The organism is Metabacillus mesotrionivorans, from assembly GCF_052171315.1.
GTDB lineage: Bacteria > Bacillota > Bacilli > Bacillales > Bacillaceae > Bacillus_P.
In genome coordinates, this window is sequence record NZ_JBQMFF010000002.1 from 171,845 (window position 1) to 229,515 (window position 57,671).

The following is a 57,671-nucleotide window of genomic DNA, read 5'->3' on the forward strand; positions in this document are numbered from 1 at the left end:
CGAGCATAAGGACAGGTGCTTCAGCTTTTTTTCCCTCGAGCCTGCCAATCAGATTTCCAAAGTGATCTATCCGTGCGGTAAGGCCTGCTTCCTCCATCCAGCCTTTGACTGTTTCAACTGCAAGTTTATCTTCCTTTGACAAGGCAAGCCTCGAAACCCCGGTTTCGCCAATCTTTCCGATTTCGGCGAGTGTATGAATTCTTTCTTCTAATCGGGTTTTATTGATGGTCAGTGTCTGTTCAGGCATGTATGATCCTCCTGTAAAAGTAATAGAATATTCTGTCTTTATACTATAGGAAAATGGAGCTCATTTCATTTTTCTAAATGTAAAAGGATTCAATTGAAGTTCTTACACTTTGTCCATTTCTACCGTTCTATTGTGCTTTTCAGATGAAACCGATAAACTAAAAGAGATAACCAATATCGGCCACTGGAGGTCTTTTTTTCATGAAAGCAAGGTATGAGCTTGATAAAATGCAAATAACGTTAAGCAATGTGACGCTGAGGCATTTTGCGGACAGTTATGTTCTGCTTAAAGCAGCAGATGATAATAAAAATGAAGTGACAATCAAACTCTCACACGAACAGGCTGATTTCCTCGAAGCTGAATTCAGAGAGCTGAACCGCAGGAGAAGAACATACTCTGAAGCTGATCGGGAAATGGATGAGGAAGAAGATGCATATAATTTGTTTTCACCGGAATTTTTAACAGAAGATTAACAAAAAGGATGTCTGCTGCGAGACATCCTTTTTTGCGCTTAAAAAACAGCAGACAAGTTTCCCCCGGACGGGCATATAGTATGGTAAGTACTGCTCTGGGAGGGAAACTATGAAATTTATCGTCATAAAAAAGAAATGGATTGTGATTGCTGCTGTTTTGTTTGCTCTCATTGGCTCCGGAAGCTGGTTTTATCTGAATCAGGATGCAGCTGAGGTCCTTTCCGCACAGCATACAGATGAGAAGGCAGAAATCCATATGGTGACCGGAGAATTCACATCCAAAACTGAAGACGGGCGAAAGATTGAGGCATACCGTTTTGATCCAGGCTCCATTACGATTCAGAAAGGTGAAAACGTTACGTTGACCATCCACGGAGTAAACGGCGCGGAGCATCCCTTCAGGATTGAAGGAACAGACATAAAAGGCGTGGTTAAAAAAGGTGAAAAAGCGGTCATTCCTTTAAAATTTGATGAAGAAGGAACGTACCGTCTAATTTGTGATACGCATTCCCGCCATGGCCAGGGTGCGCCGATGATTGCTTATATTGTTGTGGATTAATACAGCGCAAAAGAGAGCTGAGAAAACTTCAGCTCTCTTTTTTTACCATGCGAACGTCCGGTTCCGATTGTAATGTGAATTTATAAACTGCTGTCATGAAAGGGTGGTTTAGGAGCACAAACTCGGTTGCAGACCGTCATGTAAGTGCTGTAAAACTGGTAACAACAGAAACTCGGGTGTAGAACTTCACGTAAGTGTAGCAAAGCTGGTTTAACAGCACAAACTCAAGTGCAGAAAGTCACGTAAGTGCTGCAAACATGGTTTAACAACATAAACTTAGGTGCAGAGAGCCTCGTAAGTGCTGCAAAGCTGGTTTAACAACACAAACTCGGGTACAGGAAGCCACGTAAGTGCTGCAACCTTTATCTTTCTCCCGAAGCTAAACAGCAGATTCCCCATTTCTTATGTTTCTTCCCCAAACACAGCAATGCTCTGCCGGTCTGTTTTAAAAGATGTGCCATCCCATTTCAGAACATTCATCATGTAGCCCAGACCATCAGCGCTGTATCTGCCTGCAATGTTCTGATAGGTGTCCAGTTCGAAAATGCCATCACGTTCAAAATCGACAGGGTACAGTCCTGAAAGCGGGGCGACCCACCCTTCAACCGGCTCTTTCAGTGTCCCGTCCCTGTTATAGATTTCGCTCAAATACTCTTTTCCTTTATACTGGAGATCGAGCAGATACTTTTTCGGGGGATTTGCGCTTGTCACCCTTGCTTTAAACTGATCAAGGTAAGTAACGGTATAGGTGTTTGATTTGTTGAACGATTCATCATCAAATATCAGTTTATATTGTCCTTTTTCATAAGTGTATATATAAGCATAAATGAGGCCTCCGCTTCCTCCGGTATTAATGATGACGAGGATATCGTCTTTTTTATCTCCCGTAAAATCTCCTAAAAATACGGTCGGGTCATATCCTGCATTTTCTTTGAGCGGGATCTTCTCAACCTGCCCAGTTGCTCCGTTTCTAATTTGAAGAGTGATGTTCTGCAGAAATGGGCTGTCAGGAGTCTGTGATGCCGTCAAAAAAACGGTATCCTGTATGCCGTCGCCTGTGACATCCCCGACTGCCTCTGCAGCAACAAATCTTGCATCTTCTATATAAAAATCCTTGAAATAGCTGCTTCTTCCCCTAAAGTGTCCTGCTGGAAACCAGCCTTGGGCTCCATGTTTCATTATAAGCACATAATCTTCTTGTTGGAGTCTGTAGGCGGCTGCCACCTCCAGAGCATAGTCGCCATCAAAATCAGCAGCGAGCACCGCCTTGCGCATCGCAGGTTCTGTTATTTCAAGCACATAAGCACCTGCAGGCAAAAATGGTAAAATAATCGCAGTATAGTCAGCTTGATACATACTGCACCCCGCTTTCATCAGATTTGATACTTTATCCTATGCTCTTTTATAATGAGATAGGTACATAAGTGGAAATGACGCAAAGGATGAGATTCATATGAAAAAGATAGTTGTGATCGGTGCCGGCATTTTGGGTGCTTCGGCAGCTTATCATTTAACAAAGCTTGGAGCGCAAGTGACTGTAATCGACCGGAAAGACGCAGGTCAGGCGACAGGTGCAGCTGCCGGGATTGTCTGCCCCTGGGTTTCGCAAAGACGCAATAAAGCCTGGTATCAGCTTGTCAAAAAGGGCGCCAGCTATTACCCCGAGCTGATTAGTACGCTCAGGCAGGACGGTGAAACCAGCACTGGCTATAAGCGGGTCGGCGCTCTCATTCTTCAGCAGGACCCGGAAAAAATTGAAAAAATCATGGTGCGTACGGAAAAAAGAAAACAGGATGCTCCAGAAATTGGAGACATTACACCGATGACGAAAGAAGAAACAAAAGAAATGTTCCCTCTCCTGTCAGATGAGTATCTATCTGTTCTTGTAGAAGGAGCCGCACGGGTAGATGGCAGAGCTTTGAGGGATGCGTTAATCCGTGCTGCCCGGAAAAATGGTGCAGAGCTGATAGAAGGCGAAGCGGCCCTTATTTTTCAGCGTGGCCGGGTTTCAGGTGCCAGTGTGAATGGAAAAGAAATTGAAGCGGATGAAGTCATTGTCTGTGCGGGTGCCTGGGCAAATGAGTTGCTTCAGCCTCTTGGCATCCATTTTCAGGTTACCTATCAGAAAGCACAGATTGCTCATTTTAAAATGGAAACCGAGCAGACTTCAGACTGGCCGGTTCTTATGCCCCCTGCCAATCATTATCTTCTGGCATTTGATGATGGAAGGATTGTGGCAGGCGCCACACATGAGGACGATGTGAACGGCTATGATACGCGAGTGACAGCGGGAGGAATGCTTGATGTCTTTTCTAAAGCCGTGAATGTCGCTCCAGGACTTGAAGAAGGCACATTTCTTGAAGCAAGAACCGGGTTCAGACCGTTCACACCAGGGTTTTTGCCTGTTATCGGGCGGATTCCTAACTGGACTGGTCTCATTGCTGCAAATGGTTTAGGCGCATCCGGACTGACGATGGGTCCTTACCTTGGACTTGAGCTTGCAAGACTTGCACTTGGTTTAGAACCCGACATCGATTTAGCTGATTATCCGGTTACGGGTGCATTGGGAGAGTAAAGCTAAAACATATTACTCTTCCATTAAAAAATCCCCCAAAAAGTCAAACTCGACTTCTTGGGGGATTTCTATTTTTATAATGTTTTTTTTAGATCAGTCCAACCAGCTTCAACCCGATGAAAACAAAGATCCAGCTGTCAAGACGATCCAGAATACCGCCATGACCCGGCAATAGCTTTCCGGAATCCTTCACTTTAAAGTGGCGTTTCAAAGCAGATTCGACGAGATCTCCTACCTGACCGGCAATGGACACGACGAAAATCAGCATAAGCGTTTCTCCGTAAGAAGCAAAAGGATGGAAACTTGCCTGCATTACCAAACCTATAATCAGAGCAATGATAATTCCTCCGACAGACCCTTCAATGGTTTTATTCGGGCTCACATTTGGCGCAAGTTTTCGTTTGCCGAATTTTCTCCCGACGAAATACGCTCCTGAATCCGTTGCCCAGATAGAAATCAGTACGGCGAGGGTCCATATTAAGCCTTCATCAATTCTTGCCTCAGCTAAAAACACAAATCCAAATCCGATATACAGGACACCAATCAGGAGCGTGCCTGCTTTTTCAATGGAATATTCAATGTTAAAGATTGTTGAGGTTAAGAAAAACAATACCAGTGCCAGCAGCACTTTAATCTGAATGATTTCAAATGTCACATTCAGAAACGGCAGCAGCGGCAGGAACAAAAGGATAATCCCGATAATTCCCACAAAATACTTCGTGCCGTACTTTCTGATTTTTATTATGGTCGTTAATTCATGAAAGGCGATAATGGCCAAAATCAGTGCCAAATAAGTAAACCAGAATGCCCCTACATAAAAGGGAATCATGAACAGAATTAAGATAATGATGCCTGTAATCACACGTTCTTTCATTCTTTGCTACACTTCCTTATCTTTTTTTCCATTAATTGATTGTACTATAAAGAAAGGAAAAACGAAAAACAATTCTTTGAAAAGGTGATTTTAATTCAATTTTCATAAATAATCATGCTGCCAGACCAATGAAAAAAACATGCAAGTGGCTCTTTGCATGTTTAAGTCGCTTCATTTGAGCTAATAGGTAGTGTACCCGTTTTGCTTCCTTTATATTTACTTATTGCACCAATGCCCCAAATCACAGCATTTACAGATAAGACAGCCAGTGTAATGATGCCGTCCCAGAATAGCCAGCTGTTTAAAGAATAGACGGAAAGCTGCACCATTGTCTGCTTCAGCAGCATGTAAAGCCCTGGCAGACTATATAAGAACAGTAGTCCTGCTGCAATGATGCCGCCAATAAGGTAACATGATGCAAAGCTTTTAACATAGGACATTTCTTTTTCGGATAATTCTTCTTTCAGGCTTTCGGCACAATCTTTTTTCCGCATATACCCCGTGATTATTTCTTTTGCATATCCATGGAGGCTTGGCATGTTATGCTTGTTCATGATCAGAAAATAAATATCTGTCCGCAGAAAAATTAAAAGCTGCCAGGCAAATCTCATCACAAGAAGCAGCGTAATCATTTTCAAAAGCTTCAAGGCAAATCCTGCAGCCGCCATCTGACCGGCTAATGATAAAAAAAGAAGAAAAGAATCAATAGCCATTCCTGCAGCATAGGGCAAATACCTTTTCTGCTTGGAAACTGACCAGAGCCCTGTCATATCTGCTTCGACCACAAGCCAGTAAAATCTCAGACTCAAATTAAATTTAACCGGTATACCAAGTCTTAAAGCAGCTAAATAATGGCCCAGTTCATGAAGAATGGTCAGCGGCCAGGAAATGAAAAATAATAACAAAAGACTTAGCCCTGTTGCTTCTGCAGCCCAAAAATCTTTGTAGTCAGGACGCAATTCAGGAATACCTGCAATCATACCAATACTGAGAAGAAAAAACAGGACATAACATACTTGACTGATCGGATGAAAAATGAAGGAAGCTGCAGCAGAAAGAGATCTGCTGACAGGTTTTTCATCAGGTGGAATTAAAAACTCTTTCCCGTCAATCGAATAGATCAACTCAAGCTCATGAAGAGTTTCGACAAAATCTAAAACATCCGCATCCATTTGTTCTTTTCTCAGCTGTTCAGAAATTTCGTTCAGCGTTCTGACACCGTCCAGCATATGAATGATGTGAACAGCTTCATACGGGACCCGGATAAATGTACCGCTGACTGGGTCTCCGACTGTAAATTCTTCTCCGTCTGCCTGAACAGAAAGTTTTGCCGTTACTTTAGAATCTAATGTTATATTCATTCAGACCCTGCTTTCTTTAGATAATTCCAGAATTATATTCAGGTCTGCAGGCTCATCTGAGTTCATATGGCCATTGCACGTCGGACAGCCAGATGCTTTTTTCCATAGAGTTTCGGATAATCGTTCAAATGATAGACTGCTGATTTCAAGAGACGAAGATTGATGCTCGGCCCTTTCATATCCCGCAATTTGTTTAGCCAGTTCATTTGTTACCAGACCAGTAATCATAGCGATATTAGGAGCAAAAGCTGTGTTTCTCTTTTGAAAAGAAGCTCCGTAAACGGCTTTCAGCTGGTGGATAAATTCTGGTGCATCCCGTAAACTGTTCAGCAAATAGCAATCAAAGCACCCGTTTTCTAAACCAGGAACATATTTTTGGAGAATAATACTCGTGTGTCCAATGCCTCCAAGAATGTAAGGCTTGCCTAATTTGACACAGGCAAAATTCACCCATCTTGTAGATAAAATGCTTGGCTGATCGATCCCGTTAATGACAATATCCGCTTCCTTTATTACCGGCAGCAGACTTTTTGCATCTTCAATTTTCACATTATGTACATCAACATCAATTTCACTGTTAATCTTTTTTAAGCGATTGCTTGAAGCCTCTGTTTTAAGTTTCCCAATGTCGTCCTCACAGTATAGAAACTGGCGGTTAAGGTTGCTGAGTTCAACCGAATCATAATCAAGCCCTATAATTCTGCCGGTTCCCATCCCTGCAAGTGCAGCTGCTGTTAAACTAAAGCCTCCGAGTCCAAGCAAGGCAACCGTTGTATGTTTTAAGGTCTCCTGGTAAGTGAATCTGCTTCTCTTCAAGGTTGAAAAATTGGAAAAGTAGTTGAGATTTGATCTGTACCTTTCCAGTTCATTTTCACTTAGACATGTGTGTTCGATTGCTGAAGCATCTTCAACAAGTCCATATTCATCCAGGTCATTCAGTATTTCAAGTAAATCTGCATGATCTATGTTCATTTCATTTGCCAGCTCAATTGTATTTCTTGTACCGTCCATCAGGTTCAGCAGGTGCTGGACACTTCCATCAAGATCCTCAAGTTCAAGATTGCCATCCTCTTTGCCGATCTGAACTTTGCCTTCAAATACGATGATTGGCGTATAAATGGTTTTTAAGACAGGTTTCATCTGTTTTTCAGCTCCCTTATACTAAAAAAGGCTTTAGGGACTCTGATGCTTGTCCTAAAGCCTTTTATTCATTACGCGTGATGGTTTACAAGAGCAACCAGCTTTTCAACTTTTTTGATTTTAATTTTCTTCATCCTGACAGCCTCCCCTGTTTTTATTTAATCCATATTTATGTAAATATTGAATTATAATGTAATAGTAAGAAATGGTGGAAATTATGTCAATATTTGAATTATTTTGTTTATTGTGACTTTTTACCTGTTTTGAAAGCTTAAGTCAAAACAAGAATAGAAAAAATGTTGGTAAATACCAATATCTTCTTGTTGGATAACTAGAATACCCCGAGAATTATTTATGTCAGTATAGTTATTTTTACAGGAAAAATGATTCTTTCTGCCTGCGCCATTCCGACCTTTTTTGCACAAAAAAACCGCCTACGCTCAAGCAGACGGCTTTGGGTATGTATTAGTTTGACTCTTCTTCTTCCATCATCTGGTCAAATGCTGACGAAACTTTGTCGAATTCTTCATCTGTTTCAATCGCAGAAAAATCGCCTTCTTCATCTACCTTTAAGAAGTAAATATCGATATCTTCATCTGTGTCTTCCTGAATTTCTTCCACAAACCCTACTGCAACGTATTCTGAACCTTCTACAGTCAGCACGCCAAGCACCTCTACCTCGTGCTCCTGGTTGTTCTCGTCGCTGATTGTAAAGATTTCTCCGATTTCAATTGGTTCCATGTTTTTGAACCCCTTTCAAGCATTCTTCTTGCATGCATTTTATTATACCATTTCTTTCTTGCAGAAATACAGCTCAGACAGCAGCTCTTTTTTGAACCACAGTTGTTTTTTCTTCCTTAAACACGATGTAAAAGTAAATGGCGCCAGCCAGGTATATGATGCCGGTCAGGCTGAAAACATTGGCATATCCCCAATAGGAGCCATATTCAGCGACAACATAAGCAGACACAGGACCCATCGCCGCCCAGCCGAATGAAAAAGCCATCTGGCTTAAAGAATTTGCGATTCCTTTCTGATGATCCGGCACTTTTCTCATCATGAGGGAGGTTTGAATCGGATTGCCTGCGTTCATCAGCGCCTGGCGGAAAAGGAATCCGATGACAGCAAGATAAATGTTTGTTGTAAAGCCTGTGATCAGCAAAAATGGCAGGGACAGCAGCTGCAGCAGGACAACCGCCTTTACTTCTCCCATTTTGCTGACAATGGCAGGTCCAATCAGCATCGCGACCGCTGTTGCGCCTTGACCGAGCGAAAGGATGATTCCGATGGCAGAAAAGGAAATGTCAAACCGGTCTGCAAAATACAGATTTAAGTACGGTATGACTAAACCTGACCCAATCCCGATGATGGCCTGTGCGCCAACAAAGAGGATGACCAGCTTCCACTTTTGATTGCCGTCCCCTGTTTCTTTTTGCTTTTTAGGACTCTGGCGATTTCTTTCTTCTTTCATAAGAATGACAGGAAAGAGTCCGGCCAGGTAAACAGCATTTCCAATCAGCAGGGTCAGTCTCAAGCTGTCTGTGGAATTTATACCCGCAAATGTAAAGAGGTCGGTCAGGACTCCGCCCGCAAGATTGCCGATGACGCTTGCTGCCATCATGACGGCAAAATGAAAACTGAAAAGCTTGCTTCTTTCTTTTTCAGTTGAATTTTCAGCGAGCCAAGGAATCATGGACACCTGAATGAAAGACATAAAAATACCGCTGCCAAAAGCGAATATAAGTAAGAGCAGCTCCCATTCCATAACAGACCTGCCTATCATCAGAACAGCAGAAAGAGCGGCCCCGACAGCCATCGTGTTTTTCCTTCCCTTTCGATCACTAAGAAAACCTGCAGGAACAAGAAAGAGTGTCTGAGCAAGTGCAGTCAGAGCAATGACGTTTCCATTGGTCTGTTCACTGTACCCAAGGTCTTTCAAATACAGGTTATAAAGGGTCATAAAAATACCCATTCCAATCTGAATGAGAATGTTAGCCATAATGGCCAATTTAACGTTTCTGCTGTAAGAGCCGTAGTCTGTTTTAAAACCCCGGAAATAAGTGACCATCAAGATATTTCGCCTCACTAAATAGTTGATCTTCTATTATCATAAGACAATCTCCTGAAATCGCCTATCTTTATTTTCTTAAAAATAAAAAAACATCCAGCTCCGCCGGATGTCTGTTTTCCTTATTTATAAAAAACCTTCTCAACATTATATTTCGCCTGAAGCTCATTGATCAGATACGTTTCGTAAATTTCGCGTTCCATTGGGCTTTCAACGATGCAAACAGCAATTTCGTGCACTTCATCGCGGTGATCTTTGATCGGAGAAACCTGATCCTCAAAATGCTTTTTAATGCGCTGTCTAAGCTTGCGTGCTTTTCCTACAAACAAAAGCTCATCATTAATATTAAAGAACATAAAAATTCCGCCTTTATCGCGGGGAATTCTGTTGTAATCTGTAAAGCCGTATTCGCTGCTAAGAGGAGCTTCTACAGGCTGTCCTTTTACGGGGTTTCTTGTCAGTACAACGTCTGATCTTGGTATATCGATTTTTATCATAAATTACACTTCCTATATTCTTGTTTTTAAAACAACTTATGTATTATCTCATATTGGCGCATAGGATTGCTACCGTTTTTAATAAATGATTTTACGGCCGTCAATCAGGTAAAAATGGCTGTCTTTTTCAGCAAACTGCACGTTTTCTCCTTTTTCAACCCGTTCAAAAACAGATGACGAAACGGCAAACACCTTCCCGGTTGATAACCTTATCATATACACAGCCTTTTTTTGAACGTTTATTCCAGTTTCTGTAATTGAATCTTCCCGGATTTTTTCCATGATTTCTCCACTGAGCGTGTTAACCGTTAATTCTTTTTCTATAAAGCCTGTCCAAGCAGCATACAGGAAGAATCCGGTTAGAAAAAGAACAGCTGTATGGAAGAAAACTCTCATGTTTAATCACCTCTTTATAGTTATACCCAAAATGAAACGCTGCAGACTCAGTCTGCAGCGCTCTTAAGCTTTATTTCTTTCACTTGTTGCCTGAGGTCATCCGGCCACCATGCTCCGCAGTCATCCGAAACCACACAGGCTGCGCACTTCTCTAAATCGTACACTTTCATGCCCGTGATAGGCGGTGCGTACAGATGAAGGGTAATCAATCCGGTATTGCCGGCCTCAGCCATTTTGTGTATGCCGAATTTTGGTGCAAAAAAAGTCTTTCCTTCTCTTTTTAGTTCTGTGAAGAGTTCATAAGGAAGTGCTTCGCCTTTTACCTTATACACTGTATTTTTGGACACACCGCTTATGACCTGTATCCACCCGAATGAATGCCCGTGGTCATGAGGAGCACACTCAAGGTCAGACCAGTTCATAACAAGCAGTTCAAGCTGTTCATTTTTATAAAGAAGTTTTCTGTAATAGGGTTTGCTCCTGTCGTCTTTTATGAGAGGCATCAGCTCCTCTTTGTGAATGTTTAATTGAATCAGAGCATTATAAAGCTCTTCCTCTGTAGCTGTTTTTACGCCATCCAGGATAAAGGTGATTCTTTCTGACAGATTCAGGCGGCATTCCTCCCTCTTTTGAGCCTTATTACATTCCTATGCTATGAAAACTTATCCTTATGAGGCTTCTGCATGTGATATGATGAGGGATGGAGAATATTTAACAGTTAGGAGCATGAATGTGAATTCGAAAGAAACGCAAGAACAAATCATCCGCAACTATCAGCGGGATGAGCAAATGATGGTCCTTGTCTTTGCCCAGTGGTGCGTAAACAATGATCTGGATCCTGCAGAGCTGTATGCGCGTGCATACCCTGACCAACTTGAAAATGCCGAATTAAAACAGGCAATCGAGCTCACTGTCCCGAAAGAGGAAGCAGGAGAAATACCTGATCATACCCTGCTTGGCGTCCTGTCACTGTTCGGAAATGATGACTTGGCATTTATCGTGACAGAAGAAATCTCAAAAAGAAAAAAAGGATAAAAAAAGATCCCGATTATTTCATCAGGGATCTGAACGTTTCATCAGTTTGTTTTTTTAGTTCAGACTGCAGTTTTTTCCATTGAAGAAAGACTCTGAATTCATCCTTTGTTTTATCTGAACGTGAGGCAGTCATGACGAGCTCTCTTACTTCCTGTTCTGTATGTTGTTTGCCCATATTATGACCCTCCTGAAGCATGTTTTTAAATAATTCGTTTTAAAGAACGGTTTTATGGGCGACTGCTTTCCATTTCAATAGCCAAAAAACCTGGAGCTGTTAAAGGGCTCCAGGTTTTTTCTTATCCAGTCATTTCAGAAACGATGATGCTGCAGACCCTATCGAATTGTCCTTCAGCCGCACAGCCCTTTCCTCTCTCAAGCTCCTCAAGCAGACTTTTAGCTTTAGAAAGATAGGATATTCCATCTTTCATTTTCTCTTTATAGGCTTGAGTCGTTCGGTCAATTTCAGCAGAAAAGGCCTCATCCGTTCCTGGTGCAATGCACAAATCATACATATCGACTATGTCATCCGACTCTTTTTCCGGTTCATATTCATGCGGGGCCGTACTGTCAAAAATCGCAAGTCCAAGCTCGCGCAAAATGACCATATCAAGACTGTTCGGGTCAAAACCGCAGTGATAAATTTCCACGTCAAATCCTTTGTTTGCACCTTCAGCGGCAATCTTTTTCAGCATCGTTGATTTTCCGGATCCTGCTCTGCCTTTTATAAAATAGCGCTTATCTATGTCTGCTGTCAGATTTGGGATAAAATCTGCAGCTCCATCCGGGGTGGCTGCTCCCAAAAAACGGTGTTTGACCACTGCGGTTTTACCTGCAGTCTGTTCTCCGTAAAAGGTTTGAATCAAACGCTGTGCCAATTGATCTGCTTCTGAAAAGTCCATTTGTGAAATATATATATCCTCGATATCATCATGAGCTTTCAGGGAGGCAGCAAAAGCTGCATATGCCTTTTCATATTCAGCTGCCACTCTTGCTGTAAGTCCGCCTTTGCGATCTGCAGACAGCAATTGGCTGTTTTCAGTCTCCATAACAATCACCTGGATGGCATCGGCAGAAACAAATTTCCTGATTTCTGACACGTCGCAATCTAAAAGAGCAATTCCCTTATTTGTTATAAGCAGCCCTTCCAGCCAATCCGGATGAAATGGACAGTGGAGGATATCGAGTGATTCCCCGTTCGCTGTCAGAGTTTCACTGACAGACTGCATACATAAAGACCTTGCCCTTCTTGACCCGCCTTCTAATAAGAACACCTGGTTTATGCCCTCCAGTACGGATTCGTACAGACTGTAGTAGCCCTTCGCTGTATTGCCGCAGGGGAAGTAATGAAGCGGTTTTCTGCTCATCCAATCATCCTCTCACCTTTTCTGTTAACATATGTAACAGATACGGATGGGTGAACGCCTAAAAACAAAAGTTGAAGCGCCTTGCTCAGATCCGATGGGCAGAAAAAATCTGGCAGAAAAGTTCACGTCCCGCTTTTTGGCCGTGTTCTGCCAGAAGATCCAGGCTTAAAGGATTATGGATAGTAATCAACAAATATCCATAAATTCTTTTTTATATGTTTAATAAATTCAATCTTCTTTTGTAGACAAACGGATTTATTTAAATGGTTTATGCAGGATATAAATGAAGATCATACTAACTTAAAGGTAATTCAACAGCAAAGATCGTTCCTTCATTTTCCATACTCTTCACATGAATCAGTCCACCATGCAGTTTAACAATAGCCGCAACAATGGATAGTCCCAATCCTGTTCCCTCAACTGAATGCGTCCGTGCGGTATCTGCTCGGTAAAAACGATCAAAAATTTTTTCTTTCTCTTCATCATTCAACCCGATCCCCGTATCTTCAAAGGTGACCAATACAGATTTTTCTTTCTCTTCAATCAATATTTCAATACTGCCATTTGATTTATTGTATTTGATGGCATTGGTTAACAGATTATCCCAAACCGTATTAAGTAAAGAAGGGTCCCCGACGATTTCCACATTTGGTAATGTAAAACCGAGCGTAATACCTTTTTCACCCATTTGCCACTGATAGCTTCTCACCAGTTCCTTCATTTGCTCCCCAACATTAAATGGCTTTCTTTTCATGATATCTTCATCACGGTCTAACGAAGCAAGAAGTAATAATTGTTTCGTTAATGTAGAGAGCCTTTTAATTTCTCCATTGATGATAGAAATGTAATGGCTTTTTTCTTCTGGACTTATTGATTCACTTTCCAATAGGTTTGTATACCCTTTTATATTGGATAGCGGTGACTGTATATCATGAGAAATATTCGAAATGAACTCTTTTCTCATATCATCCATTTGTTCCAGTTTACGTGCCATTCGTAAAAAACTGCGTGAAAGCTCTCCTAACTCATCATGGCGAGTAATATCAAGTTCAACATTAAAATACCCATTAGACAGTGACTTTGTAGCTGTTGTAAGTTTTGAGATTGGATTCACTAAATATTTTGCAGTAAAAAGAACCATAACGATACTGATAATAATCATTAATGCCAACAGCCACGCAAATAAAAAATGCATCTCGTTAAAAAGGAGTTTAATATCCGGTCTAAGGAAAAGAGCATACTTTTCCTTATTATGTGCTAACGGAACACCAATCGTATTCTTCAATTCGTTTGCAAAAAAACCAGTGACGAATGTTTCCTGAGGAAAATTTAGAATGCCATGAAAAATATCACCGTTTAATACTTGTTCTTTAGCGGAATTAGACAGAGTATTTTCCCGAAATGGTGCACCAAAATAAGATTCATTTCCAGAATTGTCAACCAAGAAAATTTGATACCCAGTCGAAGAGATATTATTCAAATAATCTTTAAGATTTATTTCGGGATGGTTCTCGGCGAATTCAGCAATATCTAATGCGATTTTTGTATTTTTTTGATCATTGTAAGGTTTTAATTTTTGCTGATAATACGTATTGGAGATTAAAAAAGCAAAGATCCCGCTAAAAATCATAATTCCAATAGTAATGACAACAAACTTCACATATAGAGATTTCATCTGCGATTTGCCTCCAGCGCATATCCAACTCCACGCACTGTCTTAATTTGAAAATCATCCGTCAATTTTGAAAAACGTTCCCTTAACCTTTTCACATGAACATCAACAGTTCGTTCATCCCCTTCATAATCCAAACCCCAAATATGTTCTATTAGATGATCACGTGAAAATACTTGCATAGGATTCAAAGCCAGAAAATACAGTAGTTCGAATTCCTTTAAGGGTAAAAGAATCGTTCGATCCCCAATCTGAACTTCATAGTTTTTTTTATTTATCGTTGTATTTCCTAAGCGAATGATAAATTCATCTGAGTGTTTATCATATCGTCGCAATAAAGCTTCAATTCTAAAGTGTAATTCTTTTGGTTCAAATGGCTTGACCAGATAATCATCCGTCCCTGATTTAAATCCTTCTTCTTTATCCTCAATTTGATTCTTGGCTGTTAAAAGAATCACTGGCAGATCATAATCCCTTCGAATCTCCCTTGTTAATGCATAACCATCCATAAAAGGCATCATCACGTCCACTACTGCTAAATCACATGTTTCTCTATTAAGAACTCCTAACGCTTCAGTACCGTCTTTTGCTTGAAATACTTTATATCCAGCTTCGGATAAGTGGATATTTACCAGCTGTAAAATATTGATATCGTCATCTACAATTAGAATGGTTGTCATTTTGTATTCCCCTATTTTTAATTTAATTAAAATATTTGCTTTTACCATTAAATGTACATTTAGTAAATTATAACAAAGAAACAGCCCCGTAGAATTATGCAGGCTGTTCATTTACATTTTACTTAAATTAATGTGTTCTCCAGCTTTCAATTTCCGTTTTGCAAAACCATTCCATCACTCATTTTGATGACATGGTCAACGCAGGAAAGCATTTCTTCATCATGGGTAACCATTAATGTAGTAATATTTAATGTTTTAGTTAAATCTCGAATTAACGACATAACATCTTTAGACCTTTTCGAATCTAGACTTGCAGTTGGTTCATCTGCGAAGAGAATTTTAGGTTTATGGATGATTGCACGAGCGATTGCAACTCGCTGTTTCTCCCCACCCGATAATGAAGATGGATAAGCAGTTTTCCGATGATCCATTTCAACTAGTTTCAGGATCCTATTAACTTCTCTTTTTTGTTCATGTTTCCTTAATTTTGATTCAGAAACCTCCAGCATTAGCATGAGTTGTTCTTCAACTGTGAGAAAAGGAACAAGATGAGCAAACTGAAAGACAAAACCAAATTTGCTTGCCCGTATTTTTCGAACCTGTTCAGAACTCATGGCAGTCATATTCTTACCATCAAATATAACGTGCCCATTTGATGCAGGCTGCAGTCCTGCAGCTATTGTAAGGAGTGTACTTTTACCAGAGCCCGAGGCACCCACTAATGCTGTTACCTCTCCTTCTTTAAGAGACAGGTTAATTCCTTTTAGTATTTCTTCCTCTACTTCACCGTTAGTAAATGTTTTTCTTACTTCATCAAGTGTTAATATTGTCATATTAAGCCTCTCCTTGCTGTATTGCTTGTAAAGGTTCGATTTTTTGGATTTGTATACCTGAGAGTGTAGCTCCAATAAAACCGATCATTAGGAAAATGACAGATAATTGTGCTGTTGCTTCAAAGGTTAAATGGAAAGGCATTCCTTCAGGTGCAGCCATATTAAAAACTTGGCTGAGTGTAATAGACAAAGTAAGTGCAATGATTGTAATAAAAAGCATTTGTGTCCACATCATTTTAAAAAGCTTGATGGTTTTTATACCAATTGCTTTTAAAATACCGTATAAACCAATTTTTTGAACGTTCATCATATAGAAAAAGATAGCAAACAACATTCCGCTAATGACAACCAAAAACCAAACAATCATATTTAAAGACATCTGTTCTGCATTATAACTTGGAATTGTATGGAGGAAATCTTTGGTTGAAAATGATTGTAAGCCAGTAACTTCTTGTGAAGAATCTCCTCCTGGCATAAAAATCAATTGCATTTCCATCACTCGATACATTTCCTGATAATTCTTCATACTTATATAAGCAACAGGGGTATGGCTATATTTCTTTTGATCAACAAAACCCTTTACGATAAACTCACCACTAAATTGATTACTAGTTAAGGCATCTCCAACTTTTATACCTTTATTCTTCAATGAGCTATCTAAAATTATTTCTCCATCTTTAACATTACTAAATAACTTTGAATCAGTGGATGTAACAAAGGCGACGCTTTGCTGTTTATCATCCATGTCATTTAGAAAACCCATTTGAATAGAAAATGCCACAGCATCTTTTTGTTTGTTCAGTATTTCTTTTTGTATATCACTGTCTATTTTTGATAGGTTATAAGTTTCTTCTGCGTCTTTATTCATATAAAAATGCCCTTTTGGCAAATCTTTAATGAGGGAAGCATTGTCTTGCGATAATCCATTTGCTAAACCAGATATGATAAATGTTAATAAACTAACGAGAAAAACAATTGAACCTAAAATCAAAAATCTTATTTTATTTTTCTTGATTTCTTTCCAAGCAATATTCATCTTTTATTTCCTCCCATCTCTTCTTGACATTCATAGTTTATAAATCGAATATGAACGGAAGATGAACAGTAAATGACATTTGAACTGAAATTTATTGAACAATGAAAAGAAAAAACCTGCATGGCTGCAGGTTTTAACAAAGTGTATCTATTCAGTTTTTTCTAATGCTTCTGCAAGCTGAAAAAGAAAGCTGTAAAGCTTTTCAAAAATTTCCTCAAGCGCATCTTCTTCGCTGAAGTCCGCGAGCAAGCTGCAGTCAAAATTTACATCCCACATTCCGTCCTTATCATTGAAAAGAACCTCGAATTCTTCAGGATTACCCCCGGCCTTTTGCAAGAAGTATTCTTTTAGCGCTGTTCCTTTTGCCTTTTTATATTTTAAACCAAGCAGGAACTTATAGGTTGAAAACACGTCATCATGCTCAAAAGAAATGTTTTCTGCCCCGACATAGTCAAACCAGTCAGATTCAATATAGATGAATTCCGATTTGTTCACTCTTACATATGAACCTTTTTCCTTAAGGAAGGATTCAGGGTTCTCAGCAGAGATCAGCTCCTCTGTTTCCTTGTTAACGCGCTCAAGGTACGCTTCTGCAAAACGGGGAAGATCAGGTTCCTCAAGTTTCACGTACTCTGGCAGAAAACCGTTCTTTTTTGCATACATTTTTTCGGTGGTATAGATTCCAATCGCATCCGGTTTTTCATCAATCAGATGCTGGATATACGTTTTCATTTTACTTTGCAGCATAGTTCATATCCTCCATTACTTCCAATTCACTTCTTATCATAACCCAACAGCAGACAAGATGAAACAAAGAGAGAATCCTCTCGCGGATTCTCTCTTATGTGTAATTATCCTGAAGCGCTTTTCCGAGCAGTTTTTGGCATCTGTCAAGCTCTGTTTTCAGCTGCTTTTTATATAGCTTTGCTTTTTCGTAATCCTCGAATTGATAATACACAACCTCCTGAAGCTTCATCCCCTCTTTTTTCCGCTTGACCTGTTTAAGAATGCCGTCCTCGATCAGTTCGTGCAGGGACTTGTAAACCTCTGAATGATTTGGCCTGTATCCGTAAATTCTGAACTCATCGCGCAGAACATCAAGAAGCTTCAGGCCGTAGAGTCTGTCCTGCTCTGTCATTCGAATCATATAAAGCTTTAAAAAGGCTCTTTGCTTCAGCAAAAACCCGCTGGCACTTCTCTTCTCGCCCATTGAAGACATCTCCTTTTACAGTTTTACATGTTCTAACTATTCAATGTTTTATAAGAAATTCCTGCAACTTAAGGGAAAATAAGACTTTTTACCCTTTTAACCATATGGGCGAGATTATAATGATGGGCTAGACTGAAATTTGGAGACGTGTTTATATTTATCATTGATTATTTGGAACATAGTTTTAGAAGAACGCATCTCCCGGTATTCTTTTGCTGATAGCTTTTTTGTCTTTTTGGTTCCTTTATTTAAACCCTTATTGATTATTTAGAACATGGTTCAATTAGTAAGGGTTTTTAAAAGAAAAGGACTTGATTGAATGATCAAGTCCTTGCTGTCTATTCATTTTTTTCAATAAAGTATGGATTAAATCCAAGATTTTTTCTCATTTCATCGGTAATTTGCAGATCTTCTGCAGCACCTGCAGCTCCATTTTCATTTTCTGCCTGGATGCTTCCATCGTAATGCATTGGTTTTTGATCCATATGGATGACCACTCCTGCCTTTTTTTGTATAAATTATACCATTTTCATCCAAAAATATCCTTATTAATAAGAAAAATTTCCTGTGAAGAATGTGGCATTATATCTTTGTTAGAATGCCCAGAGCCGGCTTTCTCAATCAAAAAAGACAGGAAAAACCCTCCTGTCTCAAATACCTTTATTCCAATGTCTGATCTTTATACCGTGCCTGATCCTCTTTGCTCCTGGTCCCTTTCTCTACATGCTGCGTTTCTTCCCCCATTCCCTTTAAAAAGGTAAGGAGCAGGGTAACTGCCCGGTTCACTTCAGGGTCTTTGAGAGATTTCGCGAGATCGAAATAGCCCGTTTTTTCGTTCGTTTCTTTGTTTACAGCCACTCTTGCAATTCCGGAGTTCACTTTCATTAAGAACGGCTCAAGCTGTTTGACGTTAATCATGCCCAAAACACCAGTCATCAGAAGCAGATTTTTTATGGTATTGGCTGTTTCTTTGTTGTCAGCGGTTTTTACAAGTATGTCCAGGATTTTGTCCCCCTGGCCAAAAAGTCCTTTCATGAGCGAGAGAATGCCCTTATCCTGCATATGATCAAGGATTTCAAGTGTGTCCTTGATCACTTCTTTATGAGTGATCAAGGCATCTTCGATTTCTCTTAAATCCCGGCTTCTTTTTACTTCGTCCGATATTTCCTGCCGGACAATGGTCTTAGTCGCTTTTGCCACTGCTTTTCCCCTCCTTTTGAACAAGATCTCCCGGAAACACGTAATCTTTTCGTTTCCACTTTCGTTCAACTTCAACGCCTCTTTGCGGATTTGGATGGCCAAAACGGAAGTTTGTCCGCGGCAGAGGATTCACTCCTTCTGTCTCAAGAACTTCAAGCTTGGCCTTCACTTCTTTATAGGCAGGGGTATCTGTATCTTTATCGGCATAGCTGCTCGTAATCAGATTGATCGCCGCCTCCCCGGAGTCATTCATCGGCAAGTAAACTTCTTTCCCCTTCACCCTTTCTGTTACGATGCACTGCACTTTCACCTTTCCATACGGTGAAATGAGTCTTACAAGAGAGCCGTCTTTTATTCCCCGCTCCAAAGCGAGCTCTGGTGAAACTTCAAGGAAGGTCCGCGGTGTTTTGGATGTAATCCCTTCGGATTTGTATGTCATATTGCCTTCATGGAAATGTTCCAGCAGACGGCCGTTGTTTACATGGATGTCAAATTCTTCGTCAAATTCAACCGGTCTTGTCCATTCCACCGGATGAAGGCGCGCCTTGCCGTCCGGAAAAGGAAACTCATCCAAAAAGAGGACGGGTGTATCTGTACCGTCCGGCTTTACCGGCCAGACAAGACTGCTGTAGCCTTCAAGACGTTCGTAAGTGACTCCTGCAAAAAGAGGAGCAAGCTGTGCTGCTTCTGCCATAATGTCTGAAGGGTGATCATAGGTCCAGCCTGCGCCAAGCTGATTGGCAATATCCATAATGATCTTCCAGTCAGGTTTGGAATCTCCAAGAGGTTCCAGCACTTCGTAGAGTCTTTGAACTCTCCGTTCTGTGTTTGTGAAGGTCCCTTCTTTTTCAAGACTAGGACTTGCCGGCAGGACAACATCTGCAAATTCGGCTGTTTTTGAAAGAAATAAATCCTGTACAACAAAAAAGTCGAGCTTTTCATAAGCGGCATGAACATCGTTCATATTAGAGTCCACTACACCCATTTCTTCCCCTTTTAAATACATCGCTTTTACACTGCCGTCATGAATGCCGGCAACCATTTCATGATTGTTGAGGCCTGGCTCGGCAGGAAGTTTCACTCTCCAGGCTCTCTCGTACTTTTCTCTGACAGTATCGTCCGTTATTTTTTCGTAGGACGGCAGCCGGTCAGGCATGCTGCCGAAGTCGCTTGCCCCCTGGACATTGTTATGGCCTCTCAGCGGATACGCGCCGGTATGAGGTCTGCCATAATTGCCCGTTACAAGAAGCAGATTTGAAATGGCCGTGCTTGTATCACTTCCGCCTGAGTGCTGCGTCACGCCCATGGCCCAGAGGACAACCGTGCTTTCCGCTTCGTGAATCATTTTTGCGATTCGAATCATCTGCTCTTTTGGAATTCCTGAAAGCTTTTCTGCTTCATCAAGCGTGAATTTCTTGATGCTTGAGAGGTAGTCTTCAAATCCATTGACTCTATTTTTAAGAAACTGGCGGTCTTCCCATCCCTGTTCAATCATGTAATTTGTTACAGCTGAAAGCCACACAAGATCCGTTCCCGAAGCAGGCTGGATAAACAGATCAGACCGCTCTGCCATTTCATGCTTTCTGAGATCCGCCACGATCAGCTTTTGGCTGTTAAGCTTGTTGGCACGCTTAACCCTCGTTGATAACACGGGATGAGATTCAGACGTGTTTGAGCCGATGATCAGGACCAGTTCTGCCGCTTCTATGTCTTTGATCGTCCCAGAGTCGCCGCCGTACCCGACTGTGCGGAAAAGTCCCATTGTGGCCGGAGTCTGACAGTACCTGGAACAGTTATCAATGTTATTCGTCCCGATGACCGCTCTTGCAAGCTTTTGCATCAGATACGATTCTTCATTCGTACATTTGGAAGAGCTGATGAAGCTCAGAGCATCCGGACCGTACTCACTTTTAATTTCAGTGAATTTTTTTGCAATCAGGGACAGAGCTTCTTCCCATTCTGCTTCTCTGAAGTGGTTTCCTTCTCGGATCAAGGGTTTTGTCAGCCTTTCTTCACTGTTTACAAAATCCCAGCCGAACTTTCCTTTGATGCATGTGGAGATTCCGTTTGCAGGAGCATCCGGATGGGGTTCCACTTTAAGGATCTTGCGGTCTTTTGTCCAAATGTCAAAGCTGCATCCGACTCCGCAATAGGTGCAAACCGTTTTTGTTTTCTTGATGTTCTCATCCCTCATAGCAGATTCCATATCCGAAATGGCGAGAATAGAGCCGTAGCCGGTTTCCACATTTTTCGTCAGTTCAATCATGGGACGGAGCGTCTGTTTGCTGATTCCAGTCAGATAACCAGCTTCCCCAAGCATCCCTTTTTCCATCATGGCATTGCAAGGACACACAGTTGAGCAGTGGCCGCAGGAGACGCATGAAGATTCATTAATGGGAACACCGTTGTCCCAAATGACACGGGGCTTCTCTCGCTCCCAGTCAATGGAAAGCGTTTCTGTTACTTGAACGTTCTGGCACGCTTCCACACATCTTCCACACAGAATGCACTGATCAGGATCATATCTGTAAAATGGATTGGACATATCTTCTTTGTAAGGTTTCTGAGTAAAAGGAATGCTCTGATGATTGATTTTCATCGCTTTTACCGTATTATGTATATCGCATCCGCCGTTGTTGTAGTCGCAAACCGTGCAGTACAATTCATGATTTTGCAGGATTCTGTCCATCGCGATGAGCTGTGCCTCTTTCACCTCGGGAGATTCTGTATCCAGTACATCTCCAGGATGTATCTCAGTTGAACAGGCTCTTCTAAATTCACCGTTCACTTTAATAAGGCATGTGTCGCACGTCTCAATCGGCCCAAGACTCTCGTGGTAGCAAACGGAAGGAACGTCTGTCCCGTGACTTTTTAACAGCTGAAGTGCTGATTGATTTTCATCAGCATAAACCGTCCGCTTATTCACTTGAATAAACTGTTTTTCAGACAAAAGAACCTCTCCTTTCAAAGAAACCTCTCTCTGTATTTCTTTTTCCATCGTTTGAATTCCTTTTCGGAAATTATATGAAAGCGTTTACTTAATGAAGCTAAACGAAACCCGGGCATGTTCCCGGGTTTATCCGCCGCTCACAGGCGGTATAAAGGCGATCGTATCTCCATCATTCAGTATGGTGCTGTCATCTGCAAATTCTTCATTAACTGCGATCATCGCCGTATAAATGCCCTTAAGCATGTAGGTTTCAGAGAGAACCGCTTTCATTTCACCTGCAGTCATGCCGGCAGCCTGCATTTGAACGCTGCTTTCTCCGGCCTGGTCCCCAAGATGGGCGAAAAAAAGTATGGTAATCATGCAAGCTCTCCTTTCCCGGGTTTGCCTTCCGGATAGGAAACAGTCTCAAGCTGGTTCCCGATCCATTCCATGCCGTCATCCCAATGCTCTTTTTTCCAAATAGGGACGATTTCTTTAATTCGTTCGATCGCATATTCATTGGCTTCATAGGCTGCCTTTCGGTGAGGGGATGAAACGGCAATGACGACAGCCGCTTCTGAAATCTCAAGCCTGCCGGTTCTGTGTGTAATGGCTGCTGCTGTGCCCGGCCATTTTTCACTTATTTCTTTTCCGATTTGCATGAGCATTTTTTCTGCCATCGGCTTATATGCCTGGTATTCCAGAAACAGCGTTCTCTTTCCATTTGTCATTTCGCGAACCGTTCCGATAAATAAGGTAATGGCACCGGCATTTCGGTTTGCTACTTTGTTTGCCGTTTCTTCTGCTGATATCGGCTTTTCTGTTAGTTCAAATAGACTTTGATTCATACTGTTTTTTCACAACCTTCATTAAAAAATCCAAATAGAGATGCTCCTCATCATGAAAACTGAAAACAGGCACACTTGTATGAACCATTTCCTTCTTATCCGCAATGACACAAACAATTCCATTCAGTTCAAGGAGACTGAGGTCCTGTTCGTTTCGTATGCACACTGCTTTTGGATACAGTTCATGTTTATAGCCTTCAATTAAAATGAGATCCAAATCAAGCATGCTGTAGATCTTCAGCAGTTCTTCAAGCGTCCATGATCCAGATCCAAGCGACAGCTGAAGAACGCCGCCTCCTTCAACTCCTGCAAGCTTTGAGCCGGCCATTAAATGCTTCCCGCTGTCTTTTTCTTTCACGATCTGATCAGGAGTTCCGCCGTGGCCGTGATGTTTGATTGTCCCAGCCTTATAGCCTTCATTGTGTGCCTTTTTGATCAGCTGTTCCATCACGGCGGTCTTTCCTGAATTCTGAAAGCCTGTTATCTGAAGGATGGCGCGTTGTTCACCCAAAGCCAATCACTTCCCTTTTGATCGTCCAGCAAAAGAATGTCCGTCATCATTCCCTCTTTATATCCTCTTGTTCCGCCCGGAAGCACTATCAGGGCATTTGCATCAGCCAGTGATGAAACGGCGCTTGATTTATCAAAGCCTGACGGCACAGCTTTCAAAGCCCCGTCTTCATAGACAACGGTTCCGCGGACAAACCTTGTAAAGGGATTTGCTTTCTCAAAATGCTTTCCCAAAACGGCTTTTTCTTTTCTGATGTGGGGCTTTCTGCTGAAGCAGCAGAACCTGATCACGGGCCTGACAAACAGTTCAAAACCGACGAAACAGGCTGAAGGATTTCCCGAAAGACCAAAGAGGAGTTTCCCGCGGTGTTCAGCCACCGTCGTTACGCTTCCGGGCCTCATGGCAATCTTATTAAAGAGGACGGATGCGCCAATTCTTTTATAAATATGGGGCAAATAATCATAGTCACCGACTGAAACTCCGCCTGTCGTAAGCAGCACATCCACTTTTAAGAGGGCATCCTGAACGGCCTCTGTGCACTGATCAAGGTCATCGCTGAATTTGCCAAAGTAAAGAGGTTCTCCTCCTGCCCGTTTAATTTGGGAGAGGAGCATATATGTATTGCTGTTGCGGATTTTTCCGTCCTCGAGGGGTTCATCAGGGTTCAGAAGCTCGCTCCCTGTTGTAAGAACGCCAATAACCGGTTTTTTAGCAGCGGGAACTTTTGCATACCCGAACGCTGCCAGAAGGGCTGATAGTCCCGGTGTAATGAAAGAGCCCTTTTCAGCAAGGACTGTACCGCTCCTTGTGTCTTCTCCCCGGAATGAAATGTTTTCGCCCTGCTTCATCTCTCTCTTTAATTCCACTTTTGACCCGGCAAGAGGTTTTGTCAGCTCGAGCATCACAACGGCATCAGCCCCTTCAGGCAGCTTGGCCCCTGTCATAATTCTTACTGCCTGCATGTATCCGATTTTTCCTTCAAAAACAGATCCTGCACCGATTTCTCCAACAACTCGAAAGGCTGCTCTCTTTTCTCCTGAGAGTCCTGCTGTATCAACAGATCTGACAGCATATCCATCATAGGGGGAGCGGTCAAACGGCGGAACATCATGATCAGCAATGAGATCTTGTGCGAGAAATCGGCCGTAAGACTCCTCAAGAGGAATATGTTCCGCGCTGCCGCGAACGGCATGAGCCATTACTAGATTTACAGCTTCTGAGACTGGGATTGGGGTTCTAATTTCGATCACGGCTACCCTCCTATATGGGACATTTCAATCTTTTGTCTGGCTTCTTTCTTATTCATCCGTTCATCTGAATAACGGTCATGGCGGAGATTCCAGACGTTCGCAATCTCTGCTTTTAGCATGGCGTCATCTATATTTGAACGAAGCAAAGATCTTAAGTCATGGCCTTTTGAAGCAAACAGGCATGTATATAGAGTTCCCTCAGCTGAAATTCTGGCCCTGGAGCATGACGAACAAAAAGAATCCGTTACCGATGAAATGACGCCAATCTCACCGGAACCGTCCATGTATTCATACCTTGAGGCAACCTCGCCAGGATATGCCGGCGGTATCGCTTTAAGAGGGTATTTGTCCTCAATCACCTGCAGTATTTCCTGCTTTGATGCCACTTGAGAGAGCTCCCACCCGTTTGCATTGCCGACATCCATATATTCGATGAACCTCAGCGTGTGTCCTTTTTCTTTAAAAAAAGAAGCCATGGGCAGAATTTCCGTCTCATTTACACCTTTTTGGACAACCATGTTTATTTTCACAGAAAGGCCGGCTCCTGCCGCTGCCTCAATTCCTCCTATCACCTGGGCTGCTTCGCCTCTCTTGCCATTCATGGATAAAAAGAGATCACGATTCAGCGCATCAAGACTCACCGTTACTCTCTTTAATCCTGCTTCAGCAAGCTCAGAGGCGAACGTTTTCAATAATGACCCGTTTGTGGTCAGTCCGATATCGTTTATTCCGTCGACATTTCTAAGCATGGCAATCAGGACCGGAAGTTCTCTTCTAAGAAGAGGCTCGCCTCCCGTAAGCCGGATTTTCTGCGTACCGAGTGAAGCAAAGATCTCAGCCAGTCTATGAATCTCTTCAAATGTGAGAATGCGGTCAGATGATAAAAAAGGATAATCTTTTCCGAAAAGATGTTCCGGCATGCAGTAGCTGCAGCGGAAATTGCATCTGTCTGTAACAGATATGCGCAAATCTCTTAGCGGCCTGTCCAATGAATCCAGGATCATTTATTTTCCTCCCTTCTATGAAATCTTAATTCTATTGGAATGTGTATATATATTTAATGAACTGTTCCGGATAAATCCTACGGCTGTGATGCCAAGTTCCTCTGCCAGATTCAGTGCAAGCGTTGTCGGAGCTGATTTTGAAAGCACGATTTCACAGCCTATTTTTGCGGTTTTGAGAAGAATTTCAGAGGATATTCTTCCGCTGAAAACAAGGATTTTCCCTCTTGTGCTGATGGCGTTTTTTAAGCAATAGCCGTAAAGCTTATCAAGGGCATTGTGCCTGCCAATATCCATTCTGCTTACGATTATGCCGTTTTCATCGCAAAGCGCTGCATTGTGAACGCCTCCTGTGCTTTGAAAAATGTCCGCAGTGCGCTGCAGTTCATTCATCAGGGAAAAGCACGCATCCGCATGAATCGATGTATTTGGTTTGAGAGGCTTTACGACTCTGGCATCGTTGACAAAAACAAAGCCCGGCCTGCTCATGCCGCAGCAAGAGGTAAGATAGCGTTTGTTCTGCATTTGGATGATACGGTTTTCTTTAGAAAGGGTGACATGGGCAAATCCTTCTTTTTCCTGTATCCAAATCTGCTTTATGTCTTCAAGCTTTGAAATAAAGCCTTCAGATGCCAAATAGCCTATCACCATATCTTCGAGAAATTCGGGAGAGCTGACCATTGTGACAGCCTCTTCCCCGTTCAGTTTAACAGTGAGGGGATATTCCGTCACAATCTCATCTTCCGCCTGAGCCGCACTGCCGCCAGACAGTTTCATAATGCTTCTGATTTCCGTTACCGGCTTCATGTTTTGTCCCCCCATTCCCTGCCATTCTTTGACCTAATGATAATCCAACAGCCTGCAATTGAAAAGCAGAAAGGGGTCTCCTTTTAGGAAACCCCCGAAGTATTATCCTTTAAACGGCTTTATATTTTTTCCGTAAAAGATTTCATCCATTTCAATTTTCAGTCTGTCTGTAATCTCGTTCCGTTCGTTTTTCGTCAGCTTGTCCTTCGTATAGCCAAACAAATAGTTGTTCAGGTCAAACTCCTTCAGTTTGCATTTCGTATGAAAAATATTCTGGGGATACACGTTCACGTCAATCATGTCGTATGCCTCTTTTACCGATTGGGGTATGTAGTTCTGAATGGAATTAATGTCATGGTCGATAAACAGCTTTTCCCCATTGATGTCGCGCGTGAACCCTCTGACCCGGTAATCCATTGTCATAATATCCGTATCAAACGAATGAATCAGGTAGTTCAGGGCTTTAAGCGGTGAAATTTCTCCGCATGTAGATACGTCAATATCTGCTCTGAAGGTGCTGATGCCTTCATTCGGATGATACTCAGGATATGTATGAACCGTTATGTGGCTCTTATCAAGCTGCATCACCACAGAATCAGGCAGCGGTCCCGGAGATTCCGCATAGGACTCTTCAGGCACTTCAACGACCGGTCCTTCAGATACAAGAATGGTCACACTTGCACCCTGAGGCACATAATTCTGCTGGGCAATATTCAGGACATGAGCGCCGATAATCTCTGTCACATTCTTTAAAATCTTTGTCAGCCGTTCGGCATTATACTGCTCGTCTATATAGTTTATGTAGGCTTCCCGTTCTTCTTTTGTTTTTGTATAGCAAATGTCATACATGTTAAAGCTAAGCGATTTTGTCAGATTGTTGAATTCGTGGAGCTGGACTCTCTGCTCAGACACAGGCATTTTCCCCTTTCTTCGCTGAATCTCTGATGCACGTACGTTTTTATAATACCCACTTTGCCATTCAGCAAACGGCGACTTTTTCATTCTATTTTCGAAAATCGTGATGATTGCCAATTCCTTGTGAACTCAATTCTCATATAAATAGGAATAGATGAAATAGACAAGGAGATGTAAACCGTGTCAAATCAAAGAAAAAGACAAAGAAGGTCCCGCTGTATTTTTCCCGAGTACAGATGGTGCGGTCCCGGGTGCAGCGGACCGGGTATGCCAATCAACGATGTGGATGCATGCTGCCAGAAGCATGATCTGTGTCTCGACAGCGGACGTTCATCCTGTGAGTGCGACCGTGCTTTTATAGAATGCCTCCGCCCTAAAATAAACCGGGAAACGGAAAAAGGCCGCAACGCTGCATTTATGTATAAAATTATGAAGCTGAAAATGATGTTTACGTGCGGAAGATAAATTCAGGACTCAACACTCGGGGATTCTCTCATAGAATACAGTAAATCTGTTCGAAATGAGGGGAAAGCATGAATGAAGAAAAAAAGAACATTGATGTTTTCGGAGCCTGGCTGATTGTGGGCGGCACCCTCCTGAATGCTTCGGGTGAAACCATTGCCCTTACAGGGTCTGAACGCGCTGCACTTAAGGCAACCGGAGCAGGGAACGCCGTGGAAGCATCCGGCAACGCACTTCAGGCTGCTGTCAGATCCGGTGAACCCCAAAACCGTCTAAGTGCTTTTGGCGCATGGGTGCAGGCTGCCGGCAATTCTGCAAATGCTGCGGCGAGAGTACCTCTCTTGTCAGGCGATCTTCGGGAAGGTTATCAACTTGATGTGATTGGCAATACTGTTCAGTCAATCGGCGCCGCTGCAGAAGCCATTGCTGCTTCTTACGCCCTGGATCGGCTATTTAAAGAACAGCTGACCGCAGGATATGTGCTGATTGCCGGCGGAGCTTTCATTGACGCTGTCAGCGGCGTCTATTTTTTAAAGGAACTGCCTGAAAAAGGCCGGGCGCTGGGCTGGTTTGGCGGATATTTGCAGGCAACAGGAGCTTTACTTGCTGCTGATGCCCTGACATCTGAACCATAATGGAAACCGCCGCTCAGGCATTCAATTATACGTACTTCAATAAAAAGGCTGTTTAGGAAAGATCATCCAGGGTAAATAGAGAGTACAAACACCAGATTGAGGAGGAAATCTAATGAACTGGAAGAAAAAAGGACTTGCTGCAGGAATGACTCTCGCCATCATGCTGAGCGGACTTGCCGCATGCAGCGACAGCGAACAGGAAGAAATGGACAATGAAATGGAAGAAGAAGTGAATGAAGAAACCGACAGCGATGTCGTTGATGAAGACAAAGAGGAAATGGAAGAAGAGGGGCAATGATGCCCCTCTTCTTTTTGGTTGAAAGCTGCTGCGGTTTGCAGCAATTACGTGAAGTCCCAGTACTGAGTTTGTGCTGTTAAGCCGAGTTTGCAGCACTAAGTTGACTTCGCTCAATTGAGTTTGTGCTGTTAACCCGAGTTTGCAGCACTAAGCTGTCTTCGCTCAACTGAGTTTGTGCTGTTAACCTGAGTTTGCAGCACTAAGTTGACTTCGTTCAACCGAGTTTGTGCTGTTAACCCCAGTTTGTAGCACTAAGCTGTCTTCGCTCAACTGAGTTTGTGCTGCTAACACGAGTCTGCAGCACTAAGCTGTCTTCGCTCAATCGAGTTTGTGCTGCTAACACGAGTTTGCAGCACTAAGCTGTCTTCGCTCAACCGAGTTTGTGCTGTTAAACCGAGTTTACAGCAGTAAGCTGTTTTCGCTCAACCGAGTTTGTGCTGCTAACATGAGTCTGCAACTCTATGCTAACTTTACTCAACTGAGTTTGTGCTGTTAAACCGTGTTTGCAGCACTAAGCTGACTTCACTCAATCGAGTTTGAGCTGTTAAACTTTTTTTCAGCACTACTCCTGATTTTTAATACCGTCGAACCAGCACCCTCACTCCTCCCTGAAAATCGTCACATCCGAATGCCTCTTTTTCATTTGCGCGGCCTTTTTCCGGTTTTCTGCACTTTCAAACAGGATGTCAAAATCATAATCTTCCGGATACAGCTCTTTTGCGGCAATGTGGAGCTGAATGCGTTTGTGATTGATGGTTTGTTTTTCGCCCTTTACAAGAACCATATAGTTTCCGGCTTTGTCTGGTCCGCTGTGAACGATCGCGTAGTCCCCGGTTGCTTTAATCTGTACATTGTCTCCCTGACTGAAGGTTACATGAACCGCTTCATCTGTCTTTGTACGCTTTGGCCTGTGCTTCACTACGGAAATTTGTTTTTCAAGCTCTTTCCTTTCTAAAAGATCGTAACTATCCGTTGCATACTTTTTCGCTTCCTTATATGTGATCTGATGCGCTTTTTCAATCAGTTCAGGATGCATGCCGAGACGGAGTGCGATGGAAAAAGCCTGGCTTCCCCCCCCCTGGCCGATCTTCAAGCGGTATGTGGGCTTAAGAGTCTCCAGATCAAATTCCATCGACCCATTCATAAATCCATCCGTACTGTCAGCAAATTCTTTTATTTCACTGTAGTGCGTTGTCGCAAGCAATGTCGCGCCTTTTTGATGAATTTTCTCCAGGATGACCTGCGCAAGGCCCATTCCCTCTCCCGGATCTGTTCCTGATCCAAGTTCATCAAGCAGAACAAGTGTGTATTCGTTTGTCTGCTTTAAAATTGAAATGATATTGGTCATATGAGAGCTGAACGTGCTCAAGTTCTGCTCGATGCTCTGCCCGTCCCCGATATCAAGCAGAATCTGTCTGCAGATACCGATTGAACTGTCTTTTTTTGCTGGAATGTGAAAGCCCGACTGAGCCATTAAAACGAGCAGGCCGACTGTTTTCAGAACGACCGTTTTTCCCCCAGTGTTAGGACCAGTGATGACAAGAGACTGAAATTCACTCCCTATTTCAATTGTAAGGGAAACAGCACCAGAGCCAAGCAACGGATGTTTGGCATGAATAAGTGAAATGACCTTCTCTTCATTGATGGACGGAGATGCCCCGTCAATTGATCTGCTGTACTTTGCTTTGGCAAACAAAGCGTCATAATGCACCATGACTTCAATGGACTGCTGCAGCTCTTTTTCACTTGCTTCTGCAAGTCCCGTTAAGTAGCTCAGCACTTTTTCTGTTTCAACTTCTTCCTGAGCTGCTAAAAAATCGATTTGATCCTGCAGCGCTCCTGCTTCTTCAGGCTCAAGGTAAATGGTTGATCCTGAAGCAGATGTATCCAGAATCGAACCCCTAATTTTGCCTTTGTACTCTCTTTTCACAGAAAGACAGAGCCTCCCTCCGCGTTCACTGATGGTGCTGTCCTGCAAGTAGGTTTTGTATTTTGGTGATTTCACCATGCTGTTCAGCTTTTCTTTCAGTCTGTCAAGTGCGATTGCAAGCTGCTTTCTCACTTTTGAAAGGTCTTTGCTTGCAAGATCATCCACCATTCCGTTTCGGATGCAGCGCGTTATTTCAGCAGCCAGATCCGGCAGTTCTTCAATTCCGTAAACATAAGAGGCAACTCGTGGTGCCAGCATTTCTTTGTCCTTCATAAACCTTTTCATTTTCAGGCAATCTTCAATAAAAGAAAGAAGCTGCGTCAAATGATGGGTCCTCAGTGGTGTTCCTTTGTGCAGCATGCCTGTGATTCCTTCTATTCCTTCAAGCCCTGAAACCGGCACACTTGAGCTCTTTTCCAAAATGGCGCAGGCTTCATCCGTTTCCGCCAGCAGCGCGCGGATTTGCTTTGCATGAAAAAGCGGCTGCAAGCCCCTGATTCTTTTTCTCCCGGACTCTGTCATGGCAAAAGAAGCGGCTGTTTCCTTAATCGTTTCAAAATTCAATATGTCAAATGTATGCTGATTCAATGGGTTAACCTCCTATTAGTAAATGAACACAAAAAAGCCGCAATGAACAAACCTGTTCATTGCGGCTGAAATGGTTAATGGAATGCTTTCATTTTCCATACTGCTCATCCTTTAGTGAAAAAGAAAAAACTGTGCAAATAGACACAGCCCCTGAGCAGGTACCTCTCATATGCTATGATTTGTTCTTAACTTATCCTTCAAGCGCATGATTAAATAAGCGCTTCAAATCACAACATTTTGAGCGCTGGCGCTACCTGAAAGACCGTATGAAATTACGGATTAGTTAAGAACGGCACCTAACATATAACAAAACCCCTTTTTTGAGGATGATGGTATGGAAAATTTAAATAAAAGCTAATTCTAATGTATGTCACAGCATCTCTTTTGTCAAACCCGATTGCAGCGGCAGATTTGAAATGTTTTCTTTCTTATTATAAGATGAATGTCATCTGCAAAAATGAATTCAGGAGGTGCAGAAATGGATTATACAGTGAATCATATGGGAGACAGTATGGTGGTCATTGAGTTTGGTAAAACGATTGATCAAAAAGTGCACGAGCATGTTCAGCAGGTGTTCTCATTTTTTGAAAAACAATCGCCCGACTGGATGATTGAGTGTATTCCTGCTTTTACTACGGTTGCCATCCTTTATGACCCTGTCAAAGTTTACAGCCATACGAAAAAAGCGCTTCCCCATGAAACGGTAACAGACTACATAAAAGACACATTAAGAAACATAAGTACGCTTCAACCAGCTGAAGGAAGAAAGGTGGAAATCCCTGTTTGCTACGGAGGTGAGTTTGGCCCTGATCTGGCATTCGTTGCAGAACATAACAGCCTGACTCAGGATGAAGTCATCAGAATCCATTCAGGAACAGAATATTTAGTCTACATGATCGGCTTCGCTCCTGGTTTTCCCTACATCGGGGGAATGTCAGAAAAAATTGCCGCACCGAGAAAAAATACTCCGAGAACAAAGATTCCTGCAGGTTCAGTAGGAATTGCAGGGAACCAAACAGGCATTTATCCGATTGAAACGCCAGGAGGATGGCAGCTCATCGGACAGACCCCCCTCCCGCTTTTTCAGCCTGAAAGTGAATCTCCGAGTCTACTAAAAGCAGGAGATATGATCACATTTAAACCGATTACAGCTGAACAATTCAAGGATGAAAAGGAGAAGAGACCATGACCATGCTTGTTAAAAAGCCGGGTCTTCTCACAACCGTGCAGGACCTCGGACGATATGGCTATCAAAAATACGGAGTCATTGTAAGCGGATCAATGGATACCCTCTCCCATCGGATTGCCAATCTCCTCGTTGGAAACGATGAACATGAGGCAGTCATTGAAATGACGATGATCGGTGCGCGGTTTGAGTTTCAAGACGATGCACTGATCAGTATATGCGGCGGAGATCTATCCCCCACCATTGACAGCAGGCCCGTAAAAATGTGGAGACCTGTTTTAATCAGAAAAGGAAGCATTCTCTCTTTTGGACATGTAAAAAAAGGCTGCAGAGCCTATCTTGCTGCCGCTGGCGGTTATCTTGCTCAAAAAATCATGGGAAGCAAATCAACCTACTTAAGGGCAGGAATCGGCGGAGTTGACGGCAGGGCGCTGGAAACGGGTGATGTGGTTGAAATTGGCGGAAGATCACCGTTTGCTGACTTCTGGTTCTCACAGCTCCAGCAAAGAGAGCCTTATACAGAACTTGACTGGTCCGTATCTCCCGAATTTCATCCTTTTGTCAGAGAAGAAGAAAAAGTACAGCTGGTGAAAGGAAGACAATACGGTGATTTTTCAGACGAAAGCAAAAAAGCACTGTTTTCTGAACCGTTCAAGATCACTCCGCAATCAGACAGAATGGGCTATCGCTTGGAAGGACCGAAACTCCAATTAAAGAAAAAAGAAGAAATGGTTTCTGAAGCCGTCAGCTTCGGCACCATTCAGGTTCCGGCGGATGGAAATCCAATCATCCTGCTTGCAGACAGGCAAACGACCGGAGGCTATGCGAAAATCGGACAGGCAGCATCGATTGATCTTCCATACCTCGCCCAATTCAAGCCTGGAGATACGATTCACTTTAAAGAAATCTCTATAGATGAAGCCCAGAAGCAATTGCTTGAAAGAGAAAAAATGCTGCATCATTTAAAAGAAGGACTTCATCTGAAATTACATGCCGGGAGATGAGACTATGCGGAAAGTAGATATTAACTGTGACATGGGAGAAAGCTTTGGTGCATACACCATCGGAAGCGATGAAGACATTCTCGGATTAATCACGTCGGCAAACATAGCATGCGGATTTCATGCAGGCGATCCATCCACAATGAGAAAGACTGTACAGCTTGCTCTTCAGAAAAACGTGGCGATTGGAGCACATCCCGGTTTTCAGGATCTTGCCGGTTTCGGAAGAAGAAACATGGATTTAACGCCGCAGGAAATATATGATCTGGTCGTCTATCAAATCGGATCACTTGCTGCTTTTACCGCTTCAGAAGGCGGTAGAATGCATCATGTTAAGCCGCACGGGGCACTTTATAACATGGCTTCTGTTAATCGCCATATTTCTGAAGCGATAGCTGAAGCTGTTTATAAAGTAAACCATGATCTAATTCTTTACGGACTTTCCGGAAGTGAGCTGGTAAAAGCCGGGGAAAGACTTGGACTGAAGACGGCAAATGAAGTCTTCGCTGACAGGACCTATCAGGATGACGGCACTCTTACTTCGAGAAAAGATCCTCGCGCACTTATAACGGACCATGAATCAGCAGCAGATCAGGTCATCCAAATGGTTCAGAACGGGACTGTGATTTCTGCTAAAGGAAATACTGTTTCCCTTAAAGCGGATACAATCTGTATTCACGGTGACGGAACACATGCGCTTGAATTTGCGCGTTACATAAAAGCAAGACTTTTAGAGTCAGGCATCAGCATTTTGAGCACAAAAGACGTTCTATCTTAAGATTTTGGAGGTACAGCCATGAAAAAACAATCTAATTTCAGTTTGCTGATGGGCGCAGCATTCCTGATGGCAACATCAGCTATCGGTCCTGGCTTTTTAACCCAGACTACTCATTTTACTCAGACGCTTGCAGCAAGTTTTGGCTTTGTTATTTTAATGTCTATTTTAATTGACATCGGCGCACAGCTTAACATCTGGCGAATTATTGCCGTTTCCGAAAAGCCGGCTCAGGAGATTGCAAATGCTGTTCTTCCCGGTCTTGGCACTTTTCTTTCCATCCTTATCATCCTGGGCGGACTTGCTTTTAATATCGGCAACATTGGCGGTGCAGGTCTTGGAACGAACGTGATCTTCGGCGTTTCACCAGAACTCGGCGCTCTGCTCAGCGGAATTGTCGCCATCGGAATTTTCCTTGTGAAAGAAGCGGGCAAAGTCATGGACCGCTTCGCACAAGCTATGGGGTTTATTATGATTGCCCTGACCGTATATGTGATGTTTTCGGCCCAGCCTCCTCTAGGCGAAGCAGCCGTAAAAACATTTGTGCCGGATGAAATAGATTTTCTGGCCATTGTTACACTGGTCGGAGGAACGGTTGGCGGATATATAACGTTTGCGGGCGGACACCGGCTTTTAGAAGCAGGAATTAAGGGGCAGGCTGCCCTGCCCCAAGTAACAAAGAGCTCAATCTCTGCCATCGGCATTGCATCTCTAATGAGAATTTTCCTTTTCCTTGCAACGCTTGGCATTGTTTCGCAGGGCTTGCAGCTTGACCCTGCCAATCCCCCGGCATCTGTATTTAAACATGCTGCAGGCAACATCGGCTATAAAATGTTCGGTGTCATCATGTGGGCAGCAGCCGTCACATCTGTAGTCGGTGCAGCTTACACGTCTGTTTCCTTTATTCGGACATTCAGTCCCGTAATAGAGAAACACAGCAAATGGTTTATTGTCGGCTTTATCGCTGTTTCTACAGCCGTGTTTGTCAGTATTGGCGAACCGGTAAAAATTCTTATCCTTGCAGGTTCTTTAAACGGTCTAATTCTTCCCCTTGCATTGGGAGTGATGCTGATCGCCGCTCACCGGGTAAAGCTTGTGGGAGACTATAAGCATCCAATATGGCTGACAGTCTTTGGTATTGTCATTGTCATAACGATGGCGGTCATGGGCGGATATTCGCTCTTTACAGGAATCCCTAAACTGTTTTAAACAAAGAAAAAAGCCCCAAGAGGCTTTTTTCTTTGCTTATTTTCCGAGTTTTTTCTCAAAATATGCTTTATTGCTTAGAACACTCTTGTCTTCAGGACGGTATTTCCTTGCTTCTTCATTGTGATAATACGCTTTTTCCGTCTCCCCCAGCCTGTCATAACAGACACACATCTGAAGATGGGGATACCATGTTGAATACGCAGGATAGCTGAAGCTCCATCTGTTTTCATCCGGCACTTCCTCTGTTGCCCGTTGATACCAGTAAATAGCTGCTCTGAACTCTTTTTTGCGCTGAAGATTGTACCCTATGCGGCTGCATGTTTCTGATCTCGGTGTTTTTGAAAAACTAAACGATTCAAAAAGAGATTTCAGCTCCTGATCCAGGTCTCCTAAAAAACGGTAGCAGTCCGCTCTGTTAATGCACGCGTATACCTTATCCTCAATCCATCCTTCCTTCATATTTATGTTTTTCGTATAGCTTTCAATCGCTTCCGCGTAATGTCCGTTCTCCCGCAGCTCATTTCCATAATAAAAATAATCCCGTGCCCCGAATTCGTCTCCGCGTTCAATTTTCATCTTATAGATATTCAGATTCCGGCCGACCGCATGCCCTGTTTTTTTATGGGTAATGGCGATATCGGAATTGATGATGTTGCCGGTGACGTTCAAATAATTATGAACGTCTCCCTCCCACCTGTAGTTTTTAGACGTTTTCACAAGTCTGTTTCGTCTGTACCTGAGTGTCACATTGCCGAACTCATCTGTGCCGGCATTATAAAACATGGAAACAGAATCAACTGCAGGATCAAGTGTTTCCTTTAATTTTCTCAGTTTTTCCTGATCCTCTTCCGACAAAATGTCATCAGCATCCAGATAAAAAATATAGTCTTTCGTAGCATGCCTGAATGATTCATTTCTTGCCGGGGCAAATCCCGTCCATTCATGGTGAAAAATGCGGTCTGTGTACTGTTTGGCAATCTCAATTGTTTTGTCCGTTGAGCCTGTATCAACAATATTAATTTCATCCACGATATCTTTTACACAATCCAGACACCTGGCCAGAACCTCTTCTTCATTTTTTACGATCATGCACAAGCTTATGGTTACCATATCATCACTCCTTTTCCTTCAATGAACGTCACCATTTTGATTTTATGACTGCAGGGGTTTGTACTTTAACCGGAATTAAAAAAAGATTCATCAAAATGATGAATCCTTTCTCTCCTGCTATGAGACGCTGAACAGGATTGTTTTCGTTCCGGCTAAGGTCGATCCGCTGTTTACAAAATAGTAGTTTGAAGAAGTATCAAGAACGAGAGGCCCCGTCCATGTAATGGTTCCGAACTGGCTGCTGAAAATCCCTGCAGGAGGCACGTCAGATACAGAACTGCCCACAGTGAAATTTCCATTAATGAAAGAATTTGTAATTTCGGAATACACTGCAATATTTACAGTACTGTTAATTCTGCTGTCCAGCATTCTCTGAAGCCGGAGTCCGTCGTGGATCATTGTACTGATCTGGCTGTTGTACATATAAGTGTTTAGCTGGCCCTGATGTCCCGACTGGACAATTCCCCCGACGACATTCGCATTGTGCATCTGAAACTCAATCGTCGTAAACGGATCACCTAAAGAAACATTTTGAAAAATAACATTTCCGCTAATAATCGCTCCATCTGTGTAATTGGTATGCGTGCTGACAGATGTGCCGTTGTCAAATGTACCGACAACCGTTACGGGCCTCGCACTGAAGGCTGGACCCTGATTTAAGTAGAAATCTTCAGCTGCCTGACTTGTCTGAACCGTAATGTTCCTCGGAACGGAAGACGCAAAATTCGCCAGCGTCGAATCTCCAAGCTGCCATGGACCCAATCCAAGAAGCTGCACATGACGTGCAGGCGGGATAACCACGTCTTCATTAAAGGATGAATTCGCTGCTATCAAGATGATCAGTCTTGCTCTCATCCCCAATGATACGGCAAACGGGCTGGATGTTGCAGCTGTTATGGCAGCCTGTAATGATGTGTAAGGATCGGATGGTGTTCCGTTTCCAGGACCAGCTGCATTAGAATCCGCCCAGATAATCGATTCCTGTCCCCATTCAAATATACCAGGACCCGTTGAACCGGTTGGACCTGTTGCACCCGCCGGACCCGTAGCACCTGCCGGACCTGTTGAGCCTGCCGGGCCTGTTGCACCCGCCGGACCTGTTGCGCCCGCCGGACCTGTTGCACCTGCCGGACCTGTTGCGCCTGCCGGACCTGTTGCGCCCGTTGGACCGGTTAAAGGCTCTATCGTTAAAAGCGCTGCATCATCTGCAAGGATTGCAGCACTGCCAGCCTGAGGCAGCTTGTTAATAATAACAAGCGCCTGAGCAGTACCTGCAGGTGCAGCTGAGGTTGTCTGATACACCTCAAGCCACGTTCCGGTCTGTACATTCGGAAGGCGGTTGGACGGAATTGATGTAATCAGGCCGTATCCAAGAAATGCAAATCCCGCCGTGTAATAGGCTACAGTGATAGAAACAGGCGGACTTGGCTGTGGTCCATTTTTAGCAAGTGACACTAAAAACTCGAATCGTTCGGTAGGTGCAGCCGGTACAAATTGGGAGATGAAAGCATTTACTGTACCTCCGGAAAAGCTCGCTGCAAATGAGCCGCTGTGTGAAAATAATCCAGTGATGGAAGCCCCGGTTGCACTCCAGGGAGGGAATGAACCCGTTTCAAATCCGCCGTTTATGATTTTGTTTTGAATACTCAATTGTTCCCCTCGATTCTTAATTGTAATCGTTTCTACATGACATAATATGTCGAATTATGGAAACGGATTGTATCATAGCCCTAATCTAAAAAAATCCGCATGCAATGGCATACGGACTAAATGTTTTTCCTGAAACTACTCTACGCGAATAATCGTTAAAGCTGCACCTGTTGAACCGTCTCCAAGCAGAGTTGCAGCTCCGAGCAATCCGAAGAATTGAAGGGAAATCAAATCTCCAGCCGTCAGGTCTACTATAGCAGAACTATTGTACTGATTCAGTCCAACGGCAGGTGAAATAATTGTACCCGGTACCGGAGTTCCGCTGTTTACAATTCTTGAGCTGGCAAGAAGTCCTGCAGTTGTGTTGATCTGATAGCTGATATAATATCTTCCTGTTTCAGGAACCGTAAATACTGAATCAGTTGCGTCTACAGCAAATCCATCCAGATTCTGAATGCTGCCAAGCGGAATATTCGTTCCTCCAAGTACAATGGCAATTATAGTTCCTTCTGTATTCGCTGCGTACATTGAGCTTGAAGTAATACTGGATCCAGTCGGTCCCGGAGCACCTGTTGCACCCGGAGCACCTGTTACGCCTGGAGCACCTGTCACGCCTGGAGCACCTGTTGCACCCGGAGCGCCTGTTACGCCCGGAGCACCTGTCACGCCTGGAGCACCTGTTGCGCCTGGAGCACCTGTCACGCCTGGAGCACCTGTCACGCCTGGAGCACCTGTTACGCCTGGAGCACCTGTTACGCCCGGAGCACCTGTTACGCCCGGAGCACCTGTCACGCCCGGAGCACCTGTCACGCCCGGAGCACCTGTTACGCCCGGAGCACCTGTTACGCCTGGAGCACCTGTCACGCCTGGAGCACCTGTTGCACCCGGAGCGCCTGTTACGCCCGGAGCACCTGTCACGCCTGGAGCACCTGTTGCGCCTGGAGCACCTGTCACGCCTGGAGCACCTGTCACGCCTGGAGCACCTGTTACGCCTGGAGCACCTGTCACGCCCGGAGCACCTGTTACGCCCGGAGCACCTGTTGCGCCCGGAGCACCTGTTACGCCCGGAGCACCTGTTACGCCCGGAGCGCCTGTTACGCCCGGAGCACCTGTTACGCCCGGAGCACCTGTTACGCCCGGAGCACCTGTTACGCCCGGAGCACCTGTTACGCCCGGAGCACCTGTTACGCCCGGAGCACCTGTTGCGCCTGGAGCACCTGTTGCGCCTGGAGCACCTGTTGCGCCTGGAGAGCCTGTTGCGCCTGGAGAGCCTGTTGCGCCTGTTGCGCCTGGAGAGCCTGTTGCGCCTGGAGCACCTGTTGCGCCCGGAGCACCTGTTGCGCCTGGAGCACCTGTTACGCCTGGAGAGCCTGTTGCGCCCCTGCCGGTTGGCCCAAATAAACCGTCAACAGTTGTTAAAAAGATATCGTCAACCAAAACATCTGATGATGATACTCTAGGCAAGTTATCTACAAGGACCAGTGCCTGTGCAGTTCCTAGCGGAGCAATCTCTGTCAGCTGATAAATTTCATTCCAGGTATCTGCACCGATAAATGGAATCGTGTCTTGTTCAATGACAGTAATCAGCCCATATTGTATAAATGTAAATTCTGCATCGTAAAATGCTACAGACAGTGTGATAGGCGCGCTGTATTCAAGTCCGGTTCTTGCAAGTGAAACCTTTAGTTCAAAGCGTTCTCCAGGATTTGCTTCCACGATCTGATAAACATATCCGTTTTGGGAATCTCCTGAAAGGCGTGCTGAAAAATAACCGCTGTGTGAAAATTCCCTTGTTATACTTGCATTGAATGGAATCCAGCTGCTGAAGCTTCCGGTTTCAAAGCTGCTGTTAGTAATTCTATTGACAAGCGTCACTTAGTTCCCTCCTGTAAAAATAGAGTCTTTTCTATCTCTTTATTCTATGAATCTCTCAGGAGAGTGATATAGTCGTTGGACTAGAATTATGAAAATGGGCAAAAAAATAACCTGCAGATTAACATCCTGCAGATTATTCTTTCCTTTACCAGTTCTCTGTTACTCTGAACATGGCTGTAACAGTATTTGTTCCGGGACCGGCAAGTGAAGCAACAGCAAGTGTTACAATTTCATTATCCGGCAGTTCTGTGTCCAATAGAAGTTCTGTAGTCAGTACACGTGTTGAAGAAGACCCTGATGCAGCTGCAAGCCCCTGAAAAACAACTTCTCCACCGGTTATTGTTGTAGAAGTAGTGTTGACTAAAAGGGCTGTTTCGTTATTTGGGATATTGGTCGTTGCGGTTGGAAAAGTTGTGAAAGTGCCATTTACCGTACCACCTATGATGACTTGAAATGCCAAATCTACATTTGTAATGATCTCAGCCGATTCAAATAAAACCTGAACCGAATTTGGTCTGCCTGAACCAGCAGGGAAAACCGGTTTTCGCGTGAAGGAAATTAAGGGAGTCAGAGTTGTCGTAATATTTGTGACGGTTCTCCGCTCTGACGTATTCCTAAAGACAGGTTCAAATTTCCCAATAATACTGTACTGCCTTCCGCCAACAAACAAGTTAAATGGCGCCGCAGTACCGTTATTTTCAACTTCAGCCCTGAGCGGCAGATTCGGGTCCGTGAAACTGGTCTGCCCGGACGGATCAAAACGGTGTACGGTAATCACTTCCTGAGCAAGTGTAACCGGATTAGGCACGACTACCCGGAATTCAATGACGCCGTATCCATACCAGGTGAAGACTATTAAAAAGATATTGCCGTCAGCCAAATCGAGGGTTACTCCGCTTGGACCAGTTCCGTTTAGCGGATCTACATTCCAAGATGCCTGGGGGATGAGAGTATCTGTTCCCGCTCTTCTTATCCCCACGTATATATTCGTACTGCTGTTGCCGAAAAAAGCACCATTCTGTGAGTCGTAAAGTCCCCACTGCGCAGTCTGGCTGCCGACAGGAGCTGCAGGCTGCCTGACAGCAATCCCTGATTCACAAGCATACCCCGGCTCATATCTTCCTCTTTCTGCACTGTCCAGAATGGCTGAATCTGCAGCTCCAGTGGTGGTTAAAACAAATTCGGTAGCATCATTCGTTACCGTACCTGTACCCGTGGTTGTCACAATATCCCTTAGATCTGATAAACCATAAGTGGAAGTTAGCTCAATGATGGACGTTTTCTGGGCAGTCATCAGCTCGCTGAACTGGGAACTGACATCAGGGCCAACATTGCTGATTCTAATATCAGCCATATGAAATCCCCCTTTCTTTATTTACTTTTACCATTCTTCTGTCACCCTGAATGTAGCGGTTACAGAATTGCTTCCACCAGAGAGATTCGCTACTGCAAGTGTTACTGTCGACGTATCAGGAAGCTCAAAATCCAGAAGAAGGGCTGAAGCAAGAACTCTGCTTGATCCAGAAACGCCGGCCGCAAGTCCCTGAAGAATAACCTGCCCCCCGGTAATGGTTGTAAGGGTATTATTAACAAGCAGTGCAGTTTCATTTGTCGGGATGTTTGTATTTGCTGTAGGAAAGTTGGTGAATGTCCCGTTAATCGTGCCATCTAATATGATCTGATAGTAAATATCATCAGATGTGACAAGGTCAATTCCTTCAAGTTTTACGCTTACAGAGTTTACCCGGGCTGATCCTGCAGGGAAAATCGGCTTTCTCTGGAAAGAAATTATTGGTGTGAGCGTCCCGGTTGCAGTCACCGTCCTTCTCTCTGATGTAATTCTGAATACAGGATTATAGCTGCCTAAAATACTGTATTGCCTTCCTCCTACAAAAAGAGTAAGTGCCGAAGCGGTACCGTTATTTGAAACCTGGGCTCTTAAAGGCAGATTAGGATCAGCAAGGCTGGTCTGGCCTACAGGAGTAAACCGGTTTACAGTGATCACTTCCTGTGCTAATGTTACAGGGTCTGGAAGAACCACTCTGAACTCTACAACACCGTACCCATACCAGGTATACACAATCTGAAAAATATTTCCATCTGCGAGATTTAGAGTTGCCCCGCTTGGTCCTGTGCCGTCCAGTGGATCCACGTTCCAGCTCGTTTGCGGAATGAACGTGTCTACACCCGCTCTTCGGATTGCCACAAAAATACCGTTTGTTGTATCCTGCCCAAAATAATAGCCATTTTGACCATCAAAGTAACCCCAGCTGACCCTTTGCGTTCCTGTTGGAGGTGCCGGAAGCCTTACACCGATGCCAGCTTCTCCAGCGTAGCCTGATTCATACCTTCCTCTTTCAGCACTGTCAAGGATGGCGCTGTCAGCCCCATTGGCTGCTGTACTCACAAGATATTCAGTGGCATTATTTGTGACCGTACCAGTTCCGGTCGTCGTAACTGTGTCTCTCAGAGTTGAAACCCCGTAAACAGAAGTTAATTCAATGATAGGCGTTCTCTCAGCCGTTCTGAGTTCGTCAAATTGGGAGTCTACATTTGGACCAACGTCAACAATCGTTGCATTCGGATCAAATGTTCCGGTAGCTCCTGTCGCTCCTGTTGCACCCGTAACTCCTGTTGCACCAGTAACTCCTGTCGCACCCGTAACTCCTGTTGCACCCGTTGCTCCAGTAACACCGGTAGCTCCTGTTACTCCCGTTGCACCAGTAACTCCTGTCGCACCCGTAACTCCTGTCGCACCCGTAACTCCTGTTGCACCCGTTGCTCCAGTTGCGCCAGTAACACCTGTAGCTCCTGTTACTCCCGTTGCTCCAGTGGCTCCTGTTACTCCCGTGGCTCCAGTTGCTCCTGTGGCTCCTGTTACTCCCGTGGCTCCAGTGGCTCCAGTAACTCCTGTTGCTCCTGTTGCACCTGTTACTCCAGTGGCTCCAGTAACTCCTGTTGCACCAGTAACTCCTGTTGCACCAGTAACTCCTGTTGCTCCTGTTGCACCTGTTACTCCAGTGGCTCCAGTAACTCCTGTTGCACCAGTAACTCCTGTTGCACCAGTAACTCCTGTTGCTCCTGTTGCACCTGTTACTCCAGTGGCTCCAGTAACTCCTGTTGCACCAGTAACTCCTGTTGCACCAGTAACTCCTGTTGCACCTGTGGCTCCAGTTGCACCTGTGGCTCCTGTTGCACCTGTGGCTCCTGTTGCTCCTGTTGCACCTGTTACTCCAGTGGCTCCAGTAACTCCTGTTGCACCAGTAACTCCTGTTGCACCTGTGGCTCCAGTTGCACCTGTTACTCCTGTTGCTCCTGTTGCACCTGTTACTCCCGTGGCTCCAGTAACTCCTGTTGCACCAGTAACTCCTGTTGCACCAGTTGCACCTGTTACTCCCGTGGCTCCTGTTACTCCTGTTGCGCCTGTAACTCCTGTTGCACCAGTAACTCCTGTCGCACCCGTAACTCCAGTTGCACCTGTTGCACCTGTTGCACCTGTTGCACCTGTTGCACCTGTTACTCCCGTGGCTCCTGTTACTCCTGTTGCGCCTGTAACTCCTGTTGCACCAGTAACTCCTGTCGCACCCGTAACTCCTGTTGCACCCGTGGCTCCAGTTGCGCCAGTAACTCCTGTTGCTCCTGTTACTCCAGTGGCTCCAGTGGCTCCAGTAACTCCTGTTGCACCCGTTGCTCCAGTTACTCCTGTGGCTCCAGTGGCTCCAGTAGCCCCTGTTGCACCTGTTGTTCCCGTTGCACCTGTAACTCCTGCAGGACCAGTCGCTCCTGTCGCTCCAGATGCAAGAGTACCGATCAATGATATATCATCCGCATATACATCTGCAGAACCTGCCAATGGAAGCTTGTTAACGAGAACCAAAGCCTGAACTGCTCCTGCTGGGGCAGCGGAAGTGGTTTGGTACACTTCGATCCACGTATCGTTTTCTGCTAGCGGGATCGTATTTGCTGCAATGTTTGTAATCAGTCCATATCCCAGGAATGTAAAAGATGCATCATAATAATTTACGGCAAGAGTCATGGGCGGGGAAGGCAAGGCTCCTGATTTTGTGAGAGAAACGACCATTTCAAAGCTATCACCTTCAGCAACAGTGACAAGCTGATAGACAAACGCATTTACGCTGCCTCCAAGAAGCCTGACGGATCTAAAGCCGCTGTGCGGAAAAGATGTGGATATCGACGCATTAAGTGATACCCATGGCGCAAGTGATCCCGTCTCAAAACCGCCATTTACAATTAAATTTTCAATTGACACTACTAAACCTCCAATCATCATTCATATTTCAAAGGTACAAAAATTGTACATAACATGCTATGTGAAAAATTTTTATTTGAAATGGACATGATCCCATTTTTTAGAAACGTTTCATCTTCTTTAAAAATGTAAGACATTAAAAGACTGCCGGTTTATCAAATCGCTTCGATTAACCTGCAGCCTTCCAGGGTTTAACGGCAATATACGTAATTAAACGAATCTGATGATGTTCTGTGTTCTTGTCTCAGCATTAATACTGGTTACATTTGTTGCTGTGGTTACCAAAATACTCACTGTATAAGTACTGCTTGCATTAGTAGCGGGTGCAGTATCTACCAGTGTATTGGCATTTAAAAATCTTTGCGTGCCTGCCGGGCTTCCTGAACGTGAAGTCGTCAGCTCCTCGATGAGGACTCCGTCTCTTCTGATCCTCATATTATAGACAATATTCCAGTTGGCAGTAGTTACAAAAGCTAATTGAACGTTGTTATCAACTTTCAGTTTGTTTCCAGCCGTTACGGATAATGTAATTGAAGTAACGGTTGTTTCAACTCCAACTGTGATAGGGATTGCAGCTGTCTGCTGAGTATCAAAGATCGAAGAACTGACCGGCTGAGCGGGTCCTGTTGGTCCAGTAGCACCTGTGGCCCCGGTTGGGCCAGCAGGTCCTGTAGCCCCCGTAGCTCCTGTTACGCCAGCAGGTCCTGTAGCCCCCGTAGCTCCTGTTACGCCAGCAGGTCCTGTTGCACCTGTTGCACCTGTAGCTCCTGTTGCACCTGTAACCCCTGCACCCGTAGCTCCTGTTACACCGGCAGGTCCTGTTGCACCTGTAGGTCCTGTAGGTCCTGTAGCCCCTGTAGCCCCTGTTGCACCTGTAACCCCTGCACCCGTTGCTCCAGTTGCACCTGTTACGCCAGTAACCCCAGTTGCTCCAGTAACCCCAGCAGCACCTGTAACGCCAGTTGCTCCAGTAACTCCAGTTGCGCCTGTAACGCCAGTTGCTCCAGTTGCTCCAGCCGGTCCTGTTGCTCCCGTGGAACCAGTAGCCCCACCTTCAGAACTTAAAAAAGCTACATCATCAACAAAGATATCTGCTGAATTTGCCTGCGGCAGTTTATTAATCAGTACAAGAGCGTATGCTGTCCCCAGAGGTGCAGGAGCTGTTGTCTGATAGACTTCAAGCCATGTGTCATTTGCAGCAGTCGGCACATTATTGGCTGTGATATTTGTAATAACCCCATATCCTAAAAATGCATTTGCAGCCGTGTAGTAAGTGACTGAAATAGTAATTGGCCCGTTCGGCAAAGCTCCGTTTTTAGCCAAGGAGACAATGAGTTCAAACGTCTCTCCCGGAGTCACATCAACTCTTTGGAAAATAAAAGAGTTTGCAGTCCCGCCAAGCAGAAGCACTGAATTAAAGCCGCTGTGGGCCTGGGCAGAACTAATTACCGCATTCTGTCCCGTCCACGGAGACAGACTGCCTGTTTCAAATCCGCCATTACTTATTCGGTTTATAATTGTCAAAATTTGTCCTCCAATCTCAGAATACTTCTCGATCATGTTATGTCTGAATGCATTTGCAGTGTTAAAGCAACTATCCATTTTTGAAAAGTTTTTTTGAAAAGAGAAGTATCCCGGCTGCTTTTGTAACGGAGGGCATGAGAAAATTCCCTGCTCGAATCTCATGAAACAATTGTTTCTTTATTGCGCATATACATATAAAAACACACCGATTCAGAAGGAGGAGCCTAATGAAAAGTCTTCACGAAGACATCCTGACAAAATTAAATGTTTCATCTATTAACGAGGCTGTCTTAGAAGGTGCCGGCCATCAGAAGAATAAAAGAAGGGAATTCCTGTTGAATGCGGCAGCTGCTTCCGACAGGGGACAGATTCCTCAATCGTGGCTTTGGCTGTGGAGAGGAAACTTGGAATTTCCGGAAGAAAAATGTTTTGCAGAACTGATTGATCTTCATTTCCCTAAAAGAAGCAAACCAGACCTGCGTATTCTGCATGGATCAATTGAAATCGCCAATCAAATGAATGTTCTAACAACAGGATTAAGAACAATCGGTGTATCCAGTGATTCTCTGAATTATTATCCTTACTATTTAAATTATCATAATGATTACACCTGGGATTTGAGAAATCAGCGGAGCACCCCTCAACTAAATAGAAAGCTCCGAAAGCTGACGGAAGAATTCACAGCAAACTATGATCTCTTTCATTTTCACTTCGGAACTACCCTAACTTTTGATTATTCTGATTTTCCAATGCTTAAAGATGCCGGCAAATCAATGGTTATGCATCATTGGGGAAGTGATGTAAGGCTGCACTCCCAGGCGTTGAAATCAAATCCTTACGCGCTGGTGAAAGATAAAAATGAGATAGGAATTCAACAGAAACTAAAGACTCTGTCCTCTCAAATCAATCATTGCATCATTCCCGACTACGAGCTTTTTCCTTATGTGAAAGATTATTACGAACATGTCCATATCATCCCATCCGCTATTGATCTGCAATCTTATCAGCCTGTTTCAATAAGGACGCAGCATGAACCGCCGCTCATTGTCCATGCGCCAACCTCTCCTTTCATTAAAGGAACCGGTTTTATACTCAAGGCAGTCGAAAAGCTGAAGGAAAAATACACCTTTCAGTTTCAGCTTGTTCAGGGCATGAGTCATCAGGAAGCGAAAAAAATATATGAGAGAGCAGATGTGATCATTGACCAGCTTCATATAGGGAGCTACGGTCTATTCAGTGTTGAATCCATGGCTCTTGGGAAGCCAGTGGTCTGTTACATTTCAGATGAGATGCAGCAGCACTATCCTAAAGATCTGCCCATTATTTCTGCGAACCCTGATACGGTTGAAGCCGTTATTTCAAGCCTGCTTCAAAACATTGACAGTTTCCCCGAGACAGGCAGAAAAAGCCGGCTATATGCAGAGAAATATCATGACTCTGCGGCAGTTTGCCCGCTCATTCATCACGTTTACCAGAATGTGATAAATAACCCCTGCTGATGTCAGCAGGGGTTACCTTTTATTTGATCACTCGTGCCGGATTTCCTACAGCTGTTTTCCCTGCCTCTACATCTTTAGTGACAGTTGCACCTGCACCGATAATGGCGTTCTCATTAATTGTAATACCCGGAAGAAGAGTCGCGTTGTTGCCGATCTTCGCGCCTTTTTTAATAACGGGACCTTTATAGGGATAGTTTCCCTCACCCATGTATTTGTCATTGGAGGTTGAAACACACGGACCGAGAAATACATCATCTTCTATGATCATGTCTGCGGTCACATAGCAGCCGGTCTGAACAGTTACTCTGCTCCCAATGAGAGTGTTTGTTTCTACGATTACATTTCTGCCGATAATGGAATCTACTCCAACCACTACTTTCTCCCGTATGCTTGAAAGATCTCCGACAAAAGCTCCCTGCTTCAAAAGCAGATTTCTGTACAGCACAGTATTGCATCCAATTCTCACATCGTCCTCTATAACAAGCGGTGTAAGGGCAGCACCGGGTTTTCTTGCCATTTTTTTATTTTTCGAGGTTGTTTTTCCGAGAACGGATAAGTCCCCGACCTGCACCCTGTTTCCAATTTTCGTATCTTTTTTAATGATGACATGATGGCCGATCTCTGCATCATCGCCAATCTCTGCGTTTTCTTCGATGACGACATTCTGTCCGAGCACGACATTTTTCCCGATTTTTGCTGTGGGATGTATCATACTGCTACTCCTTTCTGATAAAACGTCTTTGTAAATAGTTAGAAGACCCGGCATGACAACAGAAACATCATGATAGCGTTCCACAAACTTTCTGCCTTCTGCACCAAGGTTCTTAAACGTATCGGGATTATCCAGGAGTTTTGATAGTTCATCGTAAAGCGTATCCGGATTGGCTGACACAATAGGCAGACCCTCTGGAAGACTTTCTCTTACATCAGGCCTGATGTAGCAGACGACCGGCTTGCCAAGTGCCATTGCCTCCACACTCAGATTACCGTACGCTCCGCATAGAATCTGATCAATAACGATATCAGCCCGTTTGTAGACCGCCACGGCTTCTTCGTGGCTCATCTTTTCCACTCTGACATACTCAAAGGAATATTTGTCTTTTAATCTGTCTATTGTCTGTTCTATCTGTTCCGTCCCTTTAAATTTCGGCAGAGTCGGGGCATGAACAATCAGGGGTTTATTTGTTTTGCCGGGATATGCTGGAATGTACTTTTCCGTTTCAATCAGTCTTGGAAGGATATACACTTTCTTATTTCTGGCATGATAGTAATCTTTCACATACTCATATAATTCATGATCCTGAACAATGGCAGCGTCTGCAACTTCTGCAAACAGCTGCAAACTTGAATGAATCTTTTCAGCATCATGGGAAGATTCCGTATTAACATAGGGATTGACGTAATTATCACCTTTTCTTGCACGTTCAGGGGCTCTTACGTCATTTCCTCTGTGATGCATGATGATTTTCTTTCCTGCCTTTTTTAATAACTCAAGATCTTTATAGCTGTCCATAAAGGAGTAGCCGTTGTGCAGATGGTAAATATCAAAGTGATCAAACGAGTTTTCGAAAATCTGCATTAACTCAAAAGCGTCCGTATTAAACGTTTGCTTGTAGTTCAAGTAACTGATAAAAAAATTATACGCTCCGGACTGATAGCCGTATTTTCTGAGCTGGGAGCTGATCAGGCCAACCTGCCCCGCAATCTCAACAGGAGCATGCATTATTTTTATGTTTTTATCCAGCATTTTGATGCAACAGCCCCTTACAGTGATTTGTAAATTTCAATGAGATAGTCAGCTACAACGCTGCTGGCGTGATATTTTTCAACATATTTTCTGCTGGCTTTTCCTATCTCTTTTAAGCGGTCCCTATCCCTTAATAGATCAGTCAAAACCTGATCGAGGTTATCCGGATTTGCAATGACAATAGGAAGATCACTTGGGAATTTTTCTTTCACGTCATCACGCACGAACGCTACTACGGCTTTGCCCATTGCCATCCCTTCCACACTCAGCATTCCGTAAGATCCACACATGATCTGGTCAACGATGATGTCTGACTGACTGTACATGGCAAGAGCTTCTTTATGACTTTTCTTTTCAACCATCTGATACTCAAACGGCACCTTGCCCTTAATTTTATCAATCGCTGCTTCGACATACTCCGACCCTTTAAATTCCTTGTTTGTAGGTGCATGAATGATGACAGGCACTTTGTTTTCTCCGGGATATCTTGGACTGAACTTATCAAGGTTGCAGGCTAAAGGCATGATATACACTTTTTCGTAAAAATCAGCCACATGATTCACCATTTCGCCGTCCTGAACGATGGCTGTCTTAATGTATTTTGAATTGAAAGCAAGATGCTCGTGAATTTTTTCATCCGAATAATATCCGGCAGGCAGCGGATAGGGATTGTATTTTTTTACGTTTCCTGCCGTCCTCACATCTGATCCCCAATGCTGCATAATCAGTTTTTTACCAGTTTCAGCAAGAGCCGGCAGGTCATAATTTCCTGTCAGAAATGTATTTCCGTTATGAAAGTGCAGAATATCTGCCGTTGCGACGATGTCTGAAATGACGTTTTTCAATTCAAACAAATCGGTGTTTACAACATGTTTATGATGATAATTGATATAGCTGTGAAACCAGTTGAACCCAGCGGTTTCATACCCTTTTTTCCGCAATTCATTACACAGAGTACCCATCTGTCCGGCAATTTCAGTTGGGCAATGGACAATCTTCATTTGCAACACTCCTTCTCGCATATCTTATTCCCTCCGTGAAAGAAAGGTTATAAAAATGAGGTTTTCACACATAACCTTTTATAGTAAAGCGCCATATGCTGTACAGGAATGACACTAAAAGGAGTGATTGCACGTTGTCTGGATATTTAATGGCCAGTGAGCTATCCATCCACAAATCGATTTGCATGCTTCCGTGCGGGGGTATTTCAATTCATGACAGAACAGACTGGACGGCAGATGAGTTAGCATTTTATCAGGTGAATCAGGAAAATCCTGCTACACCTCAATCTTTATTCAAAAGTTTTATCTTTAATCCTGTTTCTTTCAGAAAAGACCATTATATCCATCCGATGTTTACAGGCTTTGGGGAGCAGGCTGATCTTACAGACTGGAAACTTGCCATTGAACACTTTTTTAAAAAGGATGCAAATTTCTATGCTTTAAATCAGGCTGCTCTTGAAAAGACAGAAATTTGGGCAGGCGTTCCATATCCTTCTCACCGGCAGACAGATTTTGGCTCGATAAACGGAAAGAAACTAGACTTCTCTTTAAACGAAGACCGGCTTTATGCCGTAAAATGGTGGATGGATCAGTTCCTCTCCAGATGGGAGAAAGAAAAAGCCGACTTGCCTAACCTGGAGTTTAAAGGGTTTTTGTGGCAGAGAGGGTCCATTCAGGAAATTGATGAACCTGTCGTCACAGGTTTCACCAGTTATACGAAAGAGAAGAACGTATATTCCTTCTGGCTTCCGTTTCTCGGCTCTTACGGGGCAATTAAATGCAAAGAGCTCGGGTTCGACGCAACGTGTGTTCATGCCAACTATTATGGGAACACACATCTCGATTACAACTGGATCATTCATTCCTCCAATTTTGCACAGTTTTATCATACTGGCGTGCAAGTCCTTTTCGGGAAAGGCATGACATTTAACGACACCCATATCCTCGACTATTTGAATTGGGGCATACGGGCCCTGTATATGACGAATGATGCTGTTGTAGTCTATCATTTTCCAAAACAGACGATGAAAGGTATTTTTACAGAAAACCGGACCATTTACGGGCATATCGCTTCCTTTTTAAACAAAACGTACACATGGACTTCCTACCCGGGCATGCCGTACAAATAAAGATAGAACAAAAGCCGCTGAAATGGGCGGCTTTTTGGGTGAAAATAAGGCTGGAACAAAAGACAGACAGCTTGAGAAACATTTGAAATAGCGCTCATTTGGCAGGATTTTTACTATACAAAAGGCTCGCCCCATTGCGGATGCGAGCTTTTTCAATTGTGGCACTATTCCTCGAGTGCTGCCACTTTCAGGTGACAGAATTTTGTTCCAGTCGCCTTATAAGTTCTGATAGATTTTAATCAGTTCATCAACAACTACATGCTTGCAGTGGTTTTCTTCCGCATATTTTCGCCCCTGACGGCCAATGTCTTCTCTCAGTTCCGGGAATTTCAGCAGGCGTTCAACTGCATGATAGACTGTTTCGGGATTGGCGTTAACAATTGGGAGTGTGTCCGGAAACGTCGGAACAAGATCCGGTCTTATAAACGTAACCACCGGCTTGCCGAGCGCCATTGATTCTACACTTAACAGGCCGTAGGAGCCGCAGAGAATCTGATCCACAATGATATCTGCTTCTTTGTACAGGGAGATGACTTCGTCGTGATTCATTTTTTCGATTCGCTTATACGTGAATTCATAGGTTTCCCGGAGCTTTTCAATGGCAGCTTCAACATGTCGGGTCCCTTTAAAATCGGGATTTGTCGGCGCGTGAAGAATGAGCGGAACTTTTTTGTCCTTTGACGGGTAGGCAGGTTTAAAATGAGTGAGATCAATGGCAATCGGCAGCACATGCACTTTTTGATAATACTCTTTAACGTACTCATAAACTTCATAATCCTGTACAATCGCCTCTGAAATAAACGATGAAACTTTTGTTAATCGTTCATGCATCACTTCGTTCGGCGGTGAATCCCCCGTATAGGCAAATGGATTTTTTTCTTTTGCCTGCTCATGAAAACGCACGTCGTTTCCCCAGTGATGCATAACCATTTTCTTTCCCAAGGCATGAATTTTTTCAAGATCGCTGTAAGATTTGCACATGGTCGTATTGTAGTGGAAATGAAAAAGATCATAATCTGCAATCAGCTGGTCCTGATTTTTCTCCAGATAGGCTTCATCCGTGTTCACTAAATAATCCTTGTACCCGAGATAGGAGTGAAATGTATTGTACCCGAGTGAATGATATCCTTTTTTCTCAAGGGCTGAGCTTAAAATACCCATTTGCCCGGCAATTTCAGTCGTTCCATGAAAAATGTTCATGATTCACGATCCTTTCAGCCATTCATGCGTTTTCGTAAGACCTTCAATGAGCGAATGGCGGTTCCTCCAACCGAGCTCCCTTTCAATCTTACCGGTATCCATGCACCGCCTCTGAACGACATCCACATTTCGTTTCGGAGAGAATGCATTTCCGAGTGTGTCTTTTCCGGCTGCTTCTTTCACACTGGCTGAAAGCTGCAGAATGCTGGTTTCGATTCCGGTGCCCACATTGTATTTTTCGCCAAGAGCAACATCCGAAACAGCCGCAAGAATCGTCGCATCCATGGCATCGTCAACGTACGTAAAGTCCCGGGTCTGTTTTCCGTCTCCGAAAATGTCAAAAGGCTCATTCTTTTCGGCTGCATCAAAAAATTTCGCGATGACGCCGCAATATGGATTTGATATCAGCTGTCCGGGTCCGTATACATTTGAAAAACGAAGAGTTGCAACCGGGAGCTGGTACAGATTGAAATAGACATCGCAATAATGTTCGGTGGTAAATTTACTGGCTGAGTATGGCAGTTTAATATTGTAGTAAGTTTCAGGTGTAGGGAAAATCTCGGCATTTCCGTAAACTGACGCTGTAGATGCATAGATAAATCTCTTCAGCTGCGGTGACAGCTCCTTTGCTTTTCTCAAAAGGGTAAAGCCGCCAAGAACATTCGTGTGAAAATCAGAATAAATATTGTCCACTGACAGGACTAGATTTTTACAGGCAAAGTGAAAAATATAATCGACTTTCGGAAGAATATCATCCAGTACTTTTTCATCGGTAATGCATGCTTTGTAAAACGTGATTTTGTCACTGTCGGGGATGGCCGAAACAGTGCCTGTCGATAAATTATCAATAATATAGAGATGGTTCGAAGTCGGCAGCAGGGTTTTTACGAGCTGTGACCCAAGAAAACCTGCTCCGCCTGTAACAAGGACGTTTCCGAACATGTCAATCCCTCTTTTCTTTTAACATCGATAACGTGGAGAAATCGTTCATTGGCAGATGGACAGGCTTTTCATTCAGGGCGGACTCATAAAGGCCGAATATGATTTCAAGCGCCTTTTTCCCCTCTGATCCTGAAATCAGCGGCTCTGCATCCGGATCATTCAGTGATTCAATCAGGTTTTTGTACATGGCCAGCTGTTCATCAAACGATTTTGAAAAAGCTTCAAGCTCCTGAATATCAAGTTCGCTTCCCTCCGCGTGCCACCTGGAAACCCTGCTTAGAGAGGGACCCTCTACAGAGAGTGTTCCTTTTTCCCCGAAAACAGAAAGGGCATACCCAATATTCGACGGCTGCGAAATGACGTTTGCCTCTATGACTCCTTTAGCGCCGTTATCAAATGTCACGATGCCGATCGCGGCATCTTCAGTTTCTTTGGACAGGTTTTTATGAAGAATTTCACCCGTAACCGATTTTGCATTTCCTAAAAACCACTGCATAAGATCAATGAGGTGTATTCCCTGATTTAAAAGCATTCCTCCGTCATGTTTCCATGTTCCTCTCCACGGGGCAGATTCATAATACTCCTTGGAGCGGTTAATTCTGATTGAAGCAATCGCGTAATAGGGGGTTCCGATCTGACCGGCATCAATGACCTCTTTCATCTTGGACAGCAGAGGAAGGAATCTGAGCTGATGGCAGACCATCACCTGTTTTTGCTTTTTTTGGCTTAAATCAATAATGGAATCAGCTTCTTTTATAGATAATGCCATAGGTTTTTCCAATATGACGTGTTTATTTGCATTCAGTGCCTCCATGGCCATTTTGGCATGAAGACTTGAGATGACTGTAATAACAATCACATCAATGTCTTCATTTAAAAGCATTTCTGTATAGTCCGTATACGCTGTGACCTCTTTATCCTGGCCTGCCGCTTGTTTATAATCTGCAATCGCTTCTGTCATCCTGTCTTCTTTAAGATCACTTACCGCTGCAAGTGAGGCTCCGGAGCAGCCGGCGATGGCTTTCACATGGCGTTTTGATATAAAACCGCAGCCGATCAGTCCGAATGAAACCGTCATGATTGATCTCCGCCTAAAACGGTTTTAAGAGTCTGAACGATTTTTTCCTGCTCTTCTTTATATAAGAAAGGATGCATCGGCACGGCAAAAAGGGTGTTCGAAAGATTTTCCGCTTCCGGGAAATCTCCTTTTCTGTAGCCCAGAGACCGGTAAACTTCCTGCAAGTGAAGACACTGCGGATAGTAAACGCCTGATGCGATTTGATTATCCTTCAGGACTTGCAGGCAGTCATCCCTTTTATCCGACTGCAGGCAGAAGAGATGATAAATATGGCTTCTGTCTGCAGATGCTTTAGGACATGTTAGTCCGCTCAGTGAGGAAAGCTCTGTCCGGTATTGTTCTGCAAACTCCTGCCGTTTGCTGTTCCACTTGTCAATCTTCTCAAGAACGACAAGCAGGATAGCCGCATGAATTTCATCGAGTCTGCTGTTGTACCCAATGGCATCATGATAGTATTTCTTTGAAGTTCCGTGCATTCTCAGTTTTCTCAAAGTTGCTGCAAGCTCAGGATTTGAAGTGGTAATGATGCCGCCGTCACCGATTGTCCCGAGATTTTTAGTCGGGAAAAATGAAAAACAGGCAACATCCGCAAGACTTCCCGCTCTTTTTCCTTTGTAATACGCGCCAAATGCCTGACAGGCGTCTTCAATAACATAAAGTCCGTGCTTTTTTGCAAGAGCATTCATTTCATCCATATCAGCAGGCTGGCCAAAAATATGCACGGGAATGATGGCTTTTGTTTTTTCAGTTATTGCCTTTGCCGTTTTACCGGGATCAAGGTTGAAGGTTTCCGGGTCTACATCAGCAAACACAGGTGTTGCGCCTACTCGCGATATGGCTTCCGCACTTGCAAAAAACGTAAATGGAGAGGTAATCACTTCATCCCCTGCTCCGATGCCAAGCGCGTCAAGCACCATAACGAGTGCATCTGTTCCGTTTCCTACTGCTATGGCATCTGATACGCCGAGTTTTTCTGCAATCTTTGTTTCGAGCTCAAGCACCTTCGGACCGAGTATATACTGGCCGGAATCATACACTTTCTCAATTTCTTTAAACACTTCCTCTTTTATCGCCTGAAACTGCCTCTGCAAATCTACCAGATTAATCATATACGGCTCCTTCTTTCATGGATTTCAAGTTCACAACCATCAGGATTAATGTATGAAGAAAAGAAGTCAGGTGATACGGCATGTGACTAATTGCTTCAGGGCATGCACGTACTTTTTACAGGACAGTGCCCTTTTTTTGCATCTGGTTGACTGTCTATGGCGGATAAAAAGATTGTGCATACCATAACGAGACTAAACTACCAAGATAATGCGAGGAGATTTGAAAGTGGCAGATAAATACAAAGGTAAACTTGCAGTCATAGGTTTAGGTTTCGTTGGCCTGCCCCTATCTGTTACATTGGCGGAAAAAGGATTTCAAGTATACGGGATCGATGTGGACGGAAGAAAAATTGCCTCATTAACGAATAAAGTCAGCTACATTGACGATGTCAGTCATGAGCGCCTGAAAGATGCAGTCGAACAAAAGAATTTTATTCCGACCAGTGATTTTGACATCATGAAGAGTGTGGAATCGATTATTGTATGTGTTCCGACACCATTGAAAGATAAAAACCCCGACTTGAAATATGTTGAGAGCGCCGGTTTGGAGATCAGCAAACGGCTTCAAAGAGGGCAGCTCGTTATTTTAGAAAGCTCGACATTCCCGGGAACGACAAAAGATGTGCTTTTGCCGATGCTTGAGCGGGACGGCATGAAAGCAGGCAAAGATTTCTTTGTGGCCAATTCGCCGGAACGGATCGACCCGGGAAATAAACAGTATGCAGTGACGCAGATTCCAAAAGTGGTGGGCGGCACAACACCGGCATGCCAAAAAGCGGCCTTTGACCTTTATTCGCAAGTGTACGATCAGGTGGTTCTTGTTTCATCGGCAGAAGCAGCAGAATTGACAAAGCTTCTTGAAAATACGTTTCGCTTCATTAATATCTCATTTATGAATGAAATGGCGGTTTTATGTGACGATCTTGGCATCAGCATCTGGGAAGTGATTGATGCTGCTTCGACTAAGCCATACGGGTATACCCCATTTTATCCGGGACCGGGAATTGGAGGGCACTGTATTCCGGTTGATCCGCTTTATCTGCAGTGGAAGCTTCAGCAGTCGCAAAAAAGCAGCGAATTCATTTCATTGTCCGATCAAGTGAATGATCAAATGGTCACCTATGTGGCAGAACGCACGAAAAAGCTGCTTAAGGGAAAACAGCATCCGAAAATTCTTCTTTACGGGGTTACGTATAAAAAAGATGTGGCTGATATCAGAGACTCTACAGCTGTTGAAGTTTTTGAAAAATTTGCCGAATCCGGTACCGATGTATCCTACCATGATCCTTTTATTCCGGTCATCTCCATTCACGGAAAAGAATTTAAGAGTGCGGAAGTATCAGAGAACAGTTTAAAAGAGTACGATATTGTTGTCATCTTAACGGATCATACACAAATTCCGCTTGATCTGCTCGCTCAGCATGCGGCACTGATCTTTGATACAAGAAATGTGACGAAAACACTTCCTGATTCTGAAACGTTATTCAGACTTGGAGACGGCAGAAAAGTTTAATCATCCGTATAAATACAAGAACCCCCGCCTGCCCATGCAGACGGGGGTTCGTTTACATATCTTTTACGACAATGTACGATGCTTTAATTGGTCCGTGCACACCAACGATCAAATTCAGTTCAATATCTGCACTGTTGCTCGGACCCGTTATAAAGTCCGCACATGATGCAAGGTGCTCTCCTTTTTTCAGCATGGAACGGATACATTCTGCCGCTTGAGTCAGCCTTGGTACAAGAGTGCTCAGGGGCACAATGCATAAATAGGTCTTTGGCAGAAGGTGGATCGATCTGCCTTTATCCCTGCTGCTGAACTGGACAACCGTTCCTGATTCAGCAAGCGTAAGATCGCTAAAAGCAATTCCGATGTCAGCGCGTTCGCACGCGGTGATATTTTCCTCAGCAAGTTCATGGTTCCATTCATGAACGGAGGTCCCCTTCTCCTTCCACAAAGCCATATAG

Annotated in this window: 56 protein-coding genes (2 of these 56 running past the window's edge); 14 read left to right on the plus strand and 42 right to left on the minus strand. The window is 43.8% G+C overall.

All coding sequences use genetic code 11. The features are described from left to right. On the minus strand, positions 1 to 247 hold the 5' end (the start) of the coding sequence (locus tag ACTSEZ_RS05780) for a M20 family metallo-hydrolase (protein ID WP_369733229.1). The gene continues 1,004 nt to the left of window position 1, outside the view; the window shows 247 of its 1,251 coding nt (coding positions 1–247); its start codon is at positions 245 to 247; the stop codon falls past the left edge of the window. 200 nt (positions 248 to 447) lie between these two features. On the opposite strand from ACTSEZ_RS05780, the gene ACTSEZ_RS05785 reads away from it, so the two are divergent. Together ACTSEZ_RS05785 and ACTSEZ_RS05790 are read left to right on the plus strand one after the other, a co-directional pair. Then, the gene (locus tag ACTSEZ_RS05785; protein WP_369733230.1) at positions 448 to 720 is read left to right on the plus strand and encodes a hypothetical protein; all 273 of its coding nucleotides are present in this window, start codon (positions 448 to 450) and stop codon (positions 718 to 720) included. Positions 721 to 829: 109 nt separating this feature from the next. Further along, on the plus strand, positions 830 to 1,279 hold the full coding sequence (locus tag ACTSEZ_RS05790; protein WP_369733231.1) for a cupredoxin domain-containing protein: 450 nt from the start codon (positions 830 to 832) through the stop codon (positions 1,277 to 1,279). Between the two features lie 402 nt (positions 1,280 to 1,681). Here ACTSEZ_RS05790 and ACTSEZ_RS05795 read toward each other — a convergent pair whose 3' ends face one another. Continuing rightward, positions 1,682 to 2,635 (minus strand): YybI family spore inner coat protein, encoded by a 954-nt coding sequence (locus ACTSEZ_RS05795; protein ID WP_369733232.1) that lies wholly within the window; start codon positions 2,633 to 2,635, stop codon positions 1,682 to 1,684. 97 nt (positions 2,636 to 2,732) lie between these two features. Here ACTSEZ_RS05795 and ACTSEZ_RS05800 point away from each other — a divergent pair, with 97 nt between their 5' ends. Beyond that, complete coding sequence (locus ACTSEZ_RS05800; RefSeq protein ID WP_369733233.1) at positions 2,733 to 3,854, plus strand: NAD(P)/FAD-dependent oxidoreductase; 1,122 nt, start codon at positions 2,733 to 2,735, stop codon at positions 3,852 to 3,854. Positions 3,855 to 3,942: 88 nt separating this feature from the next. On the opposite strand, the gene ACTSEZ_RS05805 is transcribed toward ACTSEZ_RS05800, so the two are convergent. The 8 genes from ACTSEZ_RS05805 to ACTSEZ_RS05840 form a co-directional block, all read right to left on the minus strand. Next, a complete protein-coding gene (locus ACTSEZ_RS05805; protein ID WP_369733234.1) occupies positions 3,943 to 4,728 on the minus strand; it encodes a phosphatidate cytidylyltransferase in 786 nt (261 codons plus the stop codon). Between the two features lie 161 nt (positions 4,729 to 4,889). Then, positions 4,890 to 6,089, minus strand: a complete 1,200-nt coding sequence (locus ACTSEZ_RS05810; protein ID WP_369733235.1) for a hypothetical protein — start codon at positions 6,087 to 6,089, stop codon at positions 4,890 to 4,892. Continuing rightward, on the minus strand, positions 6,090 to 7,229 hold the full coding sequence (locus ACTSEZ_RS05815) for a HesA/MoeB/ThiF family protein (RefSeq protein ID WP_369733236.1): 1,140 nt from the start codon (positions 7,227 to 7,229) through the stop codon (positions 6,090 to 6,092). A 465-nt stretch (positions 7,230 to 7,694) separates the two neighbouring features. Beyond that, positions 7,695 to 7,970 (minus strand): DUF1292 domain-containing protein, encoded by a 276-nt coding sequence (locus ACTSEZ_RS05820; protein ID WP_029281012.1) that lies wholly within the window; start codon positions 7,968 to 7,970, stop codon positions 7,695 to 7,697. Between the two features lie 73 nt (positions 7,971 to 8,043). Continuing rightward, positions 8,044 to 9,297 carry an MFS transporter gene (locus ACTSEZ_RS05825; RefSeq protein WP_369733237.1) on the minus strand — a complete coding sequence of 418 codons (1,254 nt, stop codon included), beginning with the start codon at positions 9,295 to 9,297 and terminating at the stop codon, positions 8,044 to 8,046. 122 nt (positions 9,298 to 9,419) lie between these two features. Then, positions 9,420 to 9,794 carry a nucleotide excision repair endonuclease gene (locus tag ACTSEZ_RS05830; protein WP_369733238.1) on the minus strand — a complete coding sequence of 125 codons (375 nt, stop codon included), beginning with the start codon at positions 9,792 to 9,794 and terminating at the stop codon, positions 9,420 to 9,422. Between the two features lie 78 nt (positions 9,795 to 9,872). Then, the gene (locus ACTSEZ_RS05835; RefSeq protein ID WP_369733239.1) at positions 9,873 to 10,190 is read right to left on the minus strand and encodes a hypothetical protein; all 318 of its coding nucleotides are present in this window, start codon (positions 10,188 to 10,190) and stop codon (positions 9,873 to 9,875) included. A gap of 47 nt (positions 10,191 to 10,237) precedes the next feature. Further along, on the minus strand, positions 10,238 to 10,693 hold the full coding sequence (locus ACTSEZ_RS05840) for a cysteine dioxygenase (protein WP_369733240.1): 456 nt from the start codon (positions 10,691 to 10,693) through the stop codon (positions 10,238 to 10,240). Positions 10,694 to 10,922: 229 nt separating this feature from the next. Here ACTSEZ_RS05840 and yxiS point away from each other — a divergent pair, with 229 nt between their 5' ends. Then, entirely contained in the window at positions 10,923 to 11,225 is a 303-nt protein-coding gene (yxiS, locus tag ACTSEZ_RS05845) for a protein YxiS (RefSeq protein WP_369733241.1), read from the plus strand. Between the two features lie 13 nt (positions 11,226 to 11,238). Here yxiS and ACTSEZ_RS05850 read toward each other — a convergent pair whose 3' ends face one another. From ACTSEZ_RS05850 to speD, 18 genes are all read right to left on the minus strand, one after another. Further along, positions 11,239 to 11,400 carry a hypothetical protein gene (locus ACTSEZ_RS05850; RefSeq protein WP_369733242.1) on the minus strand — a complete coding sequence of 54 codons (162 nt, stop codon included), beginning with the start codon at positions 11,398 to 11,400 and terminating at the stop codon, positions 11,239 to 11,241. A gap of 121 nt (positions 11,401 to 11,521) precedes the next feature. After that, a complete protein-coding gene (locus ACTSEZ_RS05855) occupies positions 11,522 to 12,589 on the minus strand; it encodes a hypothetical protein (protein WP_369733243.1) in 1,068 nt (355 codons plus the stop codon). 295 nt (positions 12,590 to 12,884) lie between these two features. Beyond that, positions 12,885 to 14,264: a sensor histidine kinase gene (locus tag ACTSEZ_RS05860; protein WP_369733244.1), complete on the minus strand. Its 1,380-nt coding sequence runs from the start codon at positions 14,262 to 14,264 to the stop codon at positions 12,885 to 12,887. Further along, on the minus strand, positions 14,261 to 14,941 hold the full coding sequence (locus tag ACTSEZ_RS05865) for a response regulator transcription factor (protein WP_369733245.1): 681 nt from the start codon (positions 14,939 to 14,941) through the stop codon (positions 14,261 to 14,263). The genes ACTSEZ_RS05860 and ACTSEZ_RS05865 overlap by 4 nt, the downstream gene beginning before the upstream one ends. A 146-nt stretch (positions 14,942 to 15,087) precedes the next feature. Continuing rightward, positions 15,088 to 15,774, minus strand: a complete 687-nt coding sequence (locus ACTSEZ_RS05870; protein ID WP_369733246.1) for an ABC transporter ATP-binding protein — start codon at positions 15,772 to 15,774, stop codon at positions 15,088 to 15,090. A gap of 1 nt (position 15,775) precedes the next feature. Continuing rightward, entirely contained in the window at positions 15,776 to 16,810 is a 1,035-nt protein-coding gene (locus ACTSEZ_RS05875) for an ABC transporter permease (protein WP_369733247.1), read from the minus strand. A 147-nt stretch (positions 16,811 to 16,957) separates the two neighbouring features. Continuing rightward, positions 16,958 to 17,557 (minus strand): hypothetical protein, encoded by a 600-nt coding sequence (locus ACTSEZ_RS05880; RefSeq protein ID WP_369733248.1) that lies wholly within the window; start codon positions 17,555 to 17,557, stop codon positions 16,958 to 16,960. A gap of 94 nt (positions 17,558 to 17,651) precedes the next feature. Further along, a complete protein-coding gene (locus ACTSEZ_RS05885; protein ID WP_029280996.1) occupies positions 17,652 to 18,020 on the minus strand; it encodes a replication termination protein in 369 nt (122 codons plus the stop codon). Between the two features lie 338 nt (positions 18,021 to 18,358). Continuing rightward, positions 18,359 to 18,505 (minus strand): hypothetical protein, encoded by a 147-nt coding sequence (locus tag ACTSEZ_RS05890; protein WP_369733249.1) that lies wholly within the window; start codon positions 18,503 to 18,505, stop codon positions 18,359 to 18,361. Between the two features lie 175 nt (positions 18,506 to 18,680). Beyond that, entirely contained in the window at positions 18,681 to 19,220 is a 540-nt protein-coding gene (locus ACTSEZ_RS05895) for a helical membrane plugin domain-containing protein (RefSeq protein ID WP_369733250.1), read from the minus strand. Continuing rightward, positions 19,204 to 22,170 carry a formate dehydrogenase subunit alpha gene (gene fdhF, locus ACTSEZ_RS05900; RefSeq protein ID WP_369733251.1) on the minus strand — a complete coding sequence of 989 codons (2,967 nt, stop codon included), beginning with the start codon at positions 22,168 to 22,170 and terminating at the stop codon, positions 19,204 to 19,206. Before fdhF ends, ACTSEZ_RS05895 begins: the two co-directional genes overlap by 17 nt. Before the next feature lie 126 nt (positions 22,171 to 22,296). Next, the gene (moaD, locus tag ACTSEZ_RS05905; RefSeq protein ID WP_369733252.1) at positions 22,297 to 22,530 is read right to left on the minus strand and encodes a molybdopterin converting factor subunit 1; all 234 of its coding nucleotides are present in this window, start codon (positions 22,528 to 22,530) and stop codon (positions 22,297 to 22,299) included. Further along, a complete protein-coding gene (locus ACTSEZ_RS05910; RefSeq protein ID WP_369733253.1) occupies positions 22,527 to 22,997 on the minus strand; it encodes a molybdenum cofactor biosynthesis protein MoaE in 471 nt (156 codons plus the stop codon). Before ACTSEZ_RS05910 ends, moaD begins: the two co-directional genes overlap by 4 nt. Next, positions 22,978 to 23,508, minus strand: coding sequence for a molybdopterin-guanine dinucleotide biosynthesis protein B (gene mobB / locus ACTSEZ_RS05915; RefSeq protein WP_369733254.1), 531 nt, complete (start codon positions 23,506 to 23,508; stop codon positions 22,978 to 22,980). The genes ACTSEZ_RS05910 and mobB overlap by 20 nt, the downstream gene beginning before the upstream one ends. After that, the gene (locus tag ACTSEZ_RS05920; RefSeq protein ID WP_369734060.1) at positions 23,478 to 24,755 is read right to left on the minus strand and encodes a molybdopterin molybdotransferase MoeA; all 1,278 of its coding nucleotides are present in this window, start codon (positions 24,753 to 24,755) and stop codon (positions 23,478 to 23,480) included. Before ACTSEZ_RS05920 ends, mobB begins: the two co-directional genes overlap by 31 nt. Before the next feature lie 5 nt (positions 24,756 to 24,760). Next, positions 24,761 to 25,762: a GTP 3',8-cyclase MoaA gene (gene moaA, locus ACTSEZ_RS05925; protein WP_369733255.1), complete on the minus strand. Its 1,002-nt coding sequence runs from the start codon at positions 25,760 to 25,762 to the stop codon at positions 24,761 to 24,763. A gap of 15 nt (positions 25,763 to 25,777) precedes the next feature. Further along, positions 25,778 to 26,566, minus strand: coding sequence for a formate dehydrogenase accessory sulfurtransferase FdhD (gene fdhD, locus ACTSEZ_RS05930; RefSeq protein WP_369733256.1), 789 nt, complete (start codon positions 26,564 to 26,566; stop codon positions 25,778 to 25,780). A gap of 102 nt (positions 26,567 to 26,668) precedes the next feature. Beyond that, positions 26,669 to 27,478 carry an adenosylmethionine decarboxylase gene (speD, locus tag ACTSEZ_RS05935; protein WP_369733257.1) on the minus strand — a complete coding sequence of 270 codons (810 nt, stop codon included), beginning with the start codon at positions 27,476 to 27,478 and terminating at the stop codon, positions 26,669 to 26,671. 183 nt (positions 27,479 to 27,661) lie between these two features. Here speD and ACTSEZ_RS05940 point away from each other — a divergent pair, with 183 nt between their 5' ends. From ACTSEZ_RS05940 to ACTSEZ_RS05950, 3 genes are all read left to right on the plus strand, one after another. Further along, a complete protein-coding gene (locus ACTSEZ_RS05940) occupies positions 27,662 to 27,946 on the plus strand; it encodes a phospholipase A2 family protein (protein ID WP_369733258.1) in 285 nt (94 codons plus the stop codon). 68 nt (positions 27,947 to 28,014) lie between these two features. Continuing rightward, a complete protein-coding gene (locus tag ACTSEZ_RS05945) occupies positions 28,015 to 28,578 on the plus strand; it encodes a DUF6944 family repetitive protein (RefSeq protein WP_369733259.1) in 564 nt (187 codons plus the stop codon). A gap of 112 nt (positions 28,579 to 28,690) precedes the next feature. Further along, the gene (locus ACTSEZ_RS05950) at positions 28,691 to 28,876 is read left to right on the plus strand and encodes a hypothetical protein (RefSeq protein WP_369733260.1); all 186 of its coding nucleotides are present in this window, start codon (positions 28,691 to 28,693) and stop codon (positions 28,874 to 28,876) included. A gap of 598 nt (positions 28,877 to 29,474) precedes the next feature. Here ACTSEZ_RS05950 and ACTSEZ_RS05955 read toward each other — a convergent pair. Beyond that, entirely contained in the window at positions 29,475 to 31,394 is a 1,920-nt protein-coding gene (locus ACTSEZ_RS05955) for an endonuclease MutS2 (RefSeq protein WP_369733261.1), read from the minus strand. Between the two features lie 478 nt (positions 31,395 to 31,872). Here ACTSEZ_RS05955 and pxpB point away from each other — a divergent pair, with 478 nt between their 5' ends. From pxpB to ACTSEZ_RS05975, 4 genes are read left to right on the plus strand one after another with little or no spacing between them, the layout of a single operon-like run. Then, positions 31,873 to 32,583, plus strand: coding sequence for a 5-oxoprolinase subunit PxpB (gene pxpB / locus ACTSEZ_RS05960; RefSeq protein ID WP_369733262.1), 711 nt, complete (start codon positions 31,873 to 31,875; stop codon positions 32,581 to 32,583). Then, positions 32,580 to 33,584, plus strand: coding sequence for a 5-oxoprolinase subunit C family protein (locus tag ACTSEZ_RS05965; protein ID WP_369733263.1), 1,005 nt, complete (start codon positions 32,580 to 32,582; stop codon positions 33,582 to 33,584). Before pxpB ends, ACTSEZ_RS05965 begins: the two co-directional genes overlap by 4 nt. A gap of 4 nt (positions 33,585 to 33,588) precedes the next feature. Beyond that, positions 33,589 to 34,359, plus strand: a complete 771-nt coding sequence (locus ACTSEZ_RS05970; protein WP_369733264.1) for a LamB/YcsF family protein — start codon at positions 33,589 to 33,591, stop codon at positions 34,357 to 34,359. An 18-nt stretch (positions 34,360 to 34,377) separates the two neighbouring features. Then, entirely contained in the window at positions 34,378 to 35,565 is a 1,188-nt protein-coding gene (locus ACTSEZ_RS05975; RefSeq protein ID WP_369733265.1) for an NRAMP family divalent metal transporter, read from the plus strand. A 36-nt stretch (positions 35,566 to 35,601) separates the two neighbouring features. Here ACTSEZ_RS05975 and ACTSEZ_RS05980 read toward each other — a convergent pair whose 3' ends face one another. From ACTSEZ_RS05980 to ACTSEZ_RS06005, 6 genes are all read right to left on the minus strand, one after another. Further along, positions 35,602 to 36,675, minus strand: coding sequence for a glycosyltransferase (locus ACTSEZ_RS05980; RefSeq protein ID WP_369733266.1), 1,074 nt, complete (start codon positions 36,673 to 36,675; stop codon positions 35,602 to 35,604). A gap of 117 nt (positions 36,676 to 36,792) precedes the next feature. Next, positions 36,793 to 38,325, minus strand: a complete 1,533-nt coding sequence (locus tag ACTSEZ_RS05985) for an NTTRR-F1 domain (protein ID WP_369733267.1) — start codon at positions 38,323 to 38,325, stop codon at positions 36,793 to 36,795. A gap of 135 nt (positions 38,326 to 38,460) precedes the next feature. After that, positions 38,461 to 40,200: an NTTRR-F1 domain gene (locus ACTSEZ_RS05990; RefSeq protein ID WP_369733268.1), complete on the minus strand. Its 1,740-nt coding sequence runs from the start codon at positions 40,198 to 40,200 to the stop codon at positions 38,461 to 38,463. 145 nt (positions 40,201 to 40,345) lie between these two features. Next, the gene (locus ACTSEZ_RS05995) at positions 40,346 to 41,554 is read right to left on the minus strand and encodes a hypothetical protein (RefSeq protein WP_369733269.1); all 1,209 of its coding nucleotides are present in this window, start codon (positions 41,552 to 41,554) and stop codon (positions 40,346 to 40,348) included. Positions 41,555 to 41,581: 27 nt separating this feature from the next. Next, positions 41,582 to 44,470 (minus strand): NTTRR-F1 domain, encoded by a 2,889-nt coding sequence (locus ACTSEZ_RS06000; RefSeq protein ID WP_369733270.1) that lies wholly within the window; start codon positions 44,468 to 44,470, stop codon positions 41,582 to 41,584. Positions 44,471 to 44,680: 210 nt separating this feature from the next. Continuing rightward, positions 44,681 to 45,994 (minus strand): NTTRR-F1 domain, encoded by a 1,314-nt coding sequence (locus ACTSEZ_RS06005; RefSeq protein WP_369733271.1) that lies wholly within the window; start codon positions 45,992 to 45,994, stop codon positions 44,681 to 44,683. A 227-nt stretch (positions 45,995 to 46,221) separates the two neighbouring features. Between ACTSEZ_RS06005 and ACTSEZ_RS06010 the strand changes: the two genes are divergently transcribed. After that, positions 46,222 to 47,493: a glycosyltransferase family protein gene (locus tag ACTSEZ_RS06010; protein ID WP_369733272.1), complete on the plus strand. Its 1,272-nt coding sequence runs from the start codon at positions 46,222 to 46,224 to the stop codon at positions 47,491 to 47,493. Positions 47,494 to 47,512: 19 nt separating this feature from the next. On the opposite strand, the gene ACTSEZ_RS06015 is transcribed toward ACTSEZ_RS06010, so the two are convergent. Both ACTSEZ_RS06015 and ACTSEZ_RS06020 read right to left on the minus strand, forming a co-directional pair. After that, on the minus strand, positions 47,513 to 49,240 hold the full coding sequence (locus ACTSEZ_RS06015; protein WP_369733273.1) for a DapH/DapD/GlmU-related protein: 1,728 nt from the start codon (positions 49,238 to 49,240) through the stop codon (positions 47,513 to 47,515). A gap of 17 nt (positions 49,241 to 49,257) precedes the next feature. Beyond that, positions 49,258 to 50,241 (minus strand): glycosyltransferase family protein, encoded by a 984-nt coding sequence (locus tag ACTSEZ_RS06020; protein ID WP_369733274.1) that lies wholly within the window; start codon positions 50,239 to 50,241, stop codon positions 49,258 to 49,260. Between the two features lie 134 nt (positions 50,242 to 50,375). Between ACTSEZ_RS06020 and ACTSEZ_RS06025 the strand changes: the two genes are divergently transcribed. Continuing rightward, complete coding sequence (locus ACTSEZ_RS06025; protein WP_369733275.1) at positions 50,376 to 51,371, plus strand: DUF4855 domain-containing protein; 996 nt, start codon at positions 50,376 to 50,378, stop codon at positions 51,369 to 51,371. A gap of 216 nt (positions 51,372 to 51,587) precedes the next feature. Here ACTSEZ_RS06025 and ACTSEZ_RS06030 read toward each other — a convergent pair whose 3' ends face one another. From ACTSEZ_RS06030 to ACTSEZ_RS06045, 4 genes are read right to left on the minus strand one after another with little or no spacing between them, the layout of a single operon-like run. Continuing rightward, complete coding sequence (locus tag ACTSEZ_RS06030; protein WP_369733276.1) at positions 51,588 to 52,571, minus strand: glycosyltransferase family 4 protein; 984 nt, start codon at positions 52,569 to 52,571, stop codon at positions 51,588 to 51,590. Between the two features lie 3 nt (positions 52,572 to 52,574). Next, positions 52,575 to 53,513 carry an NAD-dependent epimerase/dehydratase family protein gene (locus tag ACTSEZ_RS06035; protein ID WP_369733277.1) on the minus strand — a complete coding sequence of 313 codons (939 nt, stop codon included), beginning with the start codon at positions 53,511 to 53,513 and terminating at the stop codon, positions 52,575 to 52,577. Between the two features lies 1 nt (position 53,514). Continuing rightward, positions 53,515 to 54,591: a Gfo/Idh/MocA family protein gene (locus ACTSEZ_RS06040; RefSeq protein ID WP_369733278.1), complete on the minus strand. Its 1,077-nt coding sequence runs from the start codon at positions 54,589 to 54,591 to the stop codon at positions 53,515 to 53,517. After that, on the minus strand, positions 54,588 to 55,700 hold the full coding sequence (locus ACTSEZ_RS06045; RefSeq protein WP_369733279.1) for a DegT/DnrJ/EryC1/StrS family aminotransferase: 1,113 nt from the start codon (positions 55,698 to 55,700) through the stop codon (positions 54,588 to 54,590). The genes ACTSEZ_RS06040 and ACTSEZ_RS06045 overlap by 4 nt, the downstream gene beginning before the upstream one ends. 226 nt (positions 55,701 to 55,926) lie before the next feature. Between ACTSEZ_RS06045 and ACTSEZ_RS06050 the strand changes: the two genes are divergently transcribed. Then, the gene (locus tag ACTSEZ_RS06050) at positions 55,927 to 57,213 is read left to right on the plus strand and encodes a nucleotide sugar dehydrogenase (protein WP_369733280.1); all 1,287 of its coding nucleotides are present in this window, start codon (positions 55,927 to 55,929) and stop codon (positions 57,211 to 57,213) included. Between the two features lie 52 nt (positions 57,214 to 57,265). On the opposite strand, the gene ACTSEZ_RS06055 is transcribed toward ACTSEZ_RS06050, so the two are convergent. Further along, on the minus strand, positions 57,266 to 57,671 hold the 3' portion of the coding sequence (locus tag ACTSEZ_RS06055; RefSeq protein ID WP_369733281.1) for a LutC/YkgG family protein. The gene runs 311 nt beyond the window's last position; only the last 406 of its 717 coding nucleotides appear in the window; its start codon lies off the right edge, out of view; the stop codon is at positions 57,266 to 57,268.

Bases quoted from the DNA above. Each gene is read 5' to 3' on its own strand.
- ACTSEZ_RS05965 (WP_369733263.1), top strand. From the start codon at position 32,580: ATGACCATGCTTGTTAAAAAGCCGGGTCTTCTCACAACCGTGCAGGAC.
- ACTSEZ_RS05810 (WP_369733235.1), bottom strand. From the start codon at position 6,089: ATGAATATAACATTAGATTCTAAAGTAACGGCAAAACTTTCTGTTCAG.
- ACTSEZ_RS06015 (WP_369733273.1), bottom strand. From the start codon at position 49,240: ATGCTGGATAAAAACATAAAAATAATGCATGCTCCTGTTGAGATTGCG.
- ACTSEZ_RS05880 (WP_369733248.1), bottom strand. From the start codon at position 17,557: ATGCTGCAAAGTAAAATGAAAACGTATATCCAGCATCTGATTGATGAA.
- ACTSEZ_RS05865 (WP_369733245.1), bottom strand. From the start codon at position 14,941: ATGACAACCATTCTAATTGTAGATGACGATATCAATATTTTACAGCTG.
- moaA (WP_369733255.1), bottom strand. From the start codon at position 25,762: ATGATCCTGGATTCATTGGACAGGCCGCTAAGAGATTTGCGCATATCT.
- ACTSEZ_RS05830 (WP_369733238.1), bottom strand. From the start codon at position 9,794: ATGATAAAAATCGATATACCAAGATCAGACGTTGTACTGACAAGAAAC.
- ACTSEZ_RS05975 (WP_369733265.1), top strand. From the start codon at position 34,378: ATGAAAAAACAATCTAATTTCAGTTTGCTGATGGGCGCAGCATTCCTG.
- ACTSEZ_RS05785 (WP_369733230.1), top strand. From the start codon at position 448: ATGAAAGCAAGGTATGAGCTTGATAAAATGCAAATAACGTTAAGCAAT.
- ACTSEZ_RS05910 (WP_369733253.1), bottom strand. From the start codon at position 22,997: ATGAATCAAAGTCTATTTGAACTAACAGAAAAGCCGATATCAGCAGAA.
- pxpB (WP_369733262.1), top strand. From the start codon at position 31,873: ATGGATTATACAGTGAATCATATGGGAGACAGTATGGTGGTCATTGAG.
- ACTSEZ_RS06020 (WP_369733274.1), bottom strand. From the start codon at position 50,241: ATGAAGATTGTCCATTGCCCAACTGAAATTGCCGGACAGATGGGTACT.
- ACTSEZ_RS06035 (WP_369733277.1), bottom strand. From the start codon at position 53,513: ATGTTCGGAAACGTCCTTGTTACAGGCGGAGCAGGTTTTCTTGGGTCA.
- ACTSEZ_RS05790 (WP_369733231.1), top strand. From the start codon at position 830: ATGAAATTTATCGTCATAAAAAAGAAATGGATTGTGATTGCTGCTGTT.
- ACTSEZ_RS05850 (WP_369733242.1), bottom strand. From the start codon at position 11,400: ATGGGCAAACAACATACAGAACAGGAAGTAAGAGAGCTCGTCATGACT.
- moaD (WP_369733252.1), bottom strand. From the start codon at position 22,530: ATGATTACCATACTTTTTTTCGCCCATCTTGGGGACCAGGCCGGAGAA.
- ACTSEZ_RS05795 (WP_369733232.1), bottom strand. From the start codon at position 2,635: ATGTATCAAGCTGACTATACTGCGATTATTTTACCATTTTTGCCTGCA.
- ACTSEZ_RS05950 (WP_369733260.1), top strand. From the start codon at position 28,691: ATGAACTGGAAGAAAAAAGGACTTGCTGCAGGAATGACTCTCGCCATC.
- ACTSEZ_RS06040 (WP_369733278.1), bottom strand. From the start codon at position 54,591: ATGACGGTTTCATTCGGACTGATCGGCTGCGGTTTTATATCAAAACGC.
- ACTSEZ_RS05855 (WP_369733243.1), bottom strand. From the start codon at position 12,589: ATGAGCAGAAAACCGCTTCATTACTTCCCCTGCGGCAATACAGCGAAG.
- ACTSEZ_RS05860 (WP_369733244.1), bottom strand. From the start codon at position 14,264: ATGAAATCTCTATATGTGAAGTTTGTTGTCATTACTATTGGAATTATG.
- ACTSEZ_RS05805 (WP_369733234.1), bottom strand. From the start codon at position 4,728: ATGAAAGAACGTGTGATTACAGGCATCATTATCTTAATTCTGTTCATG.
- ACTSEZ_RS05835 (WP_369733239.1), bottom strand. From the start codon at position 10,190: ATGAGAGTTTTCTTCCATACAGCTGTTCTTTTTCTAACCGGATTCTTC.
- ACTSEZ_RS05970 (WP_369733264.1), top strand. From the start codon at position 33,589: ATGCGGAAAGTAGATATTAACTGTGACATGGGAGAAAGCTTTGGTGCA.
- ACTSEZ_RS05875 (WP_369733247.1), bottom strand. From the start codon at position 16,810: ATGAATATTGCTTGGAAAGAAATCAAGAAAAATAAAATAAGATTTTTG.
- ACTSEZ_RS05945 (WP_369733259.1), top strand. From the start codon at position 28,015: ATGAATGAAGAAAAAAAGAACATTGATGTTTTCGGAGCCTGGCTGATT.
- ACTSEZ_RS05995 (WP_369733269.1), bottom strand. From the start codon at position 41,554: ATGGCTGATATTAGAATCAGCAATGTTGGCCCTGATGTCAGTTCCCAG.
- ACTSEZ_RS05890 (WP_369733249.1), bottom strand. From the start codon at position 18,505: ATGGATCAAAAACCAATGCATTACGATGGAAGCATCCAGGCAGAAAAT.
- ACTSEZ_RS06030 (WP_369733276.1), bottom strand. From the start codon at position 52,571: ATGAACATTTTTCATGGAACGACTGAAATTGCCGGGCAAATGGGTATT.
- ACTSEZ_RS05885 (WP_029280996.1), bottom strand. From the start codon at position 18,020: ATGGGCGAGAAGAGAAGTGCCAGCGGGTTTTTGCTGAAGCAAAGAGCC.
- ACTSEZ_RS05840 (WP_369733240.1), bottom strand. From the start codon at position 10,693: ATGCCTCTCATAAAAGACGACAGGAGCAAACCCTATTACAGAAAACTT.
- ACTSEZ_RS06045 (WP_369733279.1), bottom strand. From the start codon at position 55,700: ATGATTAATCTGGTAGATTTGCAGAGGCAGTTTCAGGCGATAAAAGAG.
- ACTSEZ_RS05820 (WP_029281012.1), bottom strand. From the start codon at position 7,970: ATGGAACCAATTGAAATCGGAGAAATCTTTACAATCAGCGACGAGAAC.
- ACTSEZ_RS06010 (WP_369733272.1), top strand. From the start codon at position 46,222: ATGAAAAGTCTTCACGAAGACATCCTGACAAAATTAAATGTTTCATCT.
- ACTSEZ_RS05815 (WP_369733236.1), bottom strand. From the start codon at position 7,229: ATGAAACCTGTCTTAAAAACCATTTATACGCCAATCATCGTATTTGAA.
- fdhD (WP_369733256.1), bottom strand. From the start codon at position 26,566: ATGAAGCCGGTAACGGAAATCAGAAGCATTATGAAACTGTCTGGCGGC.
- ACTSEZ_RS05825 (WP_369733237.1), bottom strand. From the start codon at position 9,297: ATGGTCACTTATTTCCGGGGTTTTAAAACAGACTACGGCTCTTACAGC.
- ACTSEZ_RS05870 (WP_369733246.1), bottom strand. From the start codon at position 15,774: ATGACAATATTAACACTTGATGAAGTAAGAAAAACATTTACTAACGGT.
- ACTSEZ_RS05980 (WP_369733266.1), bottom strand. From the start codon at position 36,675: ATGGTAACCATAAGCTTGTGCATGATCGTAAAAAATGAAGAAGAGGTT.
- ACTSEZ_RS05800 (WP_369733233.1), top strand. From the start codon at position 2,733: ATGAAAAAGATAGTTGTGATCGGTGCCGGCATTTTGGGTGCTTCGGCA.